The sequence below is a fragment of the Sphingobacterium sp. xlx-130 genome (genome assembly GCF_011007405.1).
In the GTDB taxonomy this organism is placed as follows: domain Bacteria; phylum Bacteroidota; class Bacteroidia; order Sphingobacteriales; family Sphingobacteriaceae; genus Sphingobacterium; species Sphingobacterium luzhongxinii.
This window is the reverse complement of the sequence record NZ_WFKN01000001.1, coordinates 288,358-345,859: the sequence shown is the minus strand read 5'-3', so window position 1 is coordinate 345,859 and position 57,502 is coordinate 288,358. Positions and strand designations below refer to the sequence as shown.

Annotated in this window: 65 protein-coding genes and 1 pseudogene (1 of these 66 cut by a window edge); 50 read left to right on the top strand and 16 right to left on the bottom strand. The window is 40.5% G+C overall.

The window, feature by feature from the left end:
- Positions 1-8: 8 nt before the first annotated feature.
- The 3 genes from G7B18_RS01470 (at position 9) to G7B18_RS01460 (ending at position 2,909) form a co-directional block, all read left to right on the top strand.
- A complete protein-coding gene (locus tag G7B18_RS01470) occupies positions 9-1,382 on the top strand; it encodes an MBL fold metallo-hydrolase RNA specificity domain-containing protein (RefSeq protein WP_164110209.1) in 1,374 nt (457 codons plus the stop codon).
- Between the two features lie 9 nt (positions 1,383-1,391).
- Positions 1,392-2,336 (top strand): 1-phosphofructokinase family hexose kinase, encoded by a 945-nt coding sequence (locus G7B18_RS01465; RefSeq protein ID WP_164110207.1) that lies wholly within the window; start codon positions 1,392-1,394, stop codon positions 2,334-2,336.
- 111 nt (positions 2,337-2,447) lie between these two features.
- A complete protein-coding gene (locus G7B18_RS01460) occupies positions 2,448-2,909 on the top strand; it encodes an Hsp20/alpha crystallin family protein (RefSeq protein WP_164110205.1) in 462 nt (153 codons plus the stop codon).
- 161 nt (positions 2,910-3,070) lie between these two features.
- Here the strand turns inward: G7B18_RS01460 and G7B18_RS01455 are convergent, their stop codons facing one another.
- On the bottom strand, positions 3,071-4,132 hold the full coding sequence (locus G7B18_RS01455) for a response regulator (RefSeq protein ID WP_164110203.1): 1,062 nt from the start codon (positions 4,130-4,132) through the stop codon (positions 3,071-3,073).
- Between the two features lie 507 nt (positions 4,133-4,639).
- Between G7B18_RS01455 and G7B18_RS01450 the strand changes: the two genes are divergently transcribed.
- From G7B18_RS01450 to G7B18_RS01420, 7 genes are all read left to right on the top strand, one after another.
- Positions 4,640-5,077, top strand: a complete 438-nt coding sequence (locus tag G7B18_RS01450) for a hypothetical protein (protein ID WP_164110201.1) — start codon at positions 4,640-4,642, stop codon at positions 5,075-5,077.
- Between the two features lie 209 nt (positions 5,078-5,286).
- Entirely contained in the window at positions 5,287-5,847 is a 561-nt protein-coding gene (locus tag G7B18_RS01445) for a helix-turn-helix domain-containing protein (protein WP_164110199.1), read from the top strand.
- Positions 5,848-5,968: 121 nt separating this feature from the next.
- Positions 5,969-6,637 carry a BON domain-containing protein gene (locus G7B18_RS01440; protein ID WP_164121945.1) on the top strand — a complete coding sequence of 223 codons (669 nt, stop codon included), beginning with the start codon at positions 5,969-5,971 and terminating at the stop codon, positions 6,635-6,637.
- Between the two features lie 40 nt (positions 6,638-6,677).
- Complete coding sequence (locus G7B18_RS01435; protein WP_164110195.1) at positions 6,678-6,932, top strand: hypothetical protein; 255 nt, start codon at positions 6,678-6,680, stop codon at positions 6,930-6,932.
- A gap of 101 nt (positions 6,933-7,033) precedes the next feature.
- Complete coding sequence (locus tag G7B18_RS01430) at positions 7,034-7,795, top strand: SDR family NAD(P)-dependent oxidoreductase (RefSeq protein WP_164121944.1); 762 nt, start codon at positions 7,034-7,036, stop codon at positions 7,793-7,795.
- Positions 7,796-7,929: 134 nt separating this feature from the next.
- A complete protein-coding gene (locus G7B18_RS01425; RefSeq protein WP_164121943.1) occupies positions 7,930-8,754 on the top strand; it encodes a universal stress protein in 825 nt (274 codons plus the stop codon).
- Between the two features lie 440 nt (positions 8,755-9,194).
- Positions 9,195-9,461 carry a hypothetical protein gene (locus G7B18_RS01420; RefSeq protein WP_164110190.1) on the top strand — a complete coding sequence of 89 codons (267 nt, stop codon included), beginning with the start codon at positions 9,195-9,197 and terminating at the stop codon, positions 9,459-9,461.
- Positions 9,462-9,501: 40 nt separating this feature from the next.
- On the opposite strand, the gene G7B18_RS01415 is transcribed toward G7B18_RS01420, so the two are convergent.
- A complete protein-coding gene (locus tag G7B18_RS01415; RefSeq protein WP_164121942.1) occupies positions 9,502-10,338 on the bottom strand; it encodes a hypothetical protein in 837 nt (278 codons plus the stop codon).
- Between the two features lie 557 nt (positions 10,339-10,895).
- Here G7B18_RS01415 and G7B18_RS01410 point away from each other — a divergent pair.
- From G7B18_RS01410 to G7B18_RS01375, 8 genes are all read left to right on the top strand, one after another.
- Positions 10,896-11,597, top strand: coding sequence for a hypothetical protein (locus G7B18_RS01410; protein WP_164121941.1), 702 nt, complete (start codon positions 10,896-10,898; stop codon positions 11,595-11,597).
- Between the two features lie 90 nt (positions 11,598-11,687).
- Positions 11,688-13,364: a tetratricopeptide repeat-containing sensor histidine kinase gene (locus tag G7B18_RS01405; protein ID WP_164110184.1), complete on the top strand. Its 1,677-nt coding sequence runs from the start codon at positions 11,688-11,690 to the stop codon at positions 13,362-13,364.
- A 17-nt stretch (positions 13,365-13,381) separates the two neighbouring features.
- A complete protein-coding gene (locus G7B18_RS01400; RefSeq protein ID WP_164110182.1) occupies positions 13,382-14,047 on the top strand; it encodes a helix-turn-helix transcriptional regulator in 666 nt (221 codons plus the stop codon).
- A 210-nt stretch (positions 14,048-14,257) separates the two neighbouring features.
- A complete protein-coding gene (locus G7B18_RS01395; protein ID WP_164121940.1) occupies positions 14,258-15,400 on the top strand; it encodes a DUF4236 domain-containing protein in 1,143 nt (380 codons plus the stop codon).
- Positions 15,397-15,912, top strand: coding sequence for a thermonuclease family protein (locus G7B18_RS01390; protein WP_164121939.1), 516 nt, complete (start codon positions 15,397-15,399; stop codon positions 15,910-15,912). The genes G7B18_RS01395 and G7B18_RS01390 overlap by 4 nt, the downstream gene beginning before the upstream one ends.
- 27 nt (positions 15,913-15,939) lie before the next feature.
- Complete coding sequence (locus G7B18_RS01385) at positions 15,940-16,362, top strand: hypothetical protein (RefSeq protein ID WP_164121938.1); 423 nt, start codon at positions 15,940-15,942, stop codon at positions 16,360-16,362.
- Positions 16,363-16,412: 50 nt separating this feature from the next.
- Positions 16,413-16,658 (top strand): hypothetical protein, encoded by a 246-nt coding sequence (locus tag G7B18_RS01380; protein ID WP_164110173.1) that lies wholly within the window; start codon positions 16,413-16,415, stop codon positions 16,656-16,658.
- 845 nt (positions 16,659-17,503) lie between these two features.
- Complete coding sequence (locus tag G7B18_RS01375) at positions 17,504-18,751, top strand: MFS transporter (RefSeq protein WP_164121937.1); 1,248 nt, start codon at positions 17,504-17,506, stop codon at positions 18,749-18,751.
- Positions 18,752-18,848: 97 nt separating this feature from the next.
- On the opposite strand, the gene G7B18_RS01370 is transcribed toward G7B18_RS01375, so the two are convergent.
- The 4 genes from G7B18_RS01370 to G7B18_RS01355 all read right to left on the bottom strand — a co-directional run bounded on the left by G7B18_RS01370 (position 18,849) and on the right by G7B18_RS01355 (position 22,563).
- Positions 18,849-19,691, bottom strand: coding sequence for an NAD-dependent epimerase/dehydratase family protein (locus G7B18_RS01370; RefSeq protein ID WP_164110170.1), 843 nt, complete (start codon positions 19,689-19,691; stop codon positions 18,849-18,851).
- A gap of 396 nt (positions 19,692-20,087) precedes the next feature.
- Entirely contained in the window at positions 20,088-20,765 is a 678-nt protein-coding gene (locus tag G7B18_RS01365; protein ID WP_205601693.1) for a LytR/AlgR family response regulator transcription factor, read from the bottom strand.
- Positions 20,766-20,767: 2 nt separating this feature from the next.
- Complete coding sequence (locus tag G7B18_RS01360; RefSeq protein WP_164121936.1) at positions 20,768-22,186, bottom strand: sensor histidine kinase; 1,419 nt, start codon at positions 22,184-22,186, stop codon at positions 20,768-20,770.
- Positions 22,187-22,404: 218 nt separating this feature from the next.
- Positions 22,405-22,563, bottom strand: a complete 159-nt coding sequence (locus G7B18_RS01355) for a hypothetical protein (protein WP_164121935.1) — start codon at positions 22,561-22,563, stop codon at positions 22,405-22,407.
- A gap of 337 nt (positions 22,564-22,900) precedes the next feature.
- Here G7B18_RS01355 and G7B18_RS01350 point away from each other — a divergent pair, with 337 nt between their 5' ends.
- The 7 genes and pseudogenes from G7B18_RS01350 to G7B18_RS19035 all read left to right on the top strand — a co-directional run.
- Positions 22,901-23,482, top strand: coding sequence for an RNA polymerase sigma factor (locus G7B18_RS01350; RefSeq protein ID WP_164121934.1), 582 nt, complete (start codon positions 22,901-22,903; stop codon positions 23,480-23,482).
- 119 nt (positions 23,483-23,601) lie between these two features.
- Positions 23,602-24,780: a FecR family protein gene (locus G7B18_RS01345; RefSeq protein WP_164121933.1), complete on the top strand. Its 1,179-nt coding sequence runs from the start codon at positions 23,602-23,604 to the stop codon at positions 24,778-24,780.
- Between the two features lie 99 nt (positions 24,781-24,879).
- On the top strand, positions 24,880-28,122 hold the full coding sequence (locus tag G7B18_RS01340) for a SusC/RagA family TonB-linked outer membrane protein (protein WP_164121932.1): 3,243 nt from the start codon (positions 24,880-24,882) through the stop codon (positions 28,120-28,122).
- Positions 28,123-28,129: 7 nt separating this feature from the next.
- The gene (locus G7B18_RS01335) at positions 28,130-29,737 is read left to right on the top strand and encodes a RagB/SusD family nutrient uptake outer membrane protein (protein WP_164121931.1); all 1,608 of its coding nucleotides are present in this window, start codon (positions 28,130-28,132) and stop codon (positions 29,735-29,737) included.
- On the top strand, positions 29,737-30,777 hold the full coding sequence (locus G7B18_RS01330) for a metallophosphoesterase family protein (protein WP_164121930.1): 1,041 nt from the start codon (positions 29,737-29,739) through the stop codon (positions 30,775-30,777). Before G7B18_RS01335 ends, G7B18_RS01330 begins: the two co-directional genes overlap by 1 nt.
- A 37-nt stretch (positions 30,778-30,814) precedes the next feature.
- On the top strand, positions 30,815-32,116 hold the full coding sequence (locus G7B18_RS01325; protein ID WP_164121929.1) for an FISUMP domain-containing protein: 1,302 nt from the start codon (positions 30,815-30,817) through the stop codon (positions 32,114-32,116).
- A 302-nt stretch (positions 32,117-32,418) separates the two neighbouring features.
- Positions 32,419-32,541: pseudogene (locus tag G7B18_RS19035) on the top strand (IS66 family transposase); the annotation flags it as partial.
- A 111-nt stretch (positions 32,542-32,652) separates the two neighbouring features.
- On the opposite strand, the gene G7B18_RS01315 reads toward G7B18_RS19035, so the two are convergent.
- Together G7B18_RS01315 and dinB are read right to left on the bottom strand one after the other, a co-directional pair.
- Entirely contained in the window at positions 32,653-35,589 is a 2,937-nt protein-coding gene (locus G7B18_RS01315) for a DNA polymerase III subunit alpha (protein ID WP_205601691.1), read from the bottom strand.
- The gene (gene dinB / locus G7B18_RS01310) at positions 35,570-36,748 is read right to left on the bottom strand and encodes a DNA polymerase IV (protein WP_164112047.1); all 1,179 of its coding nucleotides are present in this window, start codon (positions 36,746-36,748) and stop codon (positions 35,570-35,572) included. The genes G7B18_RS01315 and dinB overlap by 20 nt, the downstream gene beginning before the upstream one ends.
- 92 nt (positions 36,749-36,840) lie before the next feature.
- Here dinB and G7B18_RS01305 point away from each other — a divergent pair, with 92 nt between their 5' ends.
- A complete protein-coding gene (locus tag G7B18_RS01305) occupies positions 36,841-37,110 on the top strand; it encodes a helix-turn-helix domain-containing protein (RefSeq protein WP_164112046.1) in 270 nt (89 codons plus the stop codon).
- Here G7B18_RS01305 and G7B18_RS19355 read toward each other — a convergent pair.
- A complete protein-coding gene (locus tag G7B18_RS19355; protein WP_164112045.1) occupies positions 37,013-37,396 on the bottom strand; it encodes a DUF1016 N-terminal domain-containing protein in 384 nt (127 codons plus the stop codon). The two genes, G7B18_RS01305 and G7B18_RS19355, sit on opposite strands and share 98 nt — an antisense overlap.
- A gap of 146 nt (positions 37,397-37,542) precedes the next feature.
- Between G7B18_RS19355 and G7B18_RS01295 the strand changes: the two genes are divergently transcribed.
- Positions 37,543-37,692, top strand: a complete 150-nt coding sequence (locus tag G7B18_RS01295; RefSeq protein WP_164121928.1) for a hypothetical protein — start codon at positions 37,543-37,545, stop codon at positions 37,690-37,692.
- 910 nt (positions 37,693-38,602) lie between these two features.
- Here the strand turns inward: G7B18_RS01295 and G7B18_RS01290 are convergent.
- Positions 38,603-38,983, bottom strand: a complete 381-nt coding sequence (locus tag G7B18_RS01290) for a hypothetical protein (protein ID WP_164121927.1) — start codon at positions 38,981-38,983, stop codon at positions 38,603-38,605.
- Positions 38,984-39,106: 123 nt separating this feature from the next.
- Between G7B18_RS01290 and G7B18_RS19350 the strand changes: the two genes are divergently transcribed.
- From G7B18_RS19350 to G7B18_RS01255, 9 genes are all read left to right on the top strand, one after another.
- Positions 39,107-39,454 carry a DUF4372 domain-containing protein gene (locus G7B18_RS19350; protein WP_205601690.1) on the top strand — a complete coding sequence of 116 codons (348 nt, stop codon included), beginning with the start codon at positions 39,107-39,109 and terminating at the stop codon, positions 39,452-39,454.
- Positions 39,405-39,920: a transposase gene (locus G7B18_RS18915; protein WP_205600227.1), complete on the top strand. Its 516-nt coding sequence runs from the start codon at positions 39,405-39,407 to the stop codon at positions 39,918-39,920. Before G7B18_RS19350 ends, G7B18_RS18915 begins: the two co-directional genes overlap by 50 nt.
- Before the next feature lie 38 nt (positions 39,921-39,958).
- On the top strand, positions 39,959-40,168 hold the full coding sequence (locus tag G7B18_RS18910; RefSeq protein ID WP_205601689.1) for a hypothetical protein: 210 nt from the start codon (positions 39,959-39,961) through the stop codon (positions 40,166-40,168).
- A gap of 346 nt (positions 40,169-40,514) precedes the next feature.
- Positions 40,515-40,799 carry a hypothetical protein gene (locus tag G7B18_RS01280; protein WP_164112042.1) on the top strand — a complete coding sequence of 95 codons (285 nt, stop codon included), beginning with the start codon at positions 40,515-40,517 and terminating at the stop codon, positions 40,797-40,799.
- A 626-nt stretch (positions 40,800-41,425) separates the two neighbouring features.
- On the top strand, positions 41,426-41,713 hold the full coding sequence (locus G7B18_RS01275; protein ID WP_164121926.1) for a hypothetical protein: 288 nt from the start codon (positions 41,426-41,428) through the stop codon (positions 41,711-41,713).
- Between the two features lie 51 nt (positions 41,714-41,764).
- Positions 41,765-42,421, top strand: a complete 657-nt coding sequence (locus tag G7B18_RS01270; RefSeq protein ID WP_164112040.1) for an erythromycin esterase family protein — start codon at positions 41,765-41,767, stop codon at positions 42,419-42,421.
- On the top strand, positions 42,339-42,575 hold the full coding sequence (locus G7B18_RS19345; RefSeq protein WP_164121925.1) for a type IX secretion system membrane protein PorP/SprF: 237 nt from the start codon (positions 42,339-42,341) through the stop codon (positions 42,573-42,575). Before G7B18_RS01270 ends, G7B18_RS19345 begins: the two co-directional genes overlap by 83 nt.
- A gap of 65 nt (positions 42,576-42,640) precedes the next feature.
- Positions 42,641-43,000 carry a hypothetical protein gene (locus G7B18_RS01260; protein WP_164121924.1) on the top strand — a complete coding sequence of 120 codons (360 nt, stop codon included), beginning with the start codon at positions 42,641-42,643 and terminating at the stop codon, positions 42,998-43,000.
- Between the two features lie 4 nt (positions 43,001-43,004).
- A complete protein-coding gene (locus G7B18_RS01255; RefSeq protein ID WP_164112037.1) occupies positions 43,005-43,562 on the top strand; it encodes a hypothetical protein in 558 nt (185 codons plus the stop codon).
- On the opposite strand, the gene G7B18_RS19340 is transcribed toward G7B18_RS01255, so the two are convergent.
- The 3 genes from G7B18_RS19340 to G7B18_RS01240 form a co-directional block, all read right to left on the bottom strand.
- Positions 43,540-43,761, bottom strand: a complete 222-nt coding sequence (locus G7B18_RS19340) for a CbrC family protein (protein WP_164112059.1) — start codon at positions 43,759-43,761, stop codon at positions 43,540-43,542. The genes G7B18_RS01255 and G7B18_RS19340 overlap by 23 nt on opposite strands.
- 146 nt (positions 43,762-43,907) lie before the next feature.
- Positions 43,908-44,684, bottom strand: a complete 777-nt coding sequence (locus G7B18_RS01245; RefSeq protein WP_164121923.1) for an agmatine deiminase family protein — start codon at positions 44,682-44,684, stop codon at positions 43,908-43,910.
- The gene (locus G7B18_RS01240) at positions 44,684-45,391 is read right to left on the bottom strand and encodes a hypothetical protein (protein WP_164112035.1); all 708 of its coding nucleotides are present in this window, start codon (positions 45,389-45,391) and stop codon (positions 44,684-44,686) included. The genes G7B18_RS01245 and G7B18_RS01240 overlap by 1 nt, the downstream gene beginning before the upstream one ends.
- Positions 45,392-45,710: 319 nt before the next feature.
- Here G7B18_RS01240 and G7B18_RS01235 point away from each other — a divergent pair, with 319 nt between their 5' ends.
- The gene (locus G7B18_RS01235) at positions 45,711-46,715 is read left to right on the top strand and encodes a virulence RhuM family protein (protein WP_164112034.1); all 1,005 of its coding nucleotides are present in this window, start codon (positions 45,711-45,713) and stop codon (positions 46,713-46,715) included.
- On the opposite strand, the gene G7B18_RS01230 is transcribed toward G7B18_RS01235, so the two are convergent.
- Together G7B18_RS01230 and G7B18_RS01225 are read right to left on the bottom strand one after the other, a co-directional pair.
- Positions 46,684-46,986, bottom strand: a complete 303-nt coding sequence (locus tag G7B18_RS01230; protein WP_164121922.1) for a hypothetical protein — start codon at positions 46,984-46,986, stop codon at positions 46,684-46,686. The two genes, G7B18_RS01235 and G7B18_RS01230, sit on opposite strands and share 32 nt — an antisense overlap.
- 377 nt (positions 46,987-47,363) lie before the next feature.
- Complete coding sequence (locus G7B18_RS01225; protein ID WP_164121921.1) at positions 47,364-47,501, bottom strand: hypothetical protein; 138 nt, start codon at positions 47,499-47,501, stop codon at positions 47,364-47,366.
- A gap of 353 nt (positions 47,502-47,854) precedes the next feature.
- On the opposite strand from G7B18_RS01225, the gene G7B18_RS01220 reads away from it, so the two are divergent.
- The 11 genes from G7B18_RS01220 to G7B18_RS01170 all read left to right on the top strand — a co-directional run bounded on the left by G7B18_RS01220 (position 47,855) and on the right by G7B18_RS01170 (position 56,246).
- On the top strand, positions 47,855-48,235 hold the full coding sequence (locus G7B18_RS01220) for a nuclear transport factor 2 family protein (protein WP_164121920.1): 381 nt from the start codon (positions 47,855-47,857) through the stop codon (positions 48,233-48,235).
- Positions 48,236-48,271: 36 nt separating this feature from the next.
- Positions 48,272-48,733, top strand: a complete 462-nt coding sequence (locus G7B18_RS01215) for a phage tail protein (RefSeq protein ID WP_164121919.1) — start codon at positions 48,272-48,274, stop codon at positions 48,731-48,733.
- Positions 48,734-48,743: 10 nt separating this feature from the next.
- On the top strand, positions 48,744-49,307 hold the full coding sequence (locus tag G7B18_RS01210) for a YdeI/OmpD-associated family protein (protein ID WP_164121918.1): 564 nt from the start codon (positions 48,744-48,746) through the stop codon (positions 49,305-49,307).
- A gap of 240 nt (positions 49,308-49,547) precedes the next feature.
- Positions 49,548-49,781 (top strand): DNA/RNA helicase domain-containing protein, encoded by a 234-nt coding sequence (locus G7B18_RS01205; protein WP_164122007.1) that lies wholly within the window; start codon positions 49,548-49,550, stop codon positions 49,779-49,781.
- Between the two features lie 116 nt (positions 49,782-49,897).
- Entirely contained in the window at positions 49,898-50,815 is a 918-nt protein-coding gene (locus G7B18_RS01200; protein ID WP_164121917.1) for a hypothetical protein, read from the top strand.
- A gap of 939 nt (positions 50,816-51,754) precedes the next feature.
- Positions 51,755-53,008, top strand: a complete 1,254-nt coding sequence (locus G7B18_RS01195; protein ID WP_164121916.1) for a thioredoxin family protein — start codon at positions 51,755-51,757, stop codon at positions 53,006-53,008.
- A 648-nt stretch (positions 53,009-53,656) separates the two neighbouring features.
- Positions 53,657-54,127: a hypothetical protein gene (locus tag G7B18_RS01190; RefSeq protein ID WP_164121915.1), complete on the top strand. Its 471-nt coding sequence runs from the start codon at positions 53,657-53,659 to the stop codon at positions 54,125-54,127.
- 306 nt (positions 54,128-54,433) lie between these two features.
- A complete protein-coding gene (locus G7B18_RS01185; RefSeq protein WP_164121914.1) occupies positions 54,434-54,820 on the top strand; it encodes a hypothetical protein in 387 nt (128 codons plus the stop codon).
- Between the two features lie 39 nt (positions 54,821-54,859).
- On the top strand, positions 54,860-55,660 hold the full coding sequence (locus G7B18_RS01180; RefSeq protein ID WP_164121913.1) for an SOS response-associated peptidase: 801 nt from the start codon (positions 54,860-54,862) through the stop codon (positions 55,658-55,660).
- A 61-nt stretch (positions 55,661-55,721) separates the two neighbouring features.
- The gene (locus G7B18_RS01175; protein ID WP_164112020.1) at positions 55,722-55,931 is read left to right on the top strand and encodes a DUF2683 family protein; all 210 of its coding nucleotides are present in this window, start codon (positions 55,722-55,724) and stop codon (positions 55,929-55,931) included.
- Positions 55,932-55,937: 6 nt separating this feature from the next.
- A complete protein-coding gene (locus tag G7B18_RS01170; protein WP_164121912.1) occupies positions 55,938-56,246 on the top strand; it encodes a type II toxin-antitoxin system RelE/ParE family toxin in 309 nt (102 codons plus the stop codon).
- 48 nt (positions 56,247-56,294) lie between these two features.
- Here G7B18_RS01170 and G7B18_RS01165 read toward each other — a convergent pair whose 3' ends face one another.
- Positions 56,295-56,504, bottom strand: a complete 210-nt coding sequence (locus G7B18_RS01165; protein ID WP_164121911.1) for a hypothetical protein — start codon at positions 56,502-56,504, stop codon at positions 56,295-56,297.
- 74 nt (positions 56,505-56,578) lie between these two features.
- On the opposite strand from G7B18_RS01165, the gene G7B18_RS01160 reads away from it, so the two are divergent.
- Entirely contained in the window at positions 56,579-57,001 is a 423-nt protein-coding gene (locus G7B18_RS01160; RefSeq protein ID WP_164121910.1) for a LexA family protein, read from the top strand.
- A gap of 2 nt (positions 57,002-57,003) precedes the next feature.
- On the top strand, positions 57,004-57,502 hold the start of the coding sequence (locus G7B18_RS01155; protein ID WP_164121909.1) for a Y-family DNA polymerase. It continues 758 nt past the right edge of the window; 499 of the gene's 1,257 nt are visible here — the first part of the coding sequence; its start codon is at positions 57,004-57,006; the stop codon falls past the right edge of the window.

Sequence of the window (57,502 nt, the reverse complement as noted above, 5' to 3'; positions counted from 1 at the left end):
ATAAGAAAATGGAAACTATTTTTATAAAATCTCTGGGTGGCGCTGGTACAGTTACCGGCTCCAAGCATCTATTGAAAACCTCAGAATTAACTATATTAGTTGATTGTGGCTTATTTCAAGGGGTTAAAACCTTACGCGAGCAAAACTGGCAATCAATAGGTATCCTTATGGAAGAAAAAATCGATCTGGTGATTCTTACCCATGCTCACCTTGATCATTGTGGTTATATCCCTCTACTTGTGAAGAAAGGATTTAAAGGTAAGATTTATATGACAGGCCCTACAAAAGAATTGACAGAATTAATCTTACTTGATAGTGCGAAATTACAGGAAGAAGATGCCAGAAAGGCAAATCACCATCATTATACCAAACATAATCCTGCTAAGCCACTGTATACGATAAATGACGCCGAACGATCGTTTAAACAGTTTTTTACTGTTCGCGAAAATACTAATATAAAATTAAGCGATCATATTCAATGTCGGTTTAAATCTTGCGGTCATATCATTGGCGCTTGTTCAGTAGAAATTACGTGCTTTGACAAAACTATTGTCTTTTCAGGAGATATCGGACGGAATCACAGTGCAATTCTCCCACCTCCCGATTTTTTCACCAAAGCGGATATTCTGGTTATGGAGTCTACATATGGAGATAGGTTACATGACAACACCAACTTGTACGATAATTTGCAACATTGGATCAATCTTACCGTTAAAAAGCATGGAAATATAATTATTCCTAGCTTTGCTGTTGGAAGAGCTCAAGAACTGATATATATTCTCCACCAGCTAAAGGAGCAAGGCAAAATTCCGCAAGATATTCCAATAATCATAGATAGCCCAATGGCTGCTTCTGCGACAGATATTATGTTAAAATATGCCGATTATACTACTGTCGACAAAAGAAAATGGTTAGAGATTATCGAGAATATCGATATCAACAGAGATTATGTAAATACCCAACAAATTGTTCATGATAAAAAAAGTAAGATCATAATTGCAGGAAGTGGTATGTTAAGTGGCGGGCGTGTGCTTGAATATCTAAAACACGATATAGGGGATAACCGCAATACGGTGTTGATTGTCGGATTTCAAGCAGAAGGTACACGTGGAAGAGCTTTGTTAAATAAGTCTCATGAGTTAAAAATCCATGGGGCTTATTATCCTGTAAAAGCCAATGTTGTAGAATTGACTGGATTGTCTGCACACGCTGACCAGTCAGAGCTAATAGAATGGATAAGAAAATATAAAAATCCACCTCAGCAAGTAATGCTTGTACATGGAGAGCCATCTGCATTAGAAGCACTCCGCGTAAAGATCCAGACAGATCTGAAAATACCAGTTAAAATTCTAATAAAAGATGAGCAAGTTTCTTGCGGATAATTAGAACTTATGCATCACAATATCTTCACCATTACGTTAAATCCTGCTGTGGATAAGAGCAGCACAGTGAGTCAAATACAGCCTGAAAAGAAACTAAGATGTTCGTCTCCGAACTACGATCCCGGGGGTGGTGGTATCAATGTTGCTCGAGGGCTTGTACGTTTGGGACTGCAGTCGACAGCTTTTTTCCCCTCTGGAGGAAGGACGGGTGCACACCTCGAATCATTGCTGCTAAAAGAAGGGGTTGACATCATGCCTTTCAGCATCGTGAACGATACCCGGGAAAACTTTGTGGTGCTTGACACCTCCAACAACCAACAGTTTCGCTTTGGTATGCCAGGTGCGATATTGGCTTCTGACGAACTAACACAGATTTCAGACAGCATTAATTCACTATCTCCTTTCCCCAAACTGGTGGTAATTAGTGGTAGCCTACCGCCTGAAGTAAATCCCGGCTTTTTGCGACATCTTGTGAAAACCATAAAGTCGAAATCTGCACGGGTGATTGTTGACACTTCCGGAGCCGCTCTTAGGGAGGTGGTGTCAGAGGGGGTCTTTCTCTTGAAGCCCAACCTTGGTGAATTAAGTACACTTACAGGTGTTGAAGCTCTCGATAATAAATCCACTGAAGAAGCCGCTAAACAACTCATCATTGCTGGCAAAGCAGAAGTAATCGTGGTTTCGATGGGCCCTCAAGGCGCCATTTTGGTTACATGCGACAACAGTCTACATATCCACGCACCGACCGTAAAAAAGCTCAGTACTGTAGGAGCAGGAGATAGTATGGTGGCAGGCATGGTCTCTATACTCGCTAAAGGAGGGTCGTTGGAGAATATGGTTCGGATGGGAGTTGCCTGCGGTACAGCCGCCACTATGAAATCCGGTACCACGTTGTTTAATAAGCAAGACGCCGACCGGTTGTACGAGTGGTTGAGGGAAGCTGTTTCTTCCTGAAAACGTATACAAGAGAAAACCTGGGAATGGACGAAAATCTTCTAAGTTTATGATTTTTGTTATGAAGATGCAATGTTGAAGATTGTATCTTAACCAATAAAAAATAATATTATGAGTTTATCATTAAGAAAAAAGAACAATTTGCCATCATTGATGTCAGATTGGCTGAATCCGGTTCCATCAATTTTTGATCGTGATTTCTTTGACGTAGATTTCGGCTTTTTCAATAAGCGGATTGGCTTAAATGTTCCATCCGTGAATATTTCCGAAAACCAGAAAGATTACGTATTCGAAGTAGCCGCACCGGGGCTAAGTCGGGAAGATTTTAAACTACAAGTGGAGAATCACATCCTTTGCATCAGTGCAGAAAAGACGGAGGAAGCGTCTGAAGAAAAAAATGGTTACACCCGGCAGGAGTACTCTTTTAACACCTTCCAACGTACGTTTTCGTTGCCGGAGCATGTAAAAGAAAATGAAATTAACGCGAGATACGAAGATGGCATATTAAAAATTACGGTTCCAAAATCCGAAGAAACAACTGTAAAGCCTTCACATACGATCCCCGTTTTATGACATCCCAAAAATTTCGGTACGGGATCCGTTGACTCAGCAATGGATCCCGTACCGAAATTTTTGTGCCCATCAACACAAGGTCAAAATATGCTTTTCTTCCATGTAAGGGAATAGAGCGCCGGCGATAAAAGCTGCGTCGTAGGTACGACTATTGCCACTCACTATTGGCTATGCTTTTTGACCTTTTCCAAATTCAGTATTTTTATTCCATTTTCGGTCAATAGGATCAGCGATTCGTCTCTAAAATCGCCCAAGGTTCGGTTCAGCGACTCGACCGCTGTTCCTACCATTCCTGCGATATCCTTTCTGGCCACCGTGATCAGCGGCAGATGCATTTCGGCAACCCTTTGGTGTTCGTAAAGATAGACTAGGGCGGAAGCTACCCGTTGACGCACAGATTGGTAAGCAAGTTCGAGCAGCCTTTTTTCCGTATCAAATACATTATTTGAGAGGATCTTGATAAAACGAGCCGCCACTTCACGGTTCATATGGGTCAAACTCAGGAAGTCCTCCTTCCATATAGTACCTGTCACTGTGTCCTGTAAGGCCACAGCGCTTTCCGTGTATGCTGTACCTTTCAATAAGGGCACATAACCAAAAAACTGCCCTTCACGGTGTATTCCCGTAACCAACTCTTTGCCGTCGTAGTTTAAGCGGCTCGTTTTCACTTCACCTCGGATGATATAATAAAGTTCTGTTGGAAACTGTCCCTCCACGAAGATGTGGTCTTTTTTCTTATAAGATTTTCTCGGTCTGTTACTGGCCAGTGTCTGAAATTCATTAAGATCACTGGTTTTATCCAGGAAATCATCAATATCGTTCAATTTATTGGCGAAGGTCATTTTCAATTGTTCACTTTTTTTCAGCCTCAACTCTACAGTTGTCAGCAGTTCTATCCCGTCAAATGGTTTAGTTAGATAATCGTCAGCACCCATGTTCATTCCCTTCCTAACGTCCGATAGCTCAGCCTTGGCCGTGAGGAAGACAAACGGTGTACCAGTCGTATCGGGATGTTTGCTCAGAATATGGAGCACCCCATATCCATCCAATTCCGGCATGATGATGTCGCACAATATCAAGTTGGGCTTATGCTTACTAGCCAACTCCACGCCATCTTTTCCATTGTGGGCAGCAATTACTTCATAATTTCCTAGTCGAAGAATATTGACAATACTTTCACAGATTTCCTCATTGTCTTCAATCACTAAAATGAGTGCTCTCATAGCATTATGGTTTGATTCATTTTTATTGACCTGAAGGTCTGCTTATAAATCCGGGCGAAGTCTCTGCATCGTAAAAGTATCCACGTATTTCTTGACCATATTTAAGCCCCGGTTGATTGCGTTAATATATTTATTTCCACCCCCCACAATACGCCATATCGTTATATGATAATGATAGTTAGGCCCAATACATACTCGCTTTTATGGAAAACGCATGATTCTCTGATATATCAAATAATTATCTTTTTCATCTTATATCTCCTAACAAATGTAATGAAATATAGTTCTAAATATCTGTATATTAGTTTTTTTTCAGTCTATCTTATCCGTATAGACACCTAAATGGCGCGGGGAGTATCTATAAAACTTGCCTCGCCGCAACATAAAAAAGGAAGAGCGCTAAAAATGTCGTAAAATAACACCAATATATATCATTTTTTTGAATGATTAAGATCATGATATTGCGTATTGATAATTTCTACCTTGTAAACATTAAAAAAACACATCATGATACGTACAGCACAGCAGTGGACCAAATTTTACGAAAACTTAGGTTTTCTCTTCTATAGTTTGACATGTTGTGACCGAAGGGTTACGCCAAGTGAAAAAGCAATTATTAAAGATTTGGTAAACAGGACCTGGATCAATCTAGAGCCCTCTCTAGATGAATATGGATATGATGCGGCCTATCAGATCGAGGCCGTTACGGACTGGCTTTTCGAAGAAAAACCGTCTGCTCGTATAGCATTCAAGCGATTTGTTGATTTTGTAGAGGGGCACCCGGGGTTTATAGATCATAGAATGGCGAATATCATATTTTCTTCTGCAAATTCCATTACCGCTGCATCTGCTAGAAAGAACAAGTCTGAACTTGGGTATCTGTACCTGTTGCACGGTATTCTCAAAAAAGCAACTAAATCCGATATAAGTGATCTACCTTCCTAATCGACCCCAGAATATTAGGGTTTAGCATTATCTGGTTATTATTGTATTACAACGTTTTAAAATAATATCTAGTTTTAAGCGTTATGTTCTATATCGGTATTTATTATTATAGGTAGTAAAAGGTATTCTATATCGACTTTTGCTATAAAAAACTACATTTTATCGTTCCTCCATATTATTTAGTGAGTTGTTTTACAGTTTATTGTGTTATGAAAATTATTATTCACAATATGGTCAGCAGTCGTTGCAAGATGCTCGTAAAATCCGAGCTTGATAAATTGGACATCTCTTATAAGTCGATAGAATTGGGGGAAGTAAAATTGTTCCGGACCATTACAGAAAGCCAAAGAAAAAAGTTAAGTGAATTGTTACATGAATCAGGTCTGGAACTATTAGAAGACAGCACTGCCAGATTGGTAGAAAAGATCTGTAATCTGGTAATAGAGACCGTACATTATTCAAAAGAAATACCTCATGTTAATTTTTCGACACTACTCAGCGAAAAATTAAAAAAAAACTATCATTACCTTGCCGAGATATTTTCTAAGGCTAAAGGGATTACTCTAGAACATTTTATTATCCAACATAAGGTAGAAAAAATCAAGGAATTGATTATGTACGGAGAATTAAACCTAACCCAAATATCTTATCGGTTAAACTATTCAAGTGTTTCTCATCTCTCCAAACAATTCAAAAAGGTTACAGGTATTACACCTACTTTTTTTAAGAATCTTCCCACAAGAATTCGGAAGAATTTAGAAGATATTTAGAGAGAGGTCTGTATACCAACCAATTATATCACATTTTTTTCTAATTGTATAAATTATTCCTGTTTATAAACTTGACCTTTGTTTTGAAGCAATAATTTATTTATTTTTTTATTTCAAAAAGATGAAGACAAACGCAGAATTACAGAAAGACGTTCAAAATGCTATCAAATGGGAGCCATTGTTGAACGCAGCAGAGATCGGTGTTACGGCTAAGGAAGGTGTGGTCAGTTTAACCGGAATCGTAGATAGCTACGCAAAAAAAATGGAAGTTGAAAATGCAGCAAAGAAAGTAATTGGAGTAAAAGCTCTGGTGGAGAATATTGAAGTAAAGTTTCCAAGTTCATGGTCCAAAACCGATGGCGAAGTTGCAGACGAAGTCCTCACAGCATTGAAAAACAGTTGGTCCATTCCTAGGGATAAAGTAAAGGTGAAGGTAGAAAACGGTTGGGTTACCCTAGAGGGTGAGTTAGCTTGGGATTACCAACGAGAAGCAGCGAAAAGTGTTGTACATTCTCTCAGCGGCGTCAAGGGAGTCACCAACATGATCAAGATTAAATCTGAATCAAATGAAGCTATTGAAAAGAGAGATATTGAAGATGCTCTCAGAAGAAGTACCATTGATGATAGCAATATTGATGTTTCAGTATCAGGTACGACAGTTACACTAAGTGGAACAGCACAATCTTGGTATGAGAAAGAAGAGGCCGGTCGTATCGCGTGGAAAACTCCGGGTATTTGGCATGTTAAAAATGATCTAGTTGTAGATTATGTTTTAGTTTTAGAGGATTAGTCAGTTTTAACGATTCATACAAATTATAAAGTTTTTTAAAATGAAAAGTGAAACCAAAAAAGCAAAAAAAGGATCTCGAGGTAGTTCAAAATCTGAACGCAAAGAGATAATTAAAAATCATAAAGAAGCAGCCTTTCATTTCAAAGCGGCAGCAAAAAGCCATCTCAAGGCCGCAAAGCATCAAAAAAATGGCAGTCTTGATAAAGCCCTAAAAAGTGCTTTGGAAGCGAAAGGTCATTCCAGTATTGGAAAAGAAGTGCAGAAAAATGCAGCACTTCACATGCATAGAGCTTAGATTTTTGATGTTCAATACTTAAAAGCGCTATAGTATAAGTGCTTTTAAGTATAGATTTTGAATATTGGTCCGGCGATAAAAATCGCACAAATTAAATCTAAATGAAAAAGTTAGCGAACAAAGTAGCTGTAATAACAGGAGGTTCTGGCAGCATAGGTAAAATTACCGCCCAGCTCTTTTTAAATGAAGGCGCAAAAGTAATGCTGATAGATCTCTCCGAATCCGCGTTAAAGGCAGTTGTCAATGACTTTGATAGTGAGAATGTCAAGTACTGTGTGGCAGATGTGTCGAATGCTGTGGACGTTAAAGTATATACCCAGGAGACGGTAAAGCAATTCGGTAAGATCGATGTTTTTTTTAACAATGCCGGCATTGAAGGCCTGGTAAAGCCGCTCATTGAATACCCCGAGGACGTTTTCGATAAAATAGTGGCTGTAAATATAAAAGGGGCATGGCTGGGCAATAAATATGTATTGCCCCAGATGAATGATGGAGGGAGTATTATCATGAGCTCCTCTGTAGCAGGACTATTAGGATTTCCTGGTCTTAGTGCATACGTAGCGAGTAAGCATGCTGTTGTTGGAATTATGCGTACCACCGCTCTTGAAGCTGCATCGCGAAAAATCAGGGTAAACTCCGTACATCCCTCCCCGGTCAACAACCGGATGATGCGTTCTATCGAAGAGGGGACATCGGCCGGACATGCCGAAGAGGTAAGGCATCAATTTGAAGCAGCCATTCCCCTGGGACGCTATGCCGAGCCCGTTGAAATAGCAAAATTGGTTTTATTTCTCGCCAGTGATGACAGTCAATTTATTACAGGAACAACTCAAGTCATCGATGGAGGTATGTGTACACAGTAATGAGTAAGCCACTAAAATAATAACTTACTTCAGATATTTGAGTTAAAATTTTTGCGGCCAGCTTGTTGGTAAAGGAAAGAAGTCTTCGTCGCAATTTAAGAAAAGGAGTAACAGCACCCCAAAGGATAATTATTATGAATACGATTTTAGTCCCCACTGATTTTTCAGAAAATTCCAAAGGAGGAATACGTTTTGCCATCAACATGGCATCTCTAGCGGCGATGAAGCTGTTGTTTATCCATGTTGCACCTATCGTGTATAGTCTAGATACTAGTATCGCACATCAATATATGGGATTCGATACTGATGAGCAGACTTTGCGAATGCGGGAATTTATTGACAGCTGTTATGCAGAGATCAATATTAAATCCAAACCGTACGACGTTGTTATTTTAGAAGGAATAAGAGCGGATATGATGATTTTAGAGTTCTGCCAAACGCGCCACGATATCGCTTATATTTCAATAAGCACCAGAGGAGCAACTGGACTCGACAAGATTTTAGGTACCAATACGGGCAATCTTGTCACAAAATCCGCTATACCGGTTTTAGTCATTCCATATGATTATTTACCCAGTCCTATTCACTTATTGCTCTATGCTTCTGATTTTGAAGATGCTTTCGAAGAAATGGACCGCGTCAGCACATTTGCTAGACTTTTCCATGCCCGTGTTGAAATGCTCTACATTGACAATACAACAGAGGATCCCGAGCGATTAACTTTTAATGAAATTTTCAATTACCCTGTACATTTCCGCTCTGTTAAAAAAGATATATTTAAGCCTTTCATTGAGCAACTCTTGGAGGAGGTTAATATTGTGCGACCGGATATACTGATTTTATTCACAGATCATCATCGTTCCTTTCTTGAAAAGCTATTTAATCCTATTTTGGCCGAGGAGCTAGCTTTTAGGCCACTTGTGCCTACATTAATATTTGGAAAGGGCAGGAGGGACTGATATTTTATTCATATGTGCACCCCTTATTATAATCTTGTCATATCAACCTGTAAAATCATATCCGCCGATATTAAGAAGAGTTCTTTTACACGCTATATTGCCTCCAATGTTGGTGTTGCACAGGCTACGCTAAGCCGTTGTTGTCGCAAGTTTTGCGACAGTTTAATTTTCTTCCAATTCCCCTTCATTGAAAATAGTATTGATCTGTTTACCGATAGTCTTGACATCCCGGTCAAACAATCAAGCCATCTCATGACGATTTAAGCAGACTGTATCGCCTTGAAGTGTTAGCTTAATCTCCACTTTTACTTTACAGTCAAAGACGGGTCCCCGCCCTTCTTCTATAATATTGATTACAACTGTAATTATTGGCTCCATAATCGAAAATTTAATCGGTTAGAATTTCAAGTAATATCTGCTTTAACAGTACTAAGTTCTAGTTGTGTCTGTTCGAACGCTATCAGGGAGTCTCCCGCAACGGGCTCATCTGCCTTTCCGAATCCAGTAGTTTTGCCGACCGCGATTTCGGAGCTAATTATACGATCAAGGAATATACGCGTAAAAAGACCGTGACCGACGAGAGGCGGCAACATCAAGAGATCAACCTTCAGCCCAAGTCTAGCGATACGATTTACAGACCTATTGTATTGCGAGACGACGAAACGATAGACCTTCAGGTCATCGGAGTGTTCAAAGCATTGTGGTAGTCTCTTTTTACGAGAGAGCTATACATTAATTTCGAATCAACTAGTTTGTGTTATTTTGAGATTTCACACGAACAGAATCGCCAGCATACTTGGTTAATATGTGTTCGGTAGCCGCCTTCAGCGAGCGAGTTGGATGCTCGGGATGGAACCCGCTTGAGGTGAAAAATTCCACATCATGATCTATTTTTGAGTACCATACTCTGTTTACGTGTTTCACCGACAGTGTATCTGGGCGTGTTATTTTTTTAAAACTGTTCAGCTTTTCATAGTTGAAGGGAATCTTCTTTGGACCTAATGGATTTGTTTGTGCAGCACAGTCCACTACCACGTAGTGATCATCTTCCCAGCACATACACTGATTCGGTTTCATATATATCCATCCTATAAAAAGCAACACAATGCCTGCTGCTGTAACAGTCAAATAAAGACGTTTTTTTGAATGCCAGTTTCCTTTACCCGGTGGAGCTGGAGACATTATACCCACTGGTATAAGACCACTACTTTTGGTAGCCTCATCCGTAAATCCTCCCTTAATATTGTTAGCCTCCAGATCCTCCTCTCTTCCATCCCCGTATGCCGATGGTTTACCCTTCTCTGGCTTTTTTCCACTAATTAAATCATCATCTTCAACAACATCATCACTTTCAACAACAAGATCCTGCTTTTCCCTTTCTTCTTTAGGCCTCCATTCTTCCCAGACGAAAGGCCTTGGTTGATAATCAACCAATACTGCAAGGAGTTTTACAAGCAGTTCGTCCGGGTTTTTAGTTTTTTCAGTGATGAAGTTTTGCAGTGATTTTAGTTTTCCTGTATCAACCTTCCTGATTGCCTTTTCAAGCGTTTCATATTCCTTAGTGTCATTATAGAATTCCTCCATTATTTGTTTATCGTCGGCGGATAAATTACGTCCCAATACCACAAGACTATAATCCCTCAGATTAGCAGGAGAGGGTTCGCATAATTTACTAGACAATTCATTTCGCTTTCTCTTCTCGCGATAGAGCGAAAGAACCTCATTTCTAAATAGGTTGAAGTTTGACATAACACAAAATTACACAAATTATCCATCAGAAATTATGGAAAACCATAAGTAATCTCCACCGGAAAAACCGGGAATTCATAAGAAAAACCGGAATTATATCAGAACAGTTAGAAATATCGGAAACGTCTGATATTAAGCTTTTTGTCTGATATACTTTTGCTAAAGAAATCGAACCAGATGTCAATAATTAAAACGACAAAAGACATCAGCCGATTTCAAAAAACGAGAAGAACTCGCGGTAGTCAATAGCCGGTTTGGGAAGCAGCTTTTGCCTCCCGCGATGGACACTCACACTTCCCAAAAAAATCAGAAGGCCTTCTGAAAATTTTTGTAGCAACCCTGTGCACGGTGTGCAGGGCCTACTCAGACTATGACTTTTAATTTTTTGAGAAATGTTTTATTTAGCATTAGCCCTATTGTGTGGCCAAACCGTATCTGACACTGCAAATGTAGATTTTATAGCACAAAAATATCCAATACAAGTAGTTGATCAAGGGCATGCCTCCACGATTAATACACATACCAATCGACCATCACATTTGCCTATTCCCCCTATTGTATATTGTTCCTTACTCGTTGATCAGGAGCAAGGGACAGGCGGCGATCGTGGCAATACGCCTCCACCGGTGAAGCCCCTTAAAAAGACTTTAGGTTTAGCCCTCGTTGATCAGGAGCAAGGCACAGGCGGCGATCGTGGCAATACGCCTCCACCGGTGAAGCCCCTTAAAAAGACTTTAGGTTTGTCACTCGTTGATCAGGAGCAAGGGACAGGCGGCGATCGTGGCAATACGCCTCCACCGGTGAAGCCCCTTAAAAAGACTTTAGGTTTAGCCCTCGTTGATCAGGAGCAAGGCACAGGCGGCGATCGCGGCAATACGCCTCCACCGGTGAAGCCCCTTAAAAAGACTTTAGGTTTGGCCCTCGTTGATCAGGAGCAAGGCACAGGTGGCGATCGCGGCAATACGCCTCCACCAGTGAAGCCTCTTAAGAAGACTTTAGGTTTGGCACTCGTTGATCAGGAGCAAGGAACAGGCGGCGATCGCGGCAATACGCCTCCACCGGTGAAGCGAAGACCTGCCCATCACTGGAGTTAAGTTCATTACAGCAATAGTAAAAAGGTAGCAAACGCTACCTTTTTACTATTTAGTGTTTTTTTTGTAATTTCAGGACATTAATCGACTGAATTGAAAAAACATTACCTCATTATACTGTTCATTGTATTCCTATCCTGCCGGAATGATCGCGTCCAACAGCCCGTTCAAAGTGCTGATATATATTATAAGAAAGGCATATCCTACGCAGAAAGCGGCAAAGCCGACAGTGCTTATCTCGCTTTTGAAAAGGCCAAAGAAGCATATATTCAAGTAGGTGATAGTCTAGGAGTAGCCTCATGTCTTATTCGAAGTTCCTTTCTTCTTAGTGAACAGGGCGACCACTTTGGAGCACAAGAGACTTCATTGCAAGCATTCCCTTATTTAGATGCCAATAATTCAGACCATTGGCCCCATTTAGCATTTAATTATAATACCTTGGCCAATGCAACCTCGCTACTGAAAGACTTCGAAAAAGCCATCCATTTTTCTGACCGAGCTCTACAATTTTCAACCGACAGTGTTACATTGTTACGTTGTCTAAATAATAAAGCCGCAACACTTTTCGACTCGCGTCAGTTCAAAGCAGCGCTAGATATATTTCAAAAGATCACCTCTCAGACCCAAGAAGGCACTGTGGACTATGCACGCGCACTTACCAATCTTGCAAAGACCAAGTGGCGTACCGATTCATCTTATGATGCAGCTACAGATCTTAAAAAGGCACTACAGATCCGGCAAGCACATGATGACCGTTGGGGGCAAAATTCGAGTTACGCACATCTTACAGAGTACTATGAGCCACGCGACAGCGCTAAAGCACTACTATATGCGCAGAAAAGATACGCTATGGCTTTACAATTGTATAGTGCGGACGACCAGATCAATGGACTGCGCAAATTAATTAAGCTCAGCCCGTCTAATCAAGTACAAGTCTACTTCGAGAGGTATCAGACTTTGCAGGATAGTGTCCAACAGGCGCGCGCAGCAGCCAAGAATCAGTTTGCTGTGATCCGCTATGAGGTCGATAAGAACAAGGCCGAGAATCTTATGCTTCAGAAGGACAATGCCGTCCAGGCAAAAAATCTCGTTCTACAGCGCTCCGCTATCGTAGCTGCGGTAGCTTTGATCATCGGCGGTGTTTTCTACTATAAGAAGTACAAGCAACGGCTTGAGTTCGAAGCCCAGGATAAGATCAAAGCGTCCAAACTCAAGACATCGCGCCAGGTGCACGATGTGGTAGCCAATGGTATTTATCTGGTTATGGCCGAGATTGAAAATAAGACTGAGGTCGATCGGGAGGGTATTTTGGACAGGCTAGAAGTCATGTATAACAAATCCCGTAATATATCCTACGAGGCAGAAGAAGATTATGAGGCCTTGACCAAACCTTATTATGAAGAACTATCCGAGTCCATCCGTTCCTATGCTACCGATACCCGTCGGGTCATCACTGTTGGAAATGATGCAGAGACATGGCAAGATGTGGGACCCAGGATCAAAGAAGAAATACGGCATGTTTTGCTGGAATGCATGGTCAATATGAAGAAGCACAGCAGGGCCGACAACGTCGTTGTCAGATTCAAGCGCTCGTCCCGACATCTTGTCATCACCTATCGAGATAATGGAGTTGGTATCAACGATGCAACTATATTAGGCAACGGTATGCAAAGTATGGTTTCCCGTATAAATAGTTTAGGTGGACACATTATCTTTGACTCCATAAAAGAAAAAGGATTAGAAATCAAGATCGATATTCCAATAGTGTAACTTAAAAAAACAAAAGCATGTTTAAAAAAGTACTTATCGCTGAGGACCAAGAGATGGCAAATGTTTCTATACAGAAAACACTTAAGGACTTGGCCATCAAAGATGTTCACTACGTCTATTATTGCGACGATGCACTGGCGCGGATCAATAAAGCGATCAAGGAAGACGATCCTTTTGATCTATTGATCACCGACCTAGTATTCGAAGACGATATGACACCCCAGAAGCTTTCCGGAGGAGAAGATTTGGTTGCCGCCGCCATAGCAGCTCAGCCCGACCTTAAGATCATCGTATTATCTTCCGAAGGCCGCTCACGTTTTATTGACAATTTATTTAAGAGCGAATCCATACACGCTTATGTGCGCAAAGCAAGACGAGATGCGCAATATATAAAAGAAGCCTTAGAAGCAGTATATCAGCACAAGACTTATCAATCGCCCGAAGTGAAAGAGATCATGCAAGAAAAAAACAGTCACGATTTCACTACTTTTGATATACATATCATCAACCTGCTTGCCGATGGAGTATCCCAAAAAGAAATCCCCGATTACCTTGCCGTAAGAGGCATAAGACCATCGAGTCTCAGCAGCGTCGAAAAGCGTCTTAACCATATACGTTCGGTACTCGGTTTTACAAAAAATGAACAGTTGCTTCTCTATTGCAACGAGCAGGGCATTATCTAAGTCGCTCGATATTTATGAGTGTGTGGCACGCTCAATAATCATAATTAACATCTAAGGGAGGTATTTATCTCCCTTATTTTATATGTCTATAATACAGATGTTTATTTTTCTTAAAATAAATTTCAAATTACGGCATGCCGTAAAAAATGATGCTAACGCTTCTCTACATTTGTGATGTCCGCTAAGGACAAATACCAAACAATCGACAGCATGGCATGGAGTTTTAGAAAACGTGTTAAGATCATCCCCGGTGTACACCTCAATATTGGAAAGCGGGGTATATCCACCTCGATGGGTATACCCGGAGCTAGAGTGACCATAGGTACATCGGGCAGCTATTTCAGTACCGGCATTCCCGGTTTGGGGACATCCAGTAGGACGAATTTATCTAGTAGCCACAGTCCGTCTAGAGACGTTCTACCTCCCGATTCCCTTTCTTATCACAGTCCTGATATTATGTCTCCCGGTAGTATTTATAGTGCCGATCTACACGAGATCACCAGCCAGAATATGCAGGGTATCAAAGAGGCGATACTTCTCGCTCGAGCACAGCGCACCAGCCTTCATGATGACCTAAAGAAGATCGGTCAAGCTATCAAGTCTACCAAACTTAAGTTGCTGTTAAGCCATATATTTCTTTACGGCTATTTAAAGCCTTCTATTCCCGCGGGTTTGACGGTAGATTTACGGACTCAAGAAGTAGCTTTACAAGAAGCTCAAGAACAACTTCAAAAATCCTTTGTAGATTTAGATGCCGATTTCGAACCAGAGCATAAGGTCAAGTACGATGCTATGGTTGCAGCGTTCGAAGACCTAAGTCGTTGTCACCAGATATGGGACATTACGCGTGCACATTTCGAAGATAGGGTGATTACCAGATCCTCTGCGAGTGCGTTCGTCAGCAGGCGTAGCGTCCGTTTTGCGTTGCGTACTATACCCGAATTCCGCTCAGTGCTACAAGCCCTCTATTTTCAGAATGCCAATGGTGCCGATCTATACATCTACCCCAACTTTGTCGTACTGTATGCCAATAGCTCCGATTTTGCAGTTATCGGTCTCGATGACATAGACTTTCAGTACGGACATGTACGATTTACCGCACCCCATGTCGTACCGGCAGACTCAACAATCGTTGGGCAGACCTGGGCCAAAGTCAATAAGAATGGCACTCCCGATCGGCGCTTTAAAGGCAATTATCAGATTCCGGTGGTGCAGTACGGAGAGATCCGGCTAAAGACATCTACCGGATTACGAGAAGAATACCAATTCAGTAATTATGCGCATACTGCCACATTTGGGAGGGCATTTCAGGACTACCAAAGGTCACTCAACGAAAGCGACTTACAACTATGACTCGGCTTATCCTACTTTACCTATTTCTTTTGATAGGACGTTCTTGTGGGGTATCCCCAGGACAGGATATCGTCAATAACGATCTTCGTCATACGGCATTTGTCGCCGAGGTAGACCGCATAATAGATGGTGATACGATGGTCGTCCTCTACCAAGGAAGATTGGTACGTATCCGTTTGACACATATCGATGCCCCCGAAAACCGGCGCTCCAATCCAATTTCTAAGATGTCGACACAAGCTTTAACAACGCTATGTGCGGACTCCAAAGTGACGGTCCAAAGCCAAGGTTATGACAGATACGAACGTCTATTGGCCGAGGTTATCAATCATAAAGGTGTTGTAGTCAATAAAGAAATGGTCAGATTAGGTATGGCAGTACATTACAAGCGGTATTCCGATAATAGCACTTATGCGGAGTTAGAGGAGCAGGCCAGAAAACAGAAAATTGGGCTTTGGATGGAAAATGATTCTATAACAACTGGAGATAGAGAGAAAGTAATAAAAAAATAAGTTAGATAATAATACGTTTTAGTCGTTATGAAGGCCATTTTGGAATTACTGAAAAAAAATAACCATGGAACTTATGGTGCGTCATTATTAGATATTAGATGGAAGAAAGAGACGGAGAGTGAGTCACAGACCACAGCCCTGACTACAGAACCAGAGCCACTGATTGTCACTACTCAGGACGAGATCGACGGCTTTCTGATTATCAAATCTATTCTCCGCAAGGATATCGAAGTAGGACGGGTATTTATGCGGGATAGTCAGTCTTATTGTGGTATTTTGCTCGATGACAATAACCGCAAGCCTATATGTAGATTTTATTTCACACCAAACCGGCTCCGCATTGGACTGTTCGATAAGGATAAGAAAGAGCTCAAGCATGAGCTGGAGAGACTGGACGATATCTATAAATTTTCAGAACATATATTGGAGACGGTCTTCAACTACCCTTAATAAGCAATTAAATGTTTTTATGAATGGCAAGTGATCAGAAAAATAAATACATGAACAAGTCTACAGTGGATATTGCTCCTAAAGATATTCCGCCGACCGATAAAACTAACGCTGAGGATGTTGATCGGAAACTATCCCTACAAGAAGTTATCGCTGGTATAGAAAGCGGTCGGTTATCTTTATATATCTACAACGAAGGCTCCCAAAAGTTGAGGATAATCGTTTCAGAAAATGCCCATGGAAATAAATACCTAAAAATTGAAAATGACAGCGGGTCACGTTCTGATGGTTGCTGAATAAAGAGGGACAAGCAGATGGCTGGTCGCAAATAAACTTAATCTATATAAAAATGACGTATATTCCCTTATTTGTGTTGGCATAAAATGATGAAAGGTTAATATGTTTACTCTTGTGTTACTTATGTGACAAACTATCTCTTTTTATAAGCTGAATTTTGCGACAATAATAAATAATGACAATATAGATATATAGAATGGATTTTAGAACCCTGGCCTTGGTAAGTTAGCGGACCATTGATTACATTGCCGATGTTTATCTTGCTCTACACGGGTGAAAATTTTGGGATGTCGTCCCATTTAAGAACACCATGCACAATGTGCGGTACCGACAAAACCTGTGATTTTTTCTGTTTTGATAGGAAAGCACAACGCTGGAATTTATTGGTAATGCCTGTAGCCATCATCGGTGGTTTTGTAGCCTCAAATTATCTGTCTGATAATCAGGTGCCGGATTTAAATCCGGCAACGGTTGGGCATTGGCAGGCGCATCTCCCGGACCGATGTTTGTATTGAACGGAGCAGGATACTTCCCGATTTTAGTTGTAATTTTAGGAGCAGTATTAGGTACTTGGTTCTATAGTCAGCTAAAAAACAAGTTACCTCATTAAATCAAAATGAAGGAAAAATAAAGCTTAATGGTAATAACATGGAATTGTTAAACTAACGCTATCGTAGAAACCAAAAGCGGACAAATAACATCATTCAAAAAAGGTCTGATACTTCGGTAAGAATTACCTATCCAACGTACATACTTGCCGATCAATCTACTTTTTAAGCCATAAGAAAATCAAACAAAGTAAAATTCATGTAGGCAATTATGAGTTGAAATATGAAGAAAAAGAATGATTAAAAGAAAGGAAAAGATACGCTTAGGATTGAAAGAAAACTGGCAACAGTTTTCTCTTCTAGTATTGGTCAATATGATGGTTGGTGGTATGGTCGGTTTGGAAAGAACGGTCGTCCCTCTGATTGGTACAGAAGAATTTCATATCCAATCGGATATTGTTGTGTTTTCATTCATCATTGCATTTGGTGTGGTCAAGGCTTTTACCAACCTGATTTCTGGTGTTTTGGCAGACAAATATACCCGTAAGAAAGTTTTAATTTGGGGGTGGTTAATTGGTCTACCAGTTCCATTTCTTTTAGCTTTTGCACCATCTTGGAATTGGATTTTATTTGCCAATGTATTGCTTGGAGTAAGTCAGGGATTAGCTTGGTCTATGACTGTCAATATGAAAATTGACTTAGTGGGTAAGAAAAGTAGAGGTTTAGCAATGGGACTGAACGAAGCCGCAGGTTATGGAGCGGTCGGGCTGACCGCATTGCTGACAGGTTATTTAGCATCGCATTACGGACTAAGACCACAGCCTTTTTATATCGGAATCGCTTATACCGTTGTTGGATTATTGCTTTCCATTTTTGTGGTTCGGGATACCCGAAAGTTTGCCCAATTAGAAGGCATACAAATAGCATCAGATAGACTGGCTCACAAGCCAAACTTATGGTGGGTGTTCAAAGAGACTTCATTCAAAAACAAAAACCTGTTTTCTATTTCGCAAGCAGGACTGATAAACAATCTGAATGACGGAATGTCTTGGGGTGTATTTCCGTTACTTTTTATGTCAATGGGAGTAGGTTTGGAAGGCGTCGGTTGGATTAAAGCTGTTTATCCCGTAGTTTGGGGCGTTGGACAAATTGTTACCGGGCCATTAGCCGACAAAATAGGCAGAAAGCCTTTGATTGTTTGGGGAATGTTCGTGCAGGTTTTGGGACACGTTGTTATCGGCTTTGAATGGTTTGAACCTTTAATTTCAGGTTTGATTGGTTCGGTACTTTTGGGTATTGGTACAGCTATGGTTTATCCTGCTTTGCTGGCCGCAGTAAGCGACACCGCCCACCCAATATGGCGGGCTTCTTCCTTAGGGGTTTATCGTTTTTGGCGAGATATGGGCTATGCTATCGGTGCATTGATGGCAGGAATAGTCGGGAGCTTCTTCGGATTGGAATGGGCTGTTCACATCGCTGGAATAATTACGTTTATTTCCGGTCTTATCGTCTGGATAAGGATGAAAGAAACAATAGCTCCATAAAATCAAAAAAAGGTTATCGTGTATTATCAAAGTATGTTTGCAAAATACATCACATTTCCACGAACTGCCTACATACCTCAGGGACCACTATTTTGTCTTAACTATTCAAAAGAAACTCAAAGGTGTACTTCGGAATATAGCCAAAAGCATTTCTAGCCTTATCACATCTATATACTCTGTCTATAGAATTTGGAAATGTCCAGCCTTTACTTTTATAAATTCCCCTAGCCTCAGGATAATATTTTAAAATTACCTCCAATGGATGAAATTTTAATTCATGAAGATCTTCTGCATTAAAGGGCGATCCGCTTGAAATATTAAATATCTCAAACTCCTTAAAGTTGTGGATTAAAGCTAATTGAATAGCATGTGCCCCGTCTCTTTCGTCAAGCCCACGGTATAATCTATGATTTATAGTGAGGTTTTCATCTTCAGGTAAAAAACGGGCTACTCTCAGTACAGCGGTCTCCAATTTTTCTTTGTAAAAAAAGTCTTTGCACAACTGCTCACAACACTGTTTAGTGATATCATAAATATCTCTCGGTTGTTCTCTTAACGTCTCGTCTACCCAGACAGCCTGTGTATCGTCGTTCATCGCCGAGCCATAGATCGAAGTTGTGCTGGTGTATATAAATTTCTTTACACCATTTTTCACGGCAGCATTCAATAGATTGAGGGTCCCTTTTATATTGACATCGATAAAAACGCTCCGAGGATAATTTAAATCATAATGTTTGCCATGAATTGCAGCAGTATGTACGATCGCATCTACACCTTTTGTAATATTTTCTACGGCCTCAATGTCTAAAATATCAATCAGTTCATCTGTTGCTGGATGAGCGATTATATCTATACCTATAACTTTATGCCCGAGACTTCTTAAATGATCTACTACAACCGAAGCTAAACGTCCGGACGAACCTGTGACTAAAATTTTCATGATTTTCCAAAGTTAAAACTTATTTGACGATCAATTTATAAGCTATACCAACTATTTTCCCCCGATGAAGTCAAATGTGGCATTTGGTTCTAACTTTAAATTATACAGGTCGATAAGAACATTTACGGCGGGTTGTCCGCTTTTCATGTAGTCAATTCTAATTCAATCTTACGATTAATGATTTAGATGTTTTTATCACTTTCATATTCTTCTCAGAGACAGAACTGCACCTTTGAGTAGAGGCCGTCGAACCGATCGAAGGGAGCTCATCGAAGATAAAGATCTCACGGTTTATCACAGCATAACACTATGTCTCTTGCAGGAATCAATGAGCTGTTGCGGAATAAGCGGTAGGATTGAATGAAAGGGACATAGAGTTTCTATTCTATGAAATAATCACAGCAGAACAGTTTTTCTGATTATATTGCCATACGAAGCACTTACTGGAATTACATGAGATGCTATTGATAGCTGATGACGTTCTATTTTTGAAATTTTCTCCAAATTAACTATAAAAGACCGATGTACCTGTTGAAATACCTCACTAGGCAGCTGCTCCATGACTTCTTTAATAGTCGACCGTGCTAAAATTTCAGTCGTCTGCAATACATATTTCATATAGTTGCCCGTAGCCTCAATAAATAGTATTTCATCAAAATCCAGTTTTACGATATTGTGGCTATCTTTGATATATATATGAGTTGGTGTCTTTCGCTTAGACTGTAATGTATCGTAGGCCTTGTTGCACGTTTTCAGAAATCTACTGAATGTAAATGGTTTTAGCAGATAGTCCAAAGCTTCCATCTCGAATCCCGTTATTGCATGTTCAGAATAGGCCGTGGTAAAGACCAATATAGGTTTGCGGACCAAACTATCGTAAAAATCAATACCCGATATATCTGGCATCCTAATGTCCAAAAATAATAGGTCTACCTCATTTTTGTTTAGATGCTCTATTGCTTCAAAAGCATTTACAAAAGTAGCATCCAACTGCAAAAATGAAACCTTGGCTGCGTAATTCTTTATAATATCCAATGCAATGGGCTCATCATCAATTGCTATCGCTTTAATCATTCTTATTGGTCGTTATCGAGATTTAACGTTAAAAATACAAAAAATTCAGAATTAGTTTTCTCGATATGGAGCTCATGTAGCCCATTGTAGACCATATTCAGCCTACTTTTTACATTATCTAGGCCGATTCCCGATTTGTTCTGTTCCATATCAGTCGCTTGGCTAGCATGTATACTATTGTACACACTAAGTTTAACAGAGCTATCCTCTACATAGAGTTGGATTCTTACCCAAGAAGGATTATTTAGGCTTATACCATGTTTGAATGCATTTTCAATAAATGGGATGAGCAACATCGGGGCGATTTGCAGATTTTCCATCGTATTGTCGGGCAGATCGATCGAGATTTGGATGCTAGGCAGATTTGCTATTCGCAATTGCTGTAGCTCTATATACTCCTTTATATACGCTACTTCACGAGCCAGCAGAATAGTATCTTGTTGATTTTCATGCAGCATAAATCGCATCATGTCCCCAAGTTTCTGGATCCCCGAAGCAGTCTTTTCTGCATTTTCCTGGAGAGCCAAACCAAATAGTGTATTCATCGCGTTAAAGAGAAAGTGCGGATTGATCTGTGCCTGTAATAGTTTAAGGTCCGCCGCCGTCCTTCCCAGTTCTTTCCGTAATCCTACGATCTGATAGCGTTGTTTCTTATCGTGATTATAAAATATATGGACATACCATGTCAGTAAAACACCTAATGTAATACAAAAGACAATATTAAATCCGTCAAAAGTATTATAGCTATAGCTGAAGTTTTTTAATGCCATTTCCATCAAGCTAGAAAATACTAAGACGCAGATCATATTGATCAAAGCCGATAGTACTATAGCCACAGTTTTTGGACTTTTATTCTCGTCCAAATAGGGGAGAAGATAATAATTATGTGAAGCAAATACTACATAGCAAAAAGGAATAGAAAATGCAGCCAGTGTACATACATATTCATTGACACGGAAAGCAATCGGTATCAGGAGAAACATCCCGACCACAAGAGATATTAAAAAATCCCTTACCGTTTTTGCGACGATTGAGTTGCTTTTTGATAGACTGTTTAATCGGGAAATAATCGTTTTTATCCCCGTGTATATTAGTAATGTCAACATCAGCAATCCTGCCACGACAAATGGAGGAGGCAGTTTATGAGGAGGCAATCGATAGATGGATTGTATTGTAAAATGCAGACACGATTGTATCAAAAAGATAATTCCAATCCAGATTACCCATTTGTTCATCTTTTCTGCAGAAAAGAAAGTAGGGTATACATACAATAGATAAAGACTTATCATCACGTATCCCGTAAATAAATGCAGTTGTAGGGCTATCTGCTCTACTTTATCGAAGGTATTGCTCGCTGTCACTACAAGCATAAACAGATATGCAGTAGTAATCAAGAAAAATTCTATCCAACGTTGTTTCATAATTTTATCCTTTAGTTTAGTTTTCTAAATATTTACACAAGAATAATTAGAAGTCTAATCTATTCAAATTAAATGTGACGGACAGTATGTTTTCTGTGATGAATTACATATTTTCGTCATCAGCTTGCTGTTTGAGTTTACTTATTGCAAGAAGAAGGGGCTGTAGGCAACCCATCAAACAAAAATAGCTTTCCATTGTTCGGAAGGTCGATTATATTCTAGGCCTCGTCTATTTTGAGTCGGGTCAGTTCGCCAGCGTGCTTTTCAATAATCTCTCCCCATACACTGCACGGCATATCTAGACTCTTGCCACTCTCAGGATTTACAATATGATACGACAGCGTAGTTTTCGTTCCATTGATTTCTGGAGTCAACATTATCATGTATCTTACCTTATGTTCTTGGTGAACGATAAATGCATAAAAGGGGAGTTCCCGTGAGCATCTCAAGTATTCCGCCTGTGTGGGCTTTTCACTGACATAGACAGACGACTCTTTGTCTGATATATTGTTACCAATCGTGTAGTACAGGGAGGTCAACCCAAAAGCGTCAAACTTTTCTTCGCTTGCTACTTAGATCTGGGTTTATGTCAGTGAAAAGGTTGATATTATGCATTTTAAACGTGCCGTGTCAACAAAGCACCTTTTTTTAACAATATGTTCATCTTTCCATAACAAGCTATTTTTAGCTTTGGTCATTATTAATCCTAATTGGATGAATCGAAAATTAGATATTGAGTCTGAGGATTCGTTACGTTTAGTCAAGAAAGATTTTGATTTAGTCTTTAATTCATTGTACGATCCACTTTTGTTTTTTGCTACTAAATATCTGAAAAGAATAGATCTCTCCGAGGAAATTGTATTAGACTCCTTTTTAAAGCTCTGGCAGAAGATCGACCATTTCCATTTTGTACATGAGGCAAAGTCTTACCTGTATGTCTGTACACGAAATGCTTGTATTAATCAGTTGAGGGACCAAAAGAGAAAACCCATATCAGAGAATATAACAGATCTAGAAAGCGTCTTATTGGATGGTGAAAGCGATATACTCAGTAATATTTTACAAGCAGAACTCCTCACTTCATTATATAGAAAAATTCATGAGATGCCAGACATACAAAGAAAGGTATTTAATCTCCTATATATGGAGGATCTAACGTACGAAGAAGTGAGCAAAAAGTTAAATATCAGTATTGAAGCAGTGTATGCTCATAAATCAAGAGCTATGAAATTTTTGAAATGCAAGATCAAGTATGATTTGATTATTTTGTTATTCTTAATATATACAGCTAATTAGAATTAAATATTCTGATACGCTGCACTACCGATTTCTTATTAATATTTTCTTAACACGATTTACAATTATTTAATGTCAGATTGACGTCGTCTCGGTGTTTTCTAGGTAAGACACAAGATATGCAAAAAATAAATAGATGGAAATCTTTACTGCTAAAGTTAATCACTGAAGGTAATAATTCGACAATTAGAAACAAGTTGGAAGATTTTTACGGGTCATATCCAAAACTAAGAGAGTTAGAAGAGGAAGTCCTGTCAAAGAGTAGCGACCAAGATTTTGAAAAATATATTCAGTTCCAAAAGGAAGCAAGTATCTCTAAAGTACGTATCAAAAGGCGCCTTTCATTGGCAATAGCGAATTATAAGAATGTTCGTTCTTACAGAGTTCGAAAATACATTGCACTAGCCGCTAGTTTGTTTCTTTGTATTACTACATCAATATACTTATATTTTTATTCCTCTTATTTCGAGAGTTTACAAAGCAGAGAGCTTTATGTATCCGAAGCAGCTAATATTAAGCCTATAACTGGGGAAGCTATTCTACACATAGACGGTGAAGGTAGCTTTACGCTTAAACAGGGATCTGAAGGAGTTACTATGACAGATTCAACAGTAAACTTCGATGGGCAGCAGATTTACGCAAAACCATCGGATATGAGTCATAGAGAATTAGTCATCGAGACCCCTAAAGGTACTATATGTAAAATAAAACTCTCTGACGGTACTATCGTACATCTCAATGCATCTTCCAAAATAACATATCCTGCCAAATTTGCTAATAACGAGAGAAAAGTACGAATCGATGGGGAGGCTATTTTTGAGGTAGCTAAAGACGTCAATAAGCCATTCTTCGTACATACCCAAGTGAGTACTGTAAAAGTTTTAGGCACGCAATTCAATGTTCGCTCTTATAGCAACGAAAGTTGCCATATGGTCACTTTATTAGAGGGATCAGTTCGTATATATGAAAGAGGAGAGAAAGATGTTTTTTTGATTCCTGGTAGTCAGTGGTTTATGTCAGATTCTGTTTCGGGTATAAAACCGGTTAACGTCGAAGATATATTTGCTTGGAAAGAAGGCATTTTTGTTTTTGATCAAGAAAACCTAGGTCAATTTATGGCAAAAATGAGTAACTGGTATGATTACGAAATTATAGTAAGTCCTAGTGCGCAAAAAATGAGAGTTTGGGGGACAGTCACTCGTTATGATTCGTTCGATAAAATATTGGATATCATTCGTGTACTTGATAAAGATTTAAAGATAAAGATAAAAGGAAGGAGGATAGAGATCACGAAATAAAAAATTAATAATAAGCATCTGGAAAAGTTGGCGCTTTCCCAGATGTAATAAATACCAAATAATTGAGCGTTTAACCAAATACTTAGTAAAACAAAAATAATGAATAATCTGAATTCCATACTACAATGGATCAAAAGAAACTATTTTAAGGAAGCTATGGTTATGAAAATGATCTTAGGTTTAGTAGCCCTATGTCTACTTCAGGCCCGTGCCCACACAATTGCCCAAACAATTACGCTGAACAGGTCTAATAGTTCTATCGAATATGTTTTTAGAGAAGTTCGCAAGCAAACAAAGTTTAATATTCTTTGCCCAGCGGATTTACTATCGAATACAGCTCCGGTCACTGTCAATACTAAGGCACTTCCATTGACCGCATTTTTGGATTTGATACTGCTTCCTAGACAACTTCGGTATACGATAAAAGAGCAGAATATAATAATTACCAGAGACGATAAAATTTTAGACGATCCTTCTTCAAAGACGCAGATACAGATTACAGGTGTCGTAATGGATCAAGCGGGCGGGCCAGTATCCGACGTGAATATTGTCAGTCAGGAGAAAAGTGTCATTAGTGATTCCAAAGGATACTTTGCTATTAGTGCTAAGATAGGAGAGACATTGACACTTTCTCATGTGTCATACAATACAAAAACAGTTAGCATCAGTCAATCTAAGAACAATGTGATTGTCCTTTCCTTGAAAAATTCTGATATAGAGGATATAGTGGTGATAGGATATGGTGACCAAAAACGGCGTGAGATTACAGGGGCAATCAATACCGTACAGGGTAAAGATTTAAATAAGGGTAGTGTACGCGACCCCATTTTAGCCCTGCAAGGTAAAGTTCCAGGACTCAATATCACAAAAGACGGCAGTCCTTATGGTGGAGCATCTATCATTCTTCGTGGTGTATCTACGCTTCGAACGGGAGTTGCCCAAGAGCCACTGCTTGTGGTTGATGGACTCCCTAATGGGGTGATGCCACCGATTGACGACGTAGCTTCGATAGATATCCTTAAAGATGCCAGTGCCGCAGCCATCTATGGATCTAGAGGAGCTAATGGTGTGATTATAGTCACTACCAAGAAAGGGTCGGAGGGAAAGCAAATAGTATCATTAAGTTCGATACTCGGTATAGAACGCATATCGAATAAAATAGATATGTTATCAGCCGACGAGTATAGAAAATACATTATAGATAATAATTTGAGTATCAGTCCTGATGATGATCATGGAGTTAGTACAGATTGGCAGGATGAGATTACGCAAATTGGGAGTTCAGTACGTAACAATCTATCAATTAGCGGTGGTAGTAAAAGTAGTAATTATTTTTCTAGTGTTGAACATTATAAGAATCAGGGGATTATCATTGGAACTTCCTACGAACGTCTCAATCTTAATGGCAAACTGCGTCAGTCCGTTTTAGATGACCGGTTGAAATTAGACTTCAATATCACTGGAAGTACCGACAATTCTGATAGGCTCATTGATCAGAATCAGGTTCTTTGGAATGCCTTGGTATTTCAGCCTACTCGGGGTATCTACAACTCCTTGGGCGAATTTGCCGAACGTGATGTAGCTCCCCTGAATCCTGTTGCCCTGATCAAACAGCACCGGAATCATGTTAAGAACAAAACTTTATTGGGCAATTTTAGTGCTCAGATGAACATTTTAAATGGACTAGATTATGTGCTCAATACCTCTATAAGAAGCTCACAATCTCATACAGGCATATATTACGGCAAAAAATCTATGCTTAAGCAAGGTAGTAACGGGGAGGCAATTCGTTCGTCATATGGGAGCAACAGCAAGCTACTAGAATCGTACTTTAAATATAAGCAAGACTTTCAGAAGCATGATACCGAATATCTCATGGGATATTCATGGCAAGAAGATAAGACCGGTGATGGTTTTCAGAGTTCCAACACTAATTTTATAACCGATGAGGTCGGTTATAATAATCTGGGACTAGGGAGTGGTTCGGATGGTTATAAATCTGATTATGGCAGCACATCAGTGAACACCCTACGACTTATATCATTTTATGGTCGGATCAATTATGATTATGATAATAAGTATCTCTTACAAGCGACATTTAGAAGAGATGGTTCATCGGCGTTTGGCCGTAATAACAAATGGGGAACGTTTCCATCCGTTTCCGCAGGTTGGTTGATATCTGAGGAACCTTTTATCAAAGATCAATTTAGGATTAATCTATTGAAGTTTCGTGTAGGCTATGGCGAGAGTGGCAATTCACTAGGCTTTGATCCTTTAATTAGTGTAATCCGCTATGGTGCATCTGGTTCATTTTACAACGAGGGCGAATACATCAAGGGTATTACACCGACTCAGAACGAAAATCCTGATTTAAAGTGGGAGAGAACACAGACCACTAATTTTGGGATAGATTTCTCAGCGTTTAATAACAGGCTCAGCGGTACCGTCGAATACTACAAGAAAAATACGAAAGACCTGATCTGGAGCTACACCGTACCTGCTACGCAATACTATGTAAATACCCTTTTGGCCAATGTCGGACAGATTCAAAACAAAGGATGGGAATTTACATTGACTGCCATTCCTTTCGCTCGAGACGTTTTTCAATGGAGTAGTACCGCCAATGCAGCATTTAATAGAAATAAAGTCACTTCATTGACCAATGAAATATTCAAGCTTGACTATAGTGATTACTACGGTGTGGGTAAGCATGGGCAGTCAGGCAATTTAGCTTTTCGGCTTCAGGAAGGTTATCCCGTGGGTCAATTTGCTACTTGGATATATAGAGGTGCAGATGCGGATGGAGTTTCTCAGTTTTACGATAAAGACGGTGGTTTGACGACTACTCCTTCGTCTCTGGACAAACAGGTCACTGCAGAAAATGCTCAGCCTAAGGTGGTTTTTGGATGGACTAATAATTTGAGTTATAAGCAATGGGGAATTGATTTCTTACTTCGAGGGGTCGCGGGCAATCATATACTCAATGCGACACGTGCCGATCTCAACTATCCTTCACAGATATTAAGATTTAACGTTTCCAAAGAAGCCCTTTCTGAGTCACCGACGAATACCAGAGCAAATTACACATCATCGCGATACATTGAATCTGGCAGCTACATCAGGCTTGACAACATTTCACTATCCTATTCTCCTCGGATTAGTGCGAGGTACATAGGGCTTTTAAAATTCTACCTGACGGTTAATAATGCATTTGTATGGACTCGATACAAAGGAATAGATCCGGAAATATCCATGGCGGGGATAGCACCAGGTATCGATGATAGTAATTTTTATCCAAAGACAAGATCCTTCATATTGGGTCTTAATGTTAATTTAAAATAGCCACATTATGATGAGAACAAATTTTAAGAAAATAACACCATTCGTTGTAGCAATTGGTTTAGGTCTAACTTCCTGCACTAAGCTCGACGTACCTATAGAATCCGAGATTACACCCGATAATTTTCCTGTTACTCAAGAAGACTTCACGGCAATTTCGGGAGCAGCCTATACCTTTTTGCATTACAAGTATTATACTATCAATCATATACTGATGCAGGAGCTTTCAGGAGATGGTGCAATCTTGACAGCTAATGGGGGCAATTGGTATGACGACGGTAGATACCAAAATTACCACCTACATCAGACCAATGGTGATCAGCGATTTATCAAAGAAGTATGGACAGCATGGTACAATGGCATAAGTAAGATAAACAGTCTACTTCCATTATTACAGCAGGCTCAGGAGAACTCTTTCAAAACTATTACTATCGCTGAGATGCGTGCTTTGAGAGCTTATTTTTACTATTTATTAATGGATGACTTTGGAGGAGTGCCCTTAGTTACCGAGTTCGGAGCGAACGTCAAGCCAGTTGGACGTAGTTCGAGAAGCGATGTTTTTGATTTTATTGAGCAGGAGCTACTCGAAGCCTTACCTAACTTAAGATCAGAAACTGGTGTCAAGACCTACAGCAAACCCACCAAATGGATGGCTTATTCCTTGTTGGCCAAGTTATACTTAAATTCAGAAGTTTATACGGGTACTGCTAGATACAACGATGCCATCCTAGCTTGTGATATGGTGATTGAAGAATCTCAACGATCTGGCAGCATCAACTTAGAGGCCGACTACTTAAAAATGTTTGACTATGATAACGGGCCACAGATCAAGGAGTTTATTTTTACTATTCCTTGCGATCCGGTAAATAATCCAGAGCAGATTCCAGCGCGGTATTGGCTTCATGGAGGCTTAAGATCTAGTTATCAATTGCCCTATACACCCTCCGGTAGTTTACGGGCGCTGCCCAAGTATTATGAACTATTTAGTAAAGAACCACAGGATGTGCGGAACAAATTTTGGCTTGTTGGCAAGCAATATTATAGCGATGGTAGTCCTGTCATCATAAAGACCACGAAGAAAGGTATGGACAACAGTTATACTGGAGCTGATGGTGCTACGGCCATAGATTATCACCTCGAATTTACACCTGATATCCTTTTTAGGGATCTTAAAACTTTCGAGACAGGCAATGACGAGTTGGGGAGGGCTATAGGTTATCGAGTCAATAAATTCCGTGCCGACCCTACATCTACCTCTAGAAATCAAAATAATGATCAACCTATCTTTAGATATGCAGATATCTTACTAATGAAAGCCGAGTCCATATTACGGGGAGGACAGGCCACGATGGGCCATACTGCACTAGAGCTTTTCAATAAGGTTAGGTCTAGGTCAAAAGCGTCTAGTTACTCATCCATCGACCTTCAAGATATCTTGGATGAGCGAGCACGCGAGTTTGCCTTTGAAGGTTGGCGTCGAAACGATCTGATACGCTTTGGTAAATTCGAACAACCGTGGGGTGTCAAGACCAGTACTGACATACAGAAGCGTGTTTTTCCAATACCGACCGAACAGATTAAATTAAATCCATTATTAGAACAAAATCCAAGTTACTAATGCGAAAAATTATTGTTATAATATTCACTTTTGCATTCGGTCTTTCCCTAAAAGTCGATGGCAATAATTACATCTACGAATGTATCTTATCTTCAGATAGTGTTGATTATATCGTTCCACCTATTTTAAAATTTAATAAGGATAGAAAGTTTAAGGTTGTCCAGTTTACCGACTTTCACTATCAATACAATTCTAGGCGATCTGATACGGCGGTTATGCAAGCTTTAGAGGTGATCCGTTTAGAAAAGCCGGACTTAGTAGTTTTAAGTGGTGATGTCGTCTGTTCGCAGAATACTAGTCTAGCATGGAAATGTCTCGCCGATTCGATGAAATCCAGTACCACACCTTGGGCCGTTATTCTAGGTAATCATGATATTGAGTATGAGATGACCGGTCGTGAGATTATGGATCAGCTCACAGGTTTGCCTTACTGTATGGCGGTCAACGGTCCCTCTGATATTTCCGGACATGGAAATTATGTGCTCTCCATATTAGATTCCGAGGGTAAGCAACGCGTGAATGAACTTTACTTTATGGATACGCATACCAGTTTAAGGAAAGACAAAAGTTTGGGTGAGTATGATTGGATAAAGAGTGATCAAATCTTATGGTTTAAGCATCAGGCAGTACTGTCCGAACAGGAGTTAGGTAAGATCGTACCCTCTCTACTTTTTATTCATATTCCTCTACCCGAGTACAACAATGTTCTTTACCAAAATTCTACAATTGGAATACAGGAGGAACTCATATGTTCGCCGGATATGAATTCAGGTATGTTTACCGCGCTCAAAGAATCCGGTGATGTAATGGGCGTATTCTGTGGACATGACCATAATAACAATTTTATCGGCGAATATAGAGATATAGCCTTGGCCTATGGTTCAGTATCCGGTATTGAGTGTTATGGAAAGATAGGGCGAGGAGCTAGAGTTATCGAGTTGAACGAAGACAAAAGAGGATTTACCACATGGATACGCTACCCTGCCGCCCCCGTCAAGTACAAAGTAAGTTATCCAGATTTTTATAAAAAAATAAAGTGAGGCCTGTCAGCTTCATTTCAGATACAGAATTAGAATAATGAAAAACACTTTAGCTTTGATGATGGCTATTACCATCCTAGGACAATGGGCCTATGGGCAAAAAATAATAGCACATAGGGGTGCATCGTTTGATGCCCCCGAAAACACGAGAGCCTCTACATTGTTAGCCTGGAAAGTAGGAGCGGATATCGTAGAGACCGACATAAAGATGACATCGGACCATATTATCGTAGTTATGCACGACGGCAGTACATTTCGCACTACAGGAGTTGATCACAAGATCGAAAAAACGCCATACCATGAGTTATCTAAATTAGATTACGGATTATTCAAGGGAGATGAATTTAGAAGCGAAAAACTGTTGACGCTCCAAGTCCAATTATCCTTGGTACCCCAGGATAAGGAACTGATGATAGAACTAAAAGGAGGACAGGAGATGATTCCTTTCTTAGTCCCCTTGGTCAAAAATAATCAAGGATCTGTCTCTTTCAAGTGTTTTGATTTAGAAACTATATTAGCGCTTAAAAAGATATTTCCAGATAAGAAATGCTACTGGTTGTGTAAAGACCGGGAAAAGCTACATCAAGGTTTGGAAAAAGCCGTAGCAGGAGGTATTGATGGTCTAAGTCTGCACTATAGTACCGTCGACAAGCATGTAGTTGAGCTGTTGGATTCAAGGAAAATGGAAGTTTTAGTTTTTACAGTAGATGATCCGAGTGCCGCCCGTTTTTTCAAGGATATTGGTGTTAGTGGTATAGTGACCAATAGACCTGACTTTATTAGATCCGAGTTGAAGAATTCGGACAAGTACAGCTACATCCTAGACCCGAGGGACAACAAAAAGTACTCTACCATCCGGATTGGTAATCAAGAATGGTTGGCCGAAAACTTAGCGTATAATCAGGCAGGGAGTGTTGCCTATGAAAACAATGAAGCAGTATCACAGGTATATGGTAGGTTATATACGCAGGATCAAGCACAGGCGGCCGTCATAGATGGCTGGCGTCTACCGTCGGTAGAGGATTGGGAGCGACTGATTATGGCAGTGGGAGGAAGCTCGGTTGCTGGCGGCCGGTTGAAATCTACACTTCTGTGGTTGCCCCCCAATAGTGGCTCGACCAATGAAAGCGGCTTCAATATCCTTCCTGGCGGCAGTCGGTACCATAGCGACTCATCATTCAACAACATTAAGGATCATGCTTGCTTTTGGACGGATGATGTATTTGACAATATGACATCTTGGTATTATTACGTCAATCATGATCGGGAGAAAATCTATCGTAATAGATTACGTAGCAGCAGTGGTTTCAGTGTCCGGTTGGTACGTGATGTCCAATAACCCTATTTTAGGTCATGTTGTTTAGCAAAGTTCTCGTTTTAAAAAATAAGAGGACTTTGTTAAATTATTATCTATCGTTACTAAAGCTGACTAAGCCCGAGGTCGAGATTTTTTTTAAAAGGAGTATAAACTGGTTGGGTTATGTATGATGTTATGGACATCCGGTTTATCTCCTTTGTGTTTTCAAGCATTTCATCAATGATAGGCTATGTATTTGATTAAGACGGTAAATGCTTTCGCAAAAACCCGCCTACCTGCTAACCCATATTATTCTACATAGAGGTATTGTCGCTGTGCTTATGCTTGAAAACTTTAAAGGGTATCTCCAGACGGATGGCTATGCGGTATACGATAGCTATGCCAAAAAGAAAGAGGTAACACACCTGGCCTTTTGGGCACATGCGCGCCGTGAGTACGAAAAAGCATAGGATGATTAAAGCATTTCAATTGAATTGATAATTAAAATTAGACCATAAGGATAGTCGATAGAATAATAATTTTAATGGGGGCTGAGATCTACCCCAAATTCATCGTTGTTAAACACTCCTCGGATCAGCTTTCAGCGGCATCTTGCCACATCGGGTTACCTCGATGGCAGGGCATCCAAATTCGACCACCACCTTACCCTCGATCAGGTATAGGCCATTGCCCCGCAAGGGGTATTGGGCCAGCGAAGGGGGGAAGTGTACTGTATCAAAGAAATCCCCGTCCGCATCTAGGAAAGTGCCAAATTTCATCAGCTTCTCGCTTTTCGTACGTACATACTTTTCGACCACAAAATCCCCCACCATACGGATCATTTTTCCCTCGTACTTCATCAGGTCCGCAGCCCTGGCATCCCCTTTATAATCACTGCGTGCCAGATCGAACAGCGAACCCGACACCCCAAAGCCGATCAGCTCTATTTCATCATAATAGTCCTCCAGTACCGAGCTTTGCAGCTTCGGCAATACCGGTTTACGGCTCGCCAATTCAAAGAGTAGCGGTACCGTTTCAGCCCGCTTATCCTTAGACAGCAATAGATGCGCTTCCCATAGCAGTTCCTTCTTGCCCAATCCCATAAAGCGGAAAGCGCCCGTCCGGATAAGGATAATCAGCTGTTCCAGTTTAGCCCCCGTACGCCGTACAAAGTTTTCCAGACTCGTATATTCCCCATTGGCCATTCGTTCGGCTGGGATACGTAGCGCCAGTTTATCATTCAGATTCAGGAGCGTGTCAAAGCCCAGAAAAATATCATCTCCATATATCGTTGCCCCAAATACCGACCTGTTCACACAGGGCAGGTTCACGCTGGCACCCGCACGTTTAGCTTCATTGACATACACCTTGCGGTTATAAAAGCCCCCATAGTTGTTCAGCACCGCCACCATAAACTCTTTCGGGTAGTACGTCTTCAGAAACAGACTCTGATAGCTTTCGACCGCAAAGGAAGCCGAGTGTGCCTTGTTAAAAGAGTACCCTGCAAAGCTCTCCATCTGCCGCCATATCTCCCTGCTCGCACTTTCGGGGTAGCCCTGCTTGCGGCAATGTTCGAAAAATTTACTTTCGATTTCCAGCAGATGCTCCTTGCTGCGGTACTTGCCCGACATCATCCTGCGCAGCACATCTGCATCCGACATATCCAGCCCCCCGTAGGCATGGCCGATCTTCATCACATCCTCCTGGTACACCATCACACCGTAGGTCTCTTCCAGCTGCTCCTTGAATACAGGATGCGGGTACACCACAGCTTCGGGATTATGGTGGCGACGGATAAATTCCGCCATCATCCCCGACGAAGCCACCCCCGGGCGGATAATCGACGAAGCAGCGACCAGTGTCAGGTAATCATCACAGCGGAGTTTGGTGATCAGCTGCCGCATCGCCGGCGACTCCACATAAAAGCAACCGATCGTATTGGCCGACCGGAGCTGATCCGCAATCTTCGGATCCTCAAAAAAGCGTTTCGGGTTGCCCGTATCGATGCTGATACCCCTGTTCTGTTTTACGATCTCCCGACAGTCCTTGATATGGCCGATACCCCGCTGCGATAGGATATCAAACTTCTCAAAGCCGATATCCTCCGATACATACATGTCAAACTGCATGGTAGGCAGCCCTTTGGGCGGATAGTCCAGTGCCGAATAGTAGGTGAGGGGCTGTTCAGAGATCAGCACCCCACTGGCGTGTATCGTCCGCTGGTTCGGAAAATCCGCCATCCTGTTATACACCGAGAGGATCGTGTTGGTCACCTCATTCTTATTCAGCATATTTTCAGGTTCATGCACCAGTCGGTCTATCTCCGCTTTGGGCAGGCCGTACACCTTACCCAGTTCACGCAGTATACTCCGCGAGCGGAACGTACTCATCGCACCCATCAGGGCAGTATGCCCCGTCTGGTAGCGGTTGAAAATATAATCATAGATATCGTCACGCTCATTCCAGCTAAAGTCGATATCAAAGTCCGGCGGCGACTGCCTTTTCGGGTTCAGAAAACGCTCAAAGGGCAGTTTCAGTTCGATCGGATCCACATCCGTAATTCCCAGGCAGTACGCTACCGCCGAGTTGGCTCCCGAGCCACGCCCCACGTAGTGGAAGTCCCGGCTGCGTGCATAGCGGCATATATCATCCGTGATCAGGAAATAACTCGAGAAGCGCAGATTCTCGATAATCTCCAGTTCCCTCTTGATACGCTCCTGCGCGACCTTGTCCATCGTGCCATACCTGCGCACGAGTCCCTCCATCGTATATTTATGCAACAGCTGCTTATCATTGACAGGATTGCCCGTAAAGGACTCCTTATTCTTCATTTTCTTAAAATCCAGATCAAAATAGCAGGAGCCAAGCAGGCGGTTCGTATTACGTATCAGGATTGGGAAGTCCCGGTACATTTCCAGGAGCTGCACCTTCGGTATCAGCACCTCATCCTTATCCGCCACCATCCGTTTGTCCAATTGCGAGAAGAGAATATTATGGTCTATCGCCCGCAGCTGGCAGTGCAGTTTATAATCCTCCGGGATGAAAGAGACCGGTGTCAGGATCACATAGCGTTCCCAGTTTGCAGCAGTTTCCAGGCGGATCAGATTACGCTCGTTTGGCTTAATACCGATATACTCATTCTCCCGTAGATCCTTTATCGACCTGCTGCCGTAGGGGTAGATCATGTACACCTGATCCAGAAAAGGAGGCGAGTCCGGCAACCGCGAAGCCTCCCTGTTGTGCGTCGTCATCAGCTCATTCAGCTGCCTGAATCCCTCATTATTACGTGCGATACCTATGTACAGCAGCTCGTCCTTATTCCTGAACTCCATGCCGGCGAGAATATTCAACCCCGCTTTTATCCCCAGACGCAGCAAATCCAACGAACCCGACGAATTGTTGATGTCCGTCAGTACCGCCGTATCATGTCCCGTAGCCAACAGACCCTCCACCAGATCCTCCAGACGCAGCGTGCCATAGCGCAGGCTAAAATAACTATGCAGGTTGAGCATCATTCGCACCTCCTTTTTTATCCAACAGACAGATCCCCTTCTTTATCAGCTCCACGCCATAGCGGTTCCTGATCTTGTCGATAGCCTGCATCAGTCGTATCTCTTCGAGGGTATCATTGAATAGATCCACCTGATACGAGCCATGTATCAGCTTGCTGAATTTGACACCGATCAGGCGTATCAGCATCCGGCGCGTGTAGAGCTTTTTGAACAGCTCCAAAATCTTCTCCGTTATCACCCGGTCCGAATTCGTATACGGGATAGCGAGCTGCTGCGTATGCGTATCAAAGTTCGAGTAGCGGATCTTCAGTGTTATACAGCCCGTTAGTTTCTGCTGATGCCTCAGGTCGTAGGCCAGCTCATCCACCATCGCGACCAGTGTCTTGCGCAGGATATCCATATTTATCGTATCCGCCAGAAAGGTATTCTCCTTGCTCATACTCTTCTGCTCGCGGAATGGTACCACCGCACTGTGATCCACCCCGTTGGCCTTATTCCAGATCGATACCCCATTTTCACCGAGCACCCTGCGCATGGTAAATACCTCCATCTGTTGCAGTGTTTTGATCTGCGATATCCCCATATTGCGTAGCGTGAGGTACGACTTTTCGCCCACCATTGGTATCTTACGGATCGAGAGCGGTGCCAGGAACATCTTTTCCATACCACCTACCACCTGTTTCTCGCCGCAGGGTTTCGCTTCGCCCGTAGCTATTTTGGATACCGTTTTATTGACCGATAGGCCAAAAGAAATCGGTAGCCCCGTCTCCTTGATGATCTTTCCGCGCAGCTCCTGCGTCCATTTCCAGCAGCCAAAGAATTTATCCATTCCCGTTATATCGAGGTAGTGCTCATCGATCGATGCCTTCTCTACGATAGGCGTTATCTCCTCGATGATCTCCGTCACCGTGCCCGAATACTTGGAGTACAGGTCATGGTCACCCCGCACCACCACGGCTTCGGGGCACATCCGTAGTGCCAGCTTCATCGGCATGGCCGAGTGCACCCCATATTTGCGGGCCTCGTACGAGCAGGAAGCCACCACGCCACGATCTCCATTGCCACCGATCAGCACAGGCTTGCCCATGAGATCCGAATTTATCAACCGCTCTACCGATACAAAGAAAGTATCCAGATCACAATGTACGATATGCCTCTCCATCACTAAATATTTAAATTACTAACAAAATTAGTATAAACTATGGCTAAGAATTGTATATTTGTTGCTAATATTTGTAGCAATATAGGAGGGTTATGTCATTACTAGCTGATAATATGCGTTTTCTGCGGGGGCGTCGGGGCCTGTCCCAGCAGCGGGTCGCTGATGATCTCATCATCACCCGATCGAGGTATGCCAAGTACGAAGAGGGGGCTTCCGAGCCACCGATAGAGCTATTACAGCGTATATCGCGGTATTTTCAGGTGTCTATAGATCTACTGGTAGGTATCGATCTGCAACGGTCTCGGATAGAAGAGCTATTGAAGCTACCGGATTATCGGATGGTGCTGCCTTCTTTTCCATAAAATACCCCTTGTTCACGTAGTATATTTTTCTCCCGTTCGATTTCGGCTTTCTACTTATTTCACTTCTTTCGTAGTACAGCATATTGATCTGTCGTTTGAGCTCTCGAACACTCCAGGCATTTTTAATTGTTTCAAATTCAACAAATGTTCTTTTCTTGAGATCAGTGATGAGAATAAGCTCTAATAGATGTGAAAATGATAAGTTGTAGAGTAACTTTGTTACAGCAGAGAGCTGGAGCTCCCCGTGCGTACTTTGTATACCGTTGACCAGTTTAGCGAATTCCATCGTAATAAATGTTTCAAAAGGTTAATAATTAAGTTCAAATATTTAGCTTATAATAAGTTAACGGAAAAAAAAGACTAACTAAAAATTTTAGTAAATTAAAATATCTCCTTGATCTCGTGCTAAAAGCCATATCCCAACATAGTGCTATGTCGCGTGCAGATATCGATGAGTTGTTATGGAATAAGTTTCCGGAGTGGATGACGGATGAACAGAGGAAGATAAAAATTAATAATCTATTGTCAGAATTAAGACGAAAAGGAGTGAAGGGATGCCAGGGGATCGGATTCTATAATTAACAAAGTTAATTTGTATCCTATTGTTTTATAGATATATAAGATTTATATTTAGATATTCATAATTTAAGATTTCCGCGCCAGCGGTTTATAATTGGTTTAAAAATCGATTTCTTAAGGTTACCTTTTATTACTGATCGGCATTAACAACAAACAGGTATCAGTATGTTTATAGCAGCATTGAAACTATTTATCACCCAGTATGTTATTTTTTGGATAATTCTCTTTCCGATTTGGTATATATTCATTGCTACTGATACCATATATTTGCTGCTATCCCAAATAGCTTTTCTAATATTCGGCCTATTGTTTTTTACCATAGGATACGTCTTCTTTGGGTTTTGGCAATTGCGACCCAAGTTATTTTCTGCTTTATCAGGTCTTATACCTTTACTTTTTCCTTTCTTTATCAGCCATGTATATATTAACGACCGATTAGTAGTGCTATTCATAGCTCTAGTAGCGATGCTTTATATATGTTACTTTTTTCCTTGGTTTAGAGACAAAGAAAAAGAACCATCAATAAATTCAAGCCCTGCTAAGGACTGAGATATAGCCGAGGTGTCAATAGAGAAAGTTTACAAGATAAATTTAGCTTTCTCATATATATTCATAATAAGGCTCCGCGCCAGGTGATTTAAACCGCAAGGACTAAATTTGTGTTGAGTGCATTTGATTTATGCAGGTGTATGTTCTTCCCTAGTTAGGGGGGCTGTTCTTCTGTGGAAAGAGGGATTAACAATGTCCTTAGGCACTCTAAACATTGAGGCGCCAGCAGGGGCTATCTTGTATAATGTTATTTCTCTCTTGAAACCTCCACTGTCTGGGGAATCATTGTGAATCCATGCTCAACTTTAAGAATTATATAGACACGAGCTGGAAGCTCGAATCAGCATGGGAAGGGCTTCAATAACTACACTTTTTTGACTTCTTGAATTAGTATCATCCATAAGAACGATGTTGATGTTATAAGAGATAGAATACTTACAAGGTAACGCATTTTTAAATAAGCAGAACTTCTGTTTTCATCATTTATTTCGACAGGATAATTGGCATATTTTGGATGCTTAATTAGAAAACACATCAAAATTAAAACTCCTAAATTTACTAATAAGCCATAAATTAAATGAATCTTTCCTCCTTTTTTATCTGGTGATCCAGAAAAATCAAGATGCGTAATAACATCATCATTCAGCATATTATAAATATTGAATAATTTTACGGAGGAAATAATCAATAATATTATAGATAGACCAAATATTATAATTACTGCTTGAGGAACTTTGTCTTCCATATTTTAAAAAAAGTAAAATTTTGATATGTTGGATCACTAGCGTCCTAAATGGTTAAAAAAATAGCGGTGTTTTAATACAGCAAAAGTTGCTATATTGAAATCGCTAAATTTTAACCCACCGCCATGGTAAATGTAAATGTTTTCAGTCAGATTTTATCTCTTATCGACAGGGAATTATTTAACCCCCTGGTCATTAAGCACCAGAGTGATAAACATTCCAAGGGCATCAATAGCTGGACTCATCTTGTTAGCATGCTGTTCTGTCAATTTTCCTCAGCAGACTCCGTTCGTGATATCAGTAACGGTCTTCGTAGCACCACAGGTAATCTCAACCACATGGGCGTCAGCCGCGCTCCGAGCAAGTCCAATATTTCCTATATTAACAAACATCGGCTGCAAGAGCTTTTTAAAGACCTCTACTTTGCTTGCTTTATTAGACAAGCTTTGGGAGAAAGACACCCATTTTCGTAAGGAGCTCCGGCAATTAAAGCGTAAGATCTATCTGATGGACGCGAGTATTATCCCCTTATGTCTATCGGTATTTGACTGGGCAAAGTTCCGCAGTACCAAAGGTGCTGTAAAACTTCATACCGTCCTGGATTACGATGGTTGTTTACCCGTTTTTATGCAGATTACGGACGGTAAAGTCCATGAGAGCCAGCGGGCTAACAGCTACAGTTTGGCCAAGGGAAGCGTGGTGGTGGTCGACCGCGGGTATGTGGATTACAATTGGCTCGGGGATTTGGACAGCATGGGCTGTTTTTTTGTGACCAGAAGCAAAACCAACATGAAGTACACCGTAGTCAAATCATACCAAAGCGAAATACTCTCAGCCAATGGGATCCTTAAGGATGAGTTGATTGAGCTGTGTGGATCTGCTGGGGAAAAGTATAAAGGCAGATCGAGATCTTCTTCAAGCACCTTAAACAACGGCTAAAGGTCTCCACGTTCGTCGGCACGTCCGAGAATGCGGTAATGATACAGATCTGGACATCGATGATCGGGATATTATTGCTCAAATACCTTCAGAAGAAAGCGAAATACGACTGGAACCTGTCCAATCTTGTAGGGTTTATCAGGATGAATATATTCGTGAAAATAAATATCTGGAAATGGATCGATGACCCATTTATAAGACGACCGAATAAGGACGAAAATGGTCAATTGCAGCTATTCTCTGGATGAAAAGCAGGATCAAAATTGAAATGATACCGAAAAAGACTGTCTGGGACAAGAAATGACTGTTCTGAATTTTATTTAGGACGGTAGTGTAACAAAATGATAATAATATGATAACATATCTTATTTGTTAATTTTTTGTTTTAGATATAGTTTTGAATGTCTTAATTTAATACATATGTATTGTGAGAAGAAATCTTAAGCTAAGCCTGAAAAGCCTAGAAAGAGAGTTGGAGTATGTTAAGTCTCCACATCACATCTTGGGAGGGAATGGAGGCGGGGGGGCGAGATAAAATTAGATGATAACGGTCGTACTTATTATACTGATAATACAGGACGCGTTCATTATTTGATGGATACACAATTATTGTTCGAAGGTATCATGGATTCAGGGACGAGTTTTTCTACATGGGCAGCGGCAGGATGGGATGCAGTTAAGGGAAATTTCAAGCTTCCTGCCACTTTAAGCTCACTTGGGCTTAATGCAATGGAAAAGGTTTTTAACGAATGGAGGGATAAATATTTTATGAAAGGAGGTTATGTCCGAGCTGGGGGATCATCCGATGAAGGTGACTCTGATACAACATACGATTGGGACAGTACTACAGATCCAGGAGAAGGGCTTCCTCCTAAGTAACATATTGTTAAATTATTCATAATAGAAACTACGACTGTGATGTATGAAAAATAGTAAAATTATATTCGAATCTTTAAAAGATAATCTAGGTTATGTGAGGTTAATCATGTATGTTGTTACGCTGGTATTCTTTTTCTGGATACCTATAACAACAGTTTTTGTCTTTGTAAAGTGCTTTATTATTGCTTTACTGCTCTTAATAATGATCTATCTATATAAAAAAACTAACTATTATAGTAGACACTATCGTATTCCGGATATGATATGTATTTTATGTTTATTAAACCAAGTTGGCTATGTTATTTGGGGGATCATTAATGAGTGATATCATGGAAAGTAATTCTATGAATAATAGGTGGGCTGTGAGAATATCGATACATTCCTGCATTTATAGATATGTTGAGATATAGGTAAAATGGTGAAGGAATGTCGATTTATCAATGATTCAGAAACTTTTATGTCCAGGATGTTTTCATTTTATGAAAATAGACATACCCATCATCGGTTTCAGCTCCGCATTGCCTTTTCGTCCGCTTGACGTTTCAGTTCTAATAGTTTCGGATATGTAAGGTAGTTTTTATAAAAATAATAGCTATCTTACCTGTAAATAAGTTAATTATAAACTTATGTCTAAATTTAAGATCGCACTCGTGCTAATTGGGCTAGGCCTAACTTCATGTAAAAAGAACGTCACTGCTAATGATGAACCAATAATCGAGGAGACAGTAACAATTAATGGGGAAATTTTTAATGTAGAAGATGTGAAAACTAAAATGAGTTTGATCTTTAACATAGACAAAGCAGAGTTTACTTTTGTAAGGGATAGCCTAGGCTTTAAGAGAAGGGGATATAATGATACTGATATATATAAAATTGAACCGATTATTGAAGAGATAAAAAAGTTGAAATTATGAGAAGTATTATATTAGGTATTATTGTACATAGCAACATACTTAAATAGCTTTATGAGAATAAGTTTAAAGATTACTAGTGCCATTATATTATTCTGTCTGTGCAGTTATTTGGGATTTGCACAAAGAAGCTTAAATCTGGATTTCGAGCTTAAAAATTATGCTACATCTTTGCCTAAGCGTTGGTATGCCGGTGGCGAGGGGTTCAAGGTTTATTTGGACAGTGTCGAAAAACACTCTGGCAAATGGAGTTTGGCTATGGAAAAGTTTGGCGATACAAATGGCAAGTTTGGTGTGTACACTGGTCGAATCCCTATCGAAGCATTTGTAGGTAAAAATATAGAATACAAGGGATGGATTAAGACCAAGCATGATGAGCTTGCTAAGCTTCAAAAGTACATATATCCTTTACGTACATACGAGCCAGATGAGGGAAGTACAAAAGATCTCAAGGTTCTTGATCGCCTCATAGGCAACAGTAAGGTCGTGGCTTTAGGTGAGGTCTCACACGGTTCGAGTGAGATTTTCAAGATGAAAAACCGTATTATCCAATATCTGGCTATGAATAAAGGATTCGACATATTTTCTATTGAAGCCAATATGCCCGAATCCTATAAGTTGAACAGATATGTCGCCCCGCTACGATCTGAGTGTATTGGCTTTTATGGGGCCAAAGATCGGGCTCGGTATGGGCGTGCAAAACCAAGGTGACCTGTCGGGGTTGATGCAGCTCAACTTTGGCAACTTCGGTGTAGGCTACAGCTACCAGTTTAGCACAAAAGGCCACACACTAAACCAGCGCATATCCACCAATACACACGAGTTTGGCCTGCGATACCGCATCGGAGGGATAGGGTTACTCTAAGAAACTTAGTAAGTTATGATGTCGGAAATGCCGACAGCAACCGTTCAAGAGATTCATTACAAGCGGTGAACCTAGCAGAAGTTTTAAAGACTGACCCTAAAGCTAAAATACTTGTTTACGCAGGCTATGATCATATACATGAAGGAACTCTAACTGACTGGAAAAAAATGGCGCAGTTCTTCAAAGAGTTTACAAACATTGACCCTTTAACTATATCACAAACCCGACATGTTGAACAATATTATGTTGAATTAGAAACTGATGAAGTTAGAACAGTTAACAGATTTGAGTCGTTCAGCAATCCACTCGTAGCTTTAAATAATGGTAAATTGTATAATACCTATTTCCTTCCTCTTCAAGGCTATTTAGTAATAGCACAACTGTGCTACAACTATTCTCTTTATCTGTCAATTTGCCTACATTAGCGACATGAAAAGATATGTCTATTTATTAGTTGCTATCCTGCTCTTTGCATCGTCTACGAAAGCGCAAATGGTCCTAACACCTGCTGGATTCAGAGATCCATCCGATACCACTAAAAGTTTTGTTGTATTTGATAATGCTGGGAAAGGCAAAAGACAATTATTTAATGAGGCGCTTTCAACAATAAATAAAAGTGTTCTTATCGATGCCAAGAAGAGAAATATTGACACAGTAGGAGGTACTTCTATTCATATCTATGGAGAAACCATGCCTATGAGGGTAAGTCCTGGCAGCTTCCTTTATTACTGGAAATATGCTGTTACATTTAGTTTTAAAGACGAAAAAGTAAAGTTTGAAGTAGACAAACTGATTTTTGAAGAAAAAGGCAGCAACGGTGAATCATTTAAAATACATAACCCGAAGAAAAGAACCTTAAAACACCAAGCCATCTTTGGTTATCAAGAAAAACTAGTTGACCCAGAGGCCAAAGAAAATATAGAGCTATTTGTCAACGACATTATAAACAAGACGCTTAAAGGAATCAAAGACTGGGATAGTTGGTAAAATCATGAGTCAACCATACTTCTTGCTGCCAAGAAGTATAACTTGGCGTTCTGTTTGTAATTTCAATTAAATGTTCTTTTTTTATACTTGGTTCAGGATCATTTGGGGCAGGCGAAACACCCTCAATTCCACAATAATCGTTAAAATCTCCATTGTATTTTTCGGACGCTTTCCCATTTGCTATACACCAAGGGCAAATGTATTATCTCCCATGCCTCAGGTTTAAAGGGTACTTTTAACTGTTTATTCTTAATGTCAAATTCATAGAGCTTGATCATAATTCGTGTCTATGCGTATATGATCGCCGAAGCTATCAATCCAGTAATGGCAGCCAACTGCGACACCTTACCAACTTATACAGTGCAATAAGCCGCCTTCCTTAGCCAGCTCATTACAATCGATAGGGGTAATAGAATGCGCAGGGTATAAAGATGACAGTCTCTTTAAAACCACTTCGTCTGTCTTCTCGCCGAATACCGGTACACAAATATGTGATTCATCTGCTACATAATTCATGTAGACTCCCTTGGCCGATTGGTAAGTCCTATTTTTATGCGCACTATAGGGCAGGAGCTCCACCTCAAAACCATAATGCATAAGCGTTTTTCTCAGCTGTTCATTGTATTCATCCTGACCATCATTCATCAATATGGTCTTATGATCCAAAATTACTAGTACACCATCCAGGTGGCCTGTAAAATCGTTCGGCTCTTCCGGTAATAAGATAACTTGATCCGTCTTGAACAATGATATCAGGATATCTCTGATTTGGATTTGTGAAAACTTAGCATTGTCTTTTAGCACCCTTTCAGATACAAAGTACAGCATATCCCTATATACTACCGATCCACCATCAAGGATAAGGGAAGAATATGTACATTCAAGCCCCATTTGACTACAGACGTCTTTATTGTCTGTAATCAAGGATCGATATTTGGGGTTTTGTAAATACTTTGGGAAATATTGAAATAGTATCCACTCATCCTGTCTATTCCTTATTGGCATAAAATCCCGTACCCAAATATCCTTTGTCTTCGGAATCGTTCCGATCTCGGTTACTTGTTTTAAGCAGCGACCGACCGAGGGATATCTATTTTCCAACAGCTCAGAAATATAAAGCATTATTTCAGTACCGAAGGAACATAGCCGAGTACAGATCGCACTAAATCCGTATCTATTTTCTCTCTTTTGTTCATCTCATCAATTACAATCTTCTCCCTATTGGCCAATGTGAAGTTTTTATCTTTATTGACAGCTTTTACAACGTCAATAGGATAAAAGCCGATATACCTTAAGGGCAGATTGTAAAAGTCATCTTCTTGTTTACTTAAGCCATGACGAGTCGTTTTGGTCGTGACAGCAAATGGCTCCAATGCTCTCTCATTGAACTCTGACCAGGAGAGCGTATTGATCGTGTCGAAGGATAAGTTAGAGATCAATTCCGTGGCTACCTTATGTGGGCCGGAGATAATCTTTTCCAGATTATAGTGCTCATTGATAGTTGAGTCCGTATCGGACGATCTTTCATCCCTAAGCTTGGCTATACCACGTAATAGTACACCTACGTATAGATCATCATTTCCCAGAGTGATATCAATACCCGATGCATGCGCGTAAAGTTTTCCAGTCTGCAGCTGTAAGTCATGGCCGTAGATATACGGATCATTAAACAAATCATTGTTTTTGGTCTTAATATAAAACTCGATTTCCGTTAGTCGGTAAATAGATTTACCAATTTGCAATACTTGGTTCAGCAACTGCTTAGCTGTGTCGTCAACGTCCTTAAGTATCTGTTCTCTAGTCGTAGCCTTTATGGTTTCTAATTTCATTTTATTATTTATAATAAATATAATAATGTATTAATAATCAGCTTGTTGTGTTTTTTTGTAAAGATAGTTTTTCATTTCAAAAATTCAAAGAAGAGATTTGATTAGTATAATCAGCAATGCGCAGCTACGGTAAACAGATTGTCGCTACACCATAGCGACAATGGAGTTAGATATTTACACCAAATACGCCTTGCTTATCCTTGTAAAATTAGCTATTTTGCATACTTAAAACCGTATTAACACCATACGTTAGTTTTGATGACGCATACTTTTCATAATAAGTGACAGACTGTTGCACGATATTTTAAACTTTTAGACCATGGAACAGCAGAGCGATATAATCATCTATCAGAGCGATGACGGCAGCACCCGCATTGAGACCCGTTTGGAGAATGAGACCGTCTGGTTGACACAGGCACAGTTATGTGAACTTTTTCAAAAGTCAAAGTCAACTGTTAGCGAACATATTAAACATATTTTTAAAGAGGGCGAATTGGACGAAATTTCAGTTGTTCGGAAATACCGAACAACTGCGGCTGACGGGAAAAACTATGAAACGACTTATTACAATCTCGACGTCATTATCTCCGTAGGCTACCGTGTCAAGAGTCATCAGGGTACCAAGTTTCGCCAATGGGCAACAGCACGTCTGCGTGAGTACATTGTCAAGGGCTTTACTATGAACGATGAGCTGCTCAAGCAATCCGGAGGAGGCAACTACTTTGATGAATTGTTGGCTCGTATCCGTGATATACGCTCCTCAGAAAAGGTCTTCTGGCGCAAAGTATTGGATATATATGCCACCAGTATTGACTACGATCCCAAGACAGAGGTATCACAACTGTTTTTCAAGACTGTGCAGAATAAGATGCACTTTGCTGCGCATGGAAATACAGCGGCAGAGGTTATTTATAAGCGTATCGATGCTGACAAGCCAAATCTGGGGTTAACGAACTTCAAAGGCGAGCAGCCAAGTAAGTTGGAGACGCAAGTAGCGAAGAACTACCTGACGGAAGAAGAACTCGATATTCTCAATCGTACCGTCACTGCTTACCTGGAATTGGCCGAGTTGCAGGCACTCAATCGCAAGCCCATGTATATGCAAGACTGGGTAACACGCCTAGATGATTTTCTGCGTATGGTAGGCAATGACGTATTGCAAGATGCGGGTACCGTCAGTCATGATCAAGCGCTAAAAAAGGCAGAGCTAGAATATGCTAAGTACAAGGAGAAAACCCAAAATGAACTGTCCAAAGTCGAGAAAGATTTTGTTGCTTTTATTGACACCACAGTCAAAAGTTTAGAGCGTAAAAAAAGGAAATGATAACGTCCAATTTGTAGTACTCGACTTGATAAACTTTTGCACATTTGGCAACTGTCGCAAATTTTGCGACAGTTGAATTCTCTTCCAATTCCTCTTCGTTGAATACATTATTGATATGCTTACCTATAGTCTTGACATCACGGTCAAACAACAAAGCCATTTGATGACGGTTTAGCCAGACCGTATCGCCTTGAAGTGTTACGTGGACCTCAATTTCAGCATCAGAAGATTTGTATATTTCTATTTCATTTAGTTTATCATATTCCATCATAATAAATATTTCAAAAGGTTAATAATTAAGTTCAAATATTTAGCTTATTTGCCTTGATCTCCACTTTCACTTTTCTATCAAAGACGGAGCTATTAATAATCTATTGTCATAATTAAGGAATGAAATAGGGAAAGGATTAGGGACAGAAATAAGAGTAACCTTGCCATCAAGCGAACAAGTCTCCCAGCAAGTAACCATCCCCGTACAAACCTACCAGTAGCAAACAGCAGTACTATTTAACAGACAAAGGAAAACAGTTTATACACTCCTTATAGTAGTAGGAGAATGTATACCGGTTCTCAATTGTGAGAAACGGAAGAAAGAAAATCCAAAAGAGACAGCTGAATTGATTAAGACCATTATCAAGACACCTTAGACTAATGACCCATGGTATGAAGGGCTGCTATATATACTGCACCGATCAGGAGACCGGAGAATACTTTAAGCGTAGTACGCCCCGTCCATTCACCAATTGATTCTTTTTTAGTAGAACCAATAGCGCTACGGTTTCCCATACAAAGGTTATTTAATATTTGTACGGTCTTCCTAAAATTGTCTATAACAGTTGCGTCAGCGAAAGCTAATATACAAAATCTAGTGCCAATCCGCCTTTATAAAGCACCCACAAACGTAGCATCCAACTGCAAAAATGAAACCTTGACCGCATAGTTTTATATTTCAAGTTTCTATTTCGCAAAAAACCAATTATATTGACTTTTTTCTTAAATTTAACTCATAGGAATTTGTTTTTGGTTCACCTCAGAGCTGAATTTAAGCTTTCAGCCCTAAAGTCCCCGTCTTCAGCAATATTCAAACTGTTAGCGGTCATTGTGACGAAATAACTGTCAAAAACTAAACTTATGATAACATGAACGAAGGAAGACAAAAAATAATTCAGAACTATATTGACGGTTACAATGAATTCGATATCGAAAAAATGATCTGTGATTTTGACGACAATATCATTTTTAAAAATGTTCAGAATGGCAAAGTGAATATGGTATTGAATGGAATAAATGAGTTTAAGCAACAGGCCGAACAAGCGAAATCATTTTTCGATAATAGACGACAACAAATCACTTTCTTAAAACACAACAATGGCACCACGGAAATAGAAGTAGATTATTCTGCGACTTTAGCAATGGACTTTCCAAATGGATTGAAAAAAGGCGATAAATTAGAGCTAAAAGGAAAATCTGTTTTTGTGTTCTTTGGCGACAAGATTATTCAACTAACTGATGAATATTGAGTGGAGCTATTCAGTATTAATGTATAAAATATAACTATGAGCTATTTAGTAGATTTTAAAAATGTTAACGAGAAAGGATTAGAAACATCGCCATTTGCAGCTGCACTTGCTGGTTTGCGAGCCAATGAAGCCCGATATTTTCAAAACAAATACAAAGCAGAATTTGTAACAACTCCAGTTTCAGATAGCAAAGAAACTTTGGATTGGGTCACAAATATTCTAAAGGAAGAACGCAATATTGTCATTGCATCAAAACCATTAGAAACCGCGTCACTACTTGTAGAAGGAATTAAATGGGTATTTGTTTTTTATGAAAGCGGTCTTTCCATTAATGTACTATATACCTTGGACAACCCAAAGAAAAGAGCCGTAGGTTTCAAACTTTCTGAAGGTATGGAAGTGCCGGAAGAACTGAACAAATTTAAATTCGCCCGGCAGAAATCAAAATTGGCTGGAACAATAAGAGGTTCATTTTTTGTGATTAAAAAAGAATATTAAAGGCATTTCGATGGCAGAAGCAATGATCAAATCTTTTAAATCCCAAGAAGCCTGGCGAAATTGGTTAGATAAAAATCAAGATAATCAGGAAGGCATCTGGCTACAAGTATTCAAAGTTAACTCCGGAATTGAATCCATAAAAATCACAGAAGCTTTGGACGAAGCTCTTTGCTTTGGTTGGATTGATGGACAGCGGAAAAGCTATGATGAACAATCGTACCTGCAGAAATACACACCAAGACGAGCACAGAGAATTTGGTCCAAACGCAATATTGGTATAGTCGAAAAACTCATTGCAGACGGAAAGATGATGCCAAGAGGGTATGTAGAGATTGAAAAGGCTAAAACTGATGGTCGATGGGCAAGAGCTTACGACTCACATACTACCATGCAGGATGCCGAAGACTTGTTGCAAGAATTAGCAAAGGATAAAGAAGCAGAAACATTTTATCAATCCCTTAGCAAGACCAATAAATTTGCTATCAATTTTAGATTACAAACCGCTAAGAAGCCTGAGACAAGAGCCAAAAGACTGAGGGAAATTTTGACAAACCTTCAATTGAAAAGAATGTGACAGAATGTTAAGCCAGAAGCCTTTAAAAAAGCATTTCTCACAATTTTAGACAATCATTTATTAGTTCATCAAACGAACAAGTTACCCAGCAAGTTCAAGAATTGTTGTCGAATAGGAGTGGATTACATTCAAGACAAGAACTACAAGTCTTACCCAGACAAACCTACCAGTAGCAAACAGCAGTACTATTTAACAGACAAAGGAAAACAGTTTATACACTCCTTATAGTAGCAGGAATGTATATCGGTTCTCAGTTGTAAGAAACGGCAGAAAGAAAATCCAAAAGAGAAAGCTGAATTGATTAAGACCATCATCAAGAACACCTATCGTATATTAATGACCTATGGTATGAAGGGCTGCTATATATACTGCGCCGATCAGGAGACTGGAGAATACTTTAAGAGTAGGGTGGGGGGGCTATTTAGTGACGCTATGCGTGCTTCTTTGCAAAGAGGGCTTAACAACTGTTATTAGGCATTTCAAAATATCCCCACTAATAAGTGCATATCGGTATAGGTTTGAATTGTTCGTGAAAGTTCCTTTACATGTTTGATTTCTTATATTTGTTGCTAAACAACAAATATGAGATTATGAAGAAGTTATTAGTTTTATTCGTAGCCGTAGCAGCATTGCATGGGTGTTCTAAAGGTAGTGATTCAGAACCCGAGAACAACATTGACAAAGGTTTGATTTTGGGAGAAATTTCTACTGATAGGCCAATTATTGGTACAAATCAAATTGTTAAATTAAAAACTACTAAGCCTAAAAACTCAGGAGAAACCACTCAATATAAATGGGTAGTTACTTCTCCTGATGGTAAAAGAACAGAAGTAGTTAATCATAATGATAATCTCGAATACTTTACCTCTGATAAAGTTGGAACTTATAATGTGGAGCTTTTTGCAGAGTCTTTGGGAAAGGAAGGGGCATCAAAGTTTAAATTCGAGAGTCGAAAAAATGATTTCATTCAAGCTATTTTCGGTAACTCTAGTGAGGTTATCGAGTCCTCATGCTTAGAAGTCGGAAAACAAAAAATTAACGCACTGGTCGGGTATTACTGGCCATTTGATAAAGATCGTCCAGCTACAGATATCAAATTTGACGAAGGAAGGTTTAGAGAGGTATATCTTTTCAATGACAATAAGTTTATTGGTGGAACTAAAGAAATATATGCTATCCCATTCGATACAAAATCAGACGGCAAAGGCGGTATTATAAGCAATAGCTATATCAACTACTTATCAATAGCTATTGATATGGGTAAGGAGGTTTTTGGAAATGAGGGCAAGACAGAGTTAATATGGAAGGTAGATATGCCCCAGTTTGAGAAAGACAGATATTTAAATGGAGCCAATGATTATAACAGCGCCCTTGGTTGGGCAATGCATGAAGGCGCACTAGGAGGTGTCGTTACAACATGGGAGAGCTCTGATAAAATTGGGAAATCACAGTTAGTAAGGAACTCAACAAACAACTTTAATATAAAGTTTATCGTGGTTAAAAAATAAACTTGGGAGTGCAACTCAAACTGTGCCATTCGATAATTAACTAACCGAGTGCCAGCAAAGAGGAGCCTGACTCTGTTAATCTAAGGTGAGTGGCAATGATGTTTCTATCTTATTGTTTTATAGCTATATAAGGCTTATCTTTAAGACACATAATATAATGGGTCCGCGCCAGCGGGGATTTAATTGGTTAAACATAGCCCTTGCATCCGCAGGGGCTATGTTGTGTAACGTCTATTTCTTTATCAGTGTGTAATCTTTAGAGAGGAGGGGGGCTGTTTGGAAAACGGTACCAGCGAGCTTCTTTGAGCACGTCAAACATTGAAACGCTTCAATTGGGCGAGTGCATTTTAATAACCTTGTTTTTCCACGGCCTTTCATTTATCTGTACTGGCTACAACTATTCTCTTTATCTGTCAATTTGCCAATATTAGCGGCATGAAAAAATATGTCTATTTATTGACCCAGAGGCGAAAGAAAATATAGAGTTATTTGTCAACGACATTATAAATACGACGCTTAAAGGAATTAAAGACTGGGATAGTTGGTAAAATCATAGCTATAGCTTTCTGGAAACACAAAGTTAATTTGTATCCTGTTGTATTATAGTGATATAAGTGTTATATTTATATATTCATAATTTAAGATTTCCGCGCCAGCGGTTTATACTTGGTTAGAGATAGCCCTTGCAGTCTGCGAGGGCTATCTTGTATAATGTTTATTTCTCACTTGAAACCTCCACTGTCATGTGAATCATTGTGAATATACTGCTCCAGGGTTGATTATAAGAATTGTATAGACACGAGCTACAAGCTCACGCCAGCTAAGGGGGCTTCAAACATTGAAGTGCCAACATAGGAGATAATTGAGGAGAGTATATTTTTTATTTATGGAATACGCTTGAAGTAAGCATCATTAAGATAACCACAATGATAAACAATTATGAGAAAAACGTTAGTAATACTTTTGATCTTCCCTTTTTTTGCCGTTGGACAACAAAAAGGGATTAATTTTGAGACCAGTAGCAGTTGGGAGCAAGTAAAAGCTAAAGCAAGCAGGGATGGTAAACACATTTTTGTAGATTGCTTTACTACTTGGTGTGGTCCTTGTATTTGGATGACCGAGAATGTCTTTCCCAAGGAAGAAGTCGGTACATTTTTCAACGCCAATTTTGTAAACCTAAAGCTACAAATGGACAAAACGGATAAAGATTCCGAAGAAGTAAGATCCTGGTACGACGAGGCCATTCGATTTGCCAAGGATTACGAAGTGCGGGTTTATCCTACATTCTTGATTTTTTCGCCGGATGGAGAGCTTGTACATCGGATGATAGGCGGAGCTGAAGCCGAAGCTTTCATTGCGAGAGTCAAAGAAGGGTTGAACCCCCAGACGCAGTACTTTACGCTAGTTAAGAGATTTGAAGATAGCCCCAATGACCCGATTATCGCCAAGAAGATGATCGTTGCAGCACAGTCCGCTCACGATGAGGTGATTGCCAGTAAGGCTACTGAGGCTTATCTATCCAGCGTTGGCGTGGAGGGATTGTTGATAGGCGATAATCTCGATCTGATTTTAAGAGGAACTACATCAAGCACAAGTACTTCATTTCTCATCATTAAAGATAACAAAGTACAGGTGGACCAGCTCCTCGAAGAGAAAGACAAACCTTTTAATAGCAATTATATTCTCTCATCTATATTGACATCTGAGCTTGTAATACCCCAATTGAAAGCTAGTGAGGCTAATGCCATAGATTTTGATAAGCTTCAAGCCGAGATTGAAAAGAAACATCCTTACGTGGACATGACTTCATCTATCGCTAGAGCAAAAGCACAGTATTTCAGAGGTAAGAAAAATTGGGTAGAATTCACCAATGCTGTTGATCAATTTGTCAGAGCTGGGGGTAAGCATCTTTCCCCCCAAGAACTAAACTCATTTGCTCTATCGATTTTTGAAAACTCTAATGATTCGGCCTGTATCAGATCAGCGCTAGTCTGGAGTGAAAAAACGTTAGAATCAGGCGATAATCCAGGTTTTTTGAGCACATATGCGAATCTGCTGTACAAAACTGGTGACAAAGCAAATGCTATTAAATGGCAAGAAAAAGCAGTCGCCATAGCTTCAGTAGGCGAGAAAGAAAATTTTAAGAATACTTTGGATAAGATGAAATCGGGAAAAATTATACTCGAAAAATAGGTTAAACTGCGAGCGCTAATAGTGAAAAAATTAGACTGAGTGTACTTTTCATTTTTATGGTTTGTTTGTTCTAATATAGGAAAACGTGGAAGAAAATAGAAATCTATCAGCATCTCTTTGAAATTCTAAATCTTCTAGTATAATAGATGGCAGAATGATAAACTATAAAAAATGTAGCAACCGACTACAAGTTCCTGTGATCTGGGGCAGTGGGATAAAAAGAGGGATTTGTTTTCGATATTTTGTATCCTGTTGTATTATAGTGGTATAAATGTTATATTTATGTATTCATAAAAAAAGCTCCGCGCCAGCGGTTTATAATTGGTTTTAAAAAAAGGCAGCCCTTGCGTCCTAGCGAGGGCTATTTTGTGTTGAGCGTATTTTATTCATATTAGCCATGTTCTCTGGCTATTGGAAATTGCATCTTTCCAAAGAGATGCAAGCGAATATGTTACACCACCAAAAGTTCTAGGTAAATCTACCTAACATAAATTCCTATCATCTTTAGATAGCTTCAAAGCAAATGCTGAACAAACCTGTTTGATTCGCGTAATTTGGAATCCCCAAGCAGCAAATTTATTTTTAAAGATATTAGTTCTTTAGCGATAGCATAACTGCTACACCAACTATTTTCCGTATCTTCAATCTATGTACATTCCCTTCGAGCAGGTCACCGTCAAGCTATTCCACGAGCTCGTAGCACGTGGGTACAAGCACTATGTGCTACAGCGTTTCAGTTGGCCATCCGTGGCCAAGGGGACAGGTTTCCTGCTGTCGGCTTACGAGAATTTGGAGGATGCCGATAGACATGCCGCACAGCTCGATGCCAAGGAGGGCAAGGCCTTGCATTTGCCTGACGGAGCAGTCAAGATTGCCGACATGCTCGAGGTTAATTCCGGCTATCGGTTATTTCTCAATAAGTTCAAGGACGAAAACTGGAATACACGCATGCTCAAGTGGTACGAAAAGAATATCATCAACTACCTGCGGATTAAAACCCGCTTCCGTAGCAAAGATCCCATCGATATCCTTTTCACACTCGAATCGGGGAGGGTATGGGCGACCATCAGCTCTGGCGACAAAAAACTAAAAGTCCCCGCCATCGATCTTATCCAATAACTATCTCCAGGGCAAACAACAGCATTCTCTGCTATTCGAATATACTATCCTGATGTTGAGATAAAACTAATTATTCATGCTATAAATAATAATAGAGCCCCATACATTTTAAAGTATGTAGAACATATTATTAATTAAAATGTTTAAATTTATACTGCTTATAATTATAAACATATGAAATATCCATGTAGCAGAACTGCACAGACACGAATGACCGCGGAGCAGCATGCACACCAACAGTAATAAAATCGTGCATAATATAGTTTGGATATTCCATATGGCCATTTAAAAACAAATTATATACATATGAAAGTTCTAATTAATTTCGTCTCTGTTCTTATTTTGATTTTCAACTCTTCATTTACCTCGTTGAATGATAAAGAGAAACTGATCTTGGGCTCCTGGGAGTCAAATGAGGGTACTTTCAAAAGTATTGACTTTATGAAGTATGATATGGCAAGGGTTGTATCTATCTCAAATGGTAAACCTACTGCTATGGACTTTCATTATAAGATTACTTCTTTTGATGAAGAAAATGATTATTTGACTATTCAATTTCTAAATAAAGATCTCTTTAAAGAAGAGTACAGATTTGTATCATCTATTATTGTAGTGCTAAAAGACAAAAATAGAATTACCCTCCTTTCAAACTCTGGCAAAGCTGTTCAAATGTCCAGAAAAGAAAATAGGTGATTAAGTAAATAATCGAAAGGCTAAAAAAACACCGACAACATGTGCTGGGACATATCACTCCATACCGACATCGAGCTCGTCAAGCGATCCTATCCACAGATCCGCGATGAGCGCAAGAAGATCGATTACGACTACAGCTATTTCGAAAATGTACAGGCCATCACCTTTCCCCGATATCCCATTATCTACAAAGATAAAGAGGGGACAGGTCTAGCCCTCGCCGAGATGGAGTGGGGCGTACTGCCCACCTATATCCAAGACCCCAAGTTGCAGACCGACCGCCGGCGCAATATGATCAATATACGCAGCGAGCGTATCCTCGACGACAAGAAGTCCTACTGGTACCGCCTGCGGAAGCAGCGCTGCCTTATCCCCGTATCCGGCACCTACGAACACCGGGCTATACAAGGCTGGAAAAAGAAAGTACCCTATTACATAGGCGAGCAGGGGCGTGATCTCTTTTATATCCCTGGGCTGTACCAATGGCACGAGGTCGTAGACGAAGACGGTGTTATCGAAAAGGTAGGCAGCTTCGGTATGCTGACACGCGCTGCCAACGATGTTATGGCCCATATCCATAATGACGGGCCCAACAAGCACCGCATGCCCCTATTCCTACCCGAAGATCTAGAAGAGCACTGGCTCGAAGATATCGAAGACGACGACATGCAACCCATTTTCCATTACGAGATACCCACTGCACAGCTCCTGTACCACCCCGTTTATACATTGCGGGGCTATCCCGTGCGGCCTGACGGCAAGCACCGTTACGAAGCCTACGACTGGCCAGGACTACCCGTATTAGGCAATGATATCCCCGATGACAAGAGCCTGTTTTAAAAGAGGTACATATTACCAGAAAAAAAAAGCGTATATTAGTACTAAGTAAGTATAAAGAAAGATGACAACGTTAACCATTCATATAGAAAACAAAAAATCTGAGAAAGCAATAAAGGCAGTCTTAGACGCCCTGGGCGTGGTATATGAAGAGCAAGGCAATAGCGAAGAATATCCACAGCACGTCGTGGATGGCGTAAACATGGCCAAGGAAGAGATGCAGGCAGGCAAAGTAAAAGCGTACAATGGCCTTCAAGCTATACTCGGCAAATAGGTGCCTGTGTCGTTAACAATCCAATATACCGATACCTTCGAATACACACTCAAAGTCCTTGTTGATTTTCTAGACGAGCATTGGGGTCCGAAAGTTTCCAATCGATTCCTTCTTGAAGCCGAAGATGTCATAAAATCCATAGCAGCATTCCCTACAATGTACAAAGTATCCTCTTTTGATGCTAGCGTTAGGGTAGCTCCAATAAAAAAGTTAAGTTCATTATTCTATGCAGTATCCGATTCAAATATTACGCTCCTTTATATAGTCGATTCAAGACAAGAGCCATTTTGGATCAATCACCACAGTCATACATAGCGGTAGGCAGTACAGGCAGTACAGGCAGTACAGGCAGTACAGGCAGTACTACATCACGATAATCAACCGATACACCAAAAACTCACTATCCCAGTTATCGATAGCATCGCTGATGGATAGCAATTCATCCTCAGCCAGCGGCGTATCAGACACTCTATTCGGTACTTTTCGCAAAGGCACAAAAGCTTTCTTTCCAAATGAGCGAAGCAGATATCGGTATCCCTTGTCCTCCAGGTATTTCAGTGTGTTCAGGTCCATACTATTCGATTTAGTCCTGTAACAAATCAAACTTTCATTTGTTTTTATGCTAATAATATTAGTAAAATTGCATTATGAACATCTCGATATACCAAGTAGCACCCAGCAGCGATAGGCTGATCCCCTATATCGCCAGCGGCATCAGCGCAGGCTTTCCCAGCCCCGCGCTCGATTACGAAGACCTACGTATCGATCTGAACAAGGAGCTGATCAAACATCCGCTGTCCACCTTCTTTGGCCGTGTGCGTGGCAATTCCATGCGCGACGCCGGTATCGACGATGGCGACATCATGGTCATCGACAAGAGCCTACGCCCCAGCGATGGCATGATTGCCGTCTGCTACCTCGATGGCGAGTTTACGGCCAAGCGCATCCGCATACAGCAGGGGCAGGTACAGCTCGTACCCGCCAATCCCGATTACCCCGTTATCAGCATTACCGCCGACAATGACTTTGTCGTCTGGGGCATCGTCACGTACATCATCAAGCCCGTATAGCTATGTACGCCCTCATCGACTGCAATAACTTTTACGCCTCCTGCGAGCGCGTCTTCCGGCCCGACCTCAATGGCAAGCCGATTGTCGTACTCAGCAATAATGATGGTTGTGTCATCGCCCGGAGCAATGAAGCCAAGGCCTGTGGCATTCCCATGGGCGCACCCGCCTTTCAGTACCAGGAGCTCTTCAAGCAGCACGGCATACAGGTCTTCTCGGCCAATTTCCCACTGTATGGCGATATGAGCCAGCGCGTCATGAGCATTCTGGGGCAGTACTGCATCGAGCAGGAGATCTACAGCATAGACGAGTGCTTTATGAAGCTCGATGGTTATGACTATATCGACCACAAAAGTCACGGCGAGCAGATGCGCGAAGAGGTGTACCGCTGCACCGGTATCCCCATCTCGGTAGGTATAGCCCCCACCAAGGCACTGGCCAAGGTAGCCAACCGTATCGCCAAGAAATACCCCAAGGAGTCCAAGGGATGTCATGTTATGCGCA

Coding starts and splice junctions, on each gene's coding strand:
- G7B18_RS01470 (WP_164110209.1), top strand. CDS start 9: ATGGAAACTATTTTTATAAAATCTCTGGGTGGCGCTGGTACAGTTACC.
- G7B18_RS01465 (WP_164110207.1), top strand. CDS start 1,392: ATGCATCACAATATCTTCACCATTACGTTAAATCCTGCTGTGGATAAG.
- G7B18_RS01460 (WP_164110205.1), top strand. CDS start 2,448: ATGAGTTTATCATTAAGAAAAAAGAACAATTTGCCATCATTGATGTCA.
- G7B18_RS01455 (WP_164110203.1), bottom strand. CDS start 4,132: ATGAGAGCACTCATTTTAGTGATTGAAGACAATGAGGAAATCTGTGAA.
- G7B18_RS01450 (WP_164110201.1), top strand. CDS start 4,640: ATGATACGTACAGCACAGCAGTGGACCAAATTTTACGAAAACTTAGGT.
- G7B18_RS01445 (WP_164110199.1), top strand. CDS start 5,287: ATGAAAATTATTATTCACAATATGGTCAGCAGTCGTTGCAAGATGCTC.
- G7B18_RS01440 (WP_164121945.1), top strand. CDS start 5,969: ATGAAGACAAACGCAGAATTACAGAAAGACGTTCAAAATGCTATCAAA.
- G7B18_RS01435 (WP_164110195.1), top strand. CDS start 6,678: ATGAAAAGTGAAACCAAAAAAGCAAAAAAAGGATCTCGAGGTAGTTCA.
- G7B18_RS01430 (WP_164121944.1), top strand. CDS start 7,034: ATGAAAAAGTTAGCGAACAAAGTAGCTGTAATAACAGGAGGTTCTGGC.
- G7B18_RS01425 (WP_164121943.1), top strand. CDS start 7,930: ATGAATACGATTTTAGTCCCCACTGATTTTTCAGAAAATTCCAAAGGA.
- G7B18_RS01415 (WP_164121942.1), bottom strand. CDS start 10,338: ATGGAGGAATTCTATAATGACACTAAGGAATATGAAACGCTTGAAAAG.
- G7B18_RS01410 (WP_164121941.1), top strand. CDS start 10,896: ATGTTTTATTTAGCATTAGCCCTATTGTGTGGCCAAACCGTATCTGAC.
- G7B18_RS01400 (WP_164110182.1), top strand. CDS start 13,382: ATGTTTAAAAAAGTACTTATCGCTGAGGACCAAGAGATGGCAAATGTT.
- G7B18_RS01395 (WP_164121940.1), top strand. CDS start 14,258: ATGGCATGGAGTTTTAGAAAACGTGTTAAGATCATCCCCGGTGTACAC.
- G7B18_RS01390 (WP_164121939.1), top strand. CDS start 15,397: ATGACTCGGCTTATCCTACTTTACCTATTTCTTTTGATAGGACGTTCT.
- G7B18_RS01385 (WP_164121938.1), top strand. CDS start 15,940: ATGAAGGCCATTTTGGAATTACTGAAAAAAAATAACCATGGAACTTAT.
- G7B18_RS01380 (WP_164110173.1), top strand. CDS start 16,413: ATGAACAAGTCTACAGTGGATATTGCTCCTAAAGATATTCCGCCGACC.
- G7B18_RS01375 (WP_164121937.1), top strand. CDS start 17,504: ATGATTAAAAGAAAGGAAAAGATACGCTTAGGATTGAAAGAAAACTGG.
- G7B18_RS01370 (WP_164110170.1), bottom strand. CDS start 19,691: ATGAAAATTTTAGTCACAGGTTCGTCCGGACGTTTAGCTTCGGTTGTA.
- G7B18_RS01365 (WP_205601693.1), bottom strand. CDS start 20,765: ATGATTAAAGCGATAGCAATTGATGATGAGCCCATTGCATTGGATATT.
- G7B18_RS01360 (WP_164121936.1), bottom strand. CDS start 22,186: ATGAAACAACGTTGGATAGAATTTTTCTTGATTACTACTGCATATCTG.
- G7B18_RS01355 (WP_164121935.1), bottom strand. CDS start 22,563: ATGTTGACTCCAGAAATCAATGGAACGAAAACTACGCTGTCGTATCAT.
- G7B18_RS01350 (WP_164121934.1), top strand. CDS start 22,901: ATGAATCGAAAATTAGATATTGAGTCTGAGGATTCGTTACGTTTAGTC.
- G7B18_RS01345 (WP_164121933.1), top strand. CDS start 23,602: ATGCAAAAAATAAATAGATGGAAATCTTTACTGCTAAAGTTAATCACT.
- G7B18_RS01340 (WP_164121932.1), top strand. CDS start 24,880: ATGAATAATCTGAATTCCATACTACAATGGATCAAAAGAAACTATTTT.
- G7B18_RS01335 (WP_164121931.1), top strand. CDS start 28,130: ATGATGAGAACAAATTTTAAGAAAATAACACCATTCGTTGTAGCAATT.
- G7B18_RS01330 (WP_164121930.1), top strand. CDS start 29,737: ATGCGAAAAATTATTGTTATAATATTCACTTTTGCATTCGGTCTTTCC.
- G7B18_RS01325 (WP_164121929.1), top strand. CDS start 30,815: ATGAAAAACACTTTAGCTTTGATGATGGCTATTACCATCCTAGGACAA.
- G7B18_RS01315 (WP_205601691.1), bottom strand. CDS start 35,589: ATGATGCTCAACCTGCATAGTTATTTTAGCCTGCGCTATGGCACGCTG.
- dinB (WP_164112047.1), bottom strand. CDS start 36,748: ATGGAGAGGCATATCGTACATTGTGATCTGGATACTTTCTTTGTATCG.
- G7B18_RS01305 (WP_164112046.1), top strand. CDS start 36,841: ATGTCATTACTAGCTGATAATATGCGTTTTCTGCGGGGGCGTCGGGGC.
- G7B18_RS19355 (WP_164112045.1), bottom strand. CDS start 37,396: ATGGAATTCGCTAAACTGGTCAACGGTATACAAAGTACGCACGGGGAG.
- G7B18_RS01295 (WP_164121928.1), top strand. CDS start 37,543: ATGTCGCGTGCAGATATCGATGAGTTGTTATGGAATAAGTTTCCGGAG.
- G7B18_RS01290 (WP_164121927.1), bottom strand. CDS start 38,983: ATGGAAGACAAAGTTCCTCAAGCAGTAATTATAATATTTGGTCTATCT.
- G7B18_RS19350 (WP_205601690.1), top strand. CDS start 39,107: ATGGTAAATGTAAATGTTTTCAGTCAGATTTTATCTCTTATCGACAGG.
- G7B18_RS18910 (WP_205601689.1), top strand. CDS start 39,959: ATGATACAGATCTGGACATCGATGATCGGGATATTATTGCTCAAATAC.
- G7B18_RS01280 (WP_164112042.1), top strand. CDS start 40,515: ATGGATACACAATTATTGTTCGAAGGTATCATGGATTCAGGGACGAGT.
- G7B18_RS01275 (WP_164121926.1), top strand. CDS start 41,426: ATGTCTAAATTTAAGATCGCACTCGTGCTAATTGGGCTAGGCCTAACT.
- G7B18_RS01270 (WP_164112040.1), top strand. CDS start 41,765: ATGAGAATAAGTTTAAAGATTACTAGTGCCATTATATTATTCTGTCTG.
- G7B18_RS19345 (WP_164121925.1), top strand. CDS start 42,339: ATGTCGCCCCGCTACGATCTGAGTGTATTGGCTTTTATGGGGCCAAAG.
- G7B18_RS01255 (WP_164112037.1), top strand. CDS start 43,005: ATGAAAAGATATGTCTATTTATTAGTTGCTATCCTGCTCTTTGCATCG.
- G7B18_RS01245 (WP_164121923.1), bottom strand. CDS start 44,684: ATGCTTTATATTTCTGAGCTGTTGGAAAATAGATATCCCTCGGTCGGT.
- G7B18_RS01240 (WP_164112035.1), bottom strand. CDS start 45,391: ATGAAATTAGAAACCATAAAGGCTACGACTAGAGAACAGATACTTAAG.
- G7B18_RS01235 (WP_164112034.1), top strand. CDS start 45,711: ATGGAACAGCAGAGCGATATAATCATCTATCAGAGCGATGACGGCAGC.
- G7B18_RS01230 (WP_164121922.1), bottom strand. CDS start 46,986: ATGATGGAATATGATAAACTAAATGAAATAGAAATATACAAATCTTCT.
- G7B18_RS01225 (WP_164121921.1), bottom strand. CDS start 47,501: ATGGGAAACCGTAGCGCTATTGGTTCTACTAAAAAAGAATCAATTGGT.
- G7B18_RS01220 (WP_164121920.1), top strand. CDS start 47,855: ATGAACGAAGGAAGACAAAAAATAATTCAGAACTATATTGACGGTTAC.
- G7B18_RS01215 (WP_164121919.1), top strand. CDS start 48,272: ATGAGCTATTTAGTAGATTTTAAAAATGTTAACGAGAAAGGATTAGAA.
- G7B18_RS01210 (WP_164121918.1), top strand. CDS start 48,744: ATGGCAGAAGCAATGATCAAATCTTTTAAATCCCAAGAAGCCTGGCGA.
- G7B18_RS01200 (WP_164121917.1), top strand. CDS start 49,898: ATGAAGAAGTTATTAGTTTTATTCGTAGCCGTAGCAGCATTGCATGGG.
- G7B18_RS01195 (WP_164121916.1), top strand. CDS start 51,755: ATGAGAAAAACGTTAGTAATACTTTTGATCTTCCCTTTTTTTGCCGTT.
- G7B18_RS01190 (WP_164121915.1), top strand. CDS start 53,657: ATGTACATTCCCTTCGAGCAGGTCACCGTCAAGCTATTCCACGAGCTC.
- G7B18_RS01185 (WP_164121914.1), top strand. CDS start 54,434: ATGAAAGTTCTAATTAATTTCGTCTCTGTTCTTATTTTGATTTTCAAC.
- G7B18_RS01180 (WP_164121913.1), top strand. CDS start 54,860: ATGTGCTGGGACATATCACTCCATACCGACATCGAGCTCGTCAAGCGA.
- G7B18_RS01175 (WP_164112020.1), top strand. CDS start 55,722: ATGACAACGTTAACCATTCATATAGAAAACAAAAAATCTGAGAAAGCA.
- G7B18_RS01165 (WP_164121911.1), bottom strand. CDS start 56,504: ATGGACCTGAACACACTGAAATACCTGGAGGACAAGGGATACCGATAT.
- G7B18_RS01160 (WP_164121910.1), top strand. CDS start 56,579: ATGAACATCTCGATATACCAAGTAGCACCCAGCAGCGATAGGCTGATC.